The organism is Fulvivirga sp. M361, assembly GCF_007097395.1.
In the GTDB taxonomy this organism is placed as follows: Bacteria; Bacteroidota; Bacteroidia; order Cytophagales; family Cyclobacteriaceae; genus Fulvivirga.
Window position 1 is genome coordinate 1 of record NZ_VKDC01000029.1, and the last position, 57671, is coordinate 57671.

The following is a 57671-nucleotide window of genomic DNA, read 5'->3' on the forward strand; positions in this document are numbered from 1 at the left end:
TTCAGCGACACGCGTGCCACTTGCTTCGCTTCCGGGCACGACCCCAGCGCGTACGGGACTTTCACCCTTTGGAACGCTCAACTTCATGAGCTATATTCACCATTCAAGGCACACACAAACACTAAAATGAATATGCGAACTTAGCCCTGTGTTATGGGAATGCGAATAGGAAACTTAACTGCTTCTAGCAAGTGGGGCGAATACTCATTTTAGTTGGACGTTTCATGCCGTGACGCAGACCCACCGCACATTTTAGCACATTTGGTTTTTGCCACCGCACAAATCCCACCCAAAAAAACCAAAAGAGCTAAAAATACCTCCCCTCATTCCAGCAACAGGCAAAAGAGCTTAAACTGATTTATAACTTGCAAGAATTCAGACAAAAACCTTTATTACTGAAAATGGAATCAGGTAAACCCACAGACGAACAGCTTGAACTCTACAAGTCCCTTTTCAAAGTTAGGGAAGATGTATTTGCTATTCGATGGGAAAAAGGCAACAAGAAAGGATACTTCCCAGCTTATCATTTTGATCCGTACATGTACAAGTTGCACAAAATGAAAGGCGGTACTTTTGGCAACTACACCGATAAGACTCTGCTACAACTTGACGATTCACAACTTATCAAGCACTTTTTGGGAGAACAACATATTGGAGGATATCCATTGTTGGAAGATAACTCCAGTTGGTTCATTGCTGCTGATTTTGATGGATCAAAATGGAAAGAGGAAAGTTTAAAGTTCCTTGAAGAATGTAATAAAAATAATATTCATACTTATCTGGAAAGATCTCAATCCGGTAATGGTTCGCATGTTTGGATTTTCTTTGACCAGAGCTACCCTGCAATCAGGAGTAGAAAAGTAATCACTCAATTACTACAAGAAATTGGCATATTTAGCGTTTTTGACAAAACATCCAGCTTTGACCGCTTATTTCCAAATCAAGATTTTCATTCGGGGAAAGGACTAGGTAACTTGATTGCCCTGCCACTGCATGGTAAGTCAAGACAAAAAGGTAATAGTTGCTTTATTGATCCTCAAACCTTTGAGCCCTTTGAAAATCAATGGAAGTTTCTAACCAAACTAAAAAAGGTGGATACCTCAGTGCTTGATTCTATTTATAAAATTCAAAGACAAATAAAACCCAATACCGGTTCTTCCATCCCATCTTCTAGCCAGTTAGAAATCAATTTGGACAACCAACTTCACCTGAAAAGGACTTCTCTAAAACCTGAGGTAACTTCTTTTCTTAAGGACGAACTGAATATTGCCAATTCGGAATTTTTCATCAAAAAGAAATCCGGAAGGAACACATGGGACACGAAGCGTTATTTCAAACTAATTGAAGACCAGGAATTCGAGGTAATTATCCCAAGAGGATTTACAGGAAGACTGATCAAATACCTTAGGTCGAACAATATTGATTATCAATTGGATGATTTGAGGAAGAAAAGACAAAACATAATTTTTCAATCAAACATACACTTACTGAAGCATCAGGATTTAGCCATTGAGTCTGTGCAGAAGAAGGATTTTGGCATCATCGTGGCTCCTCCCGGCTCCGGCAAGACCGTCATTGGGTTGAAGATAATTGCTGAAAAGCAACAACCTGCGCTTATTGTAGTTCACCGGAAACAACTTGCTGATCAATGGGTGGAGCGGATACAGGCATTTCTTAACATTCCAAAAGCAGAAATTGGAATCATTGGTTCAGGAAAAAACAAAGTTGGGAAACAAATAACTGTTGCCATGATCCAAAGTCTGGCAAAGAAGATTCAAAATGAGCCTGAAATTACCAATCACTTTGGAGCTCTAATAGTGGATGAATGCCATCACATCCCTTCTGAAACATTCGCAAATACAATTTCTAAACTCGACGCCTATTATCAATATGGCCTAACCGCCACTCCATTCCGAAAGTATTCGGATGGTAAATTGATTTTTATCTATCTGGGTGAAGTCATTGCTGAAATCAAACCTTCCGAAATTGAATCCTTTAAGAGGGCAAGAATCATTATTAGGGATACTGATTTTGAATTTCCATTCAATCCGAAAACTGATACCTTCGAAACACTGTCGAAAGTATTGGTGCATGACACTTCCAGAAACAAATTAATCCTAAATGACATAATTTCTGAGTTAAAAAATGGTCAAAAGTGTATCGTTATTACTGAAAGAAAGGAACATATTGAGACATTGAATCAATTGCTGAAACAGCACTATGAGTCAGTGGCCCTATCAGGAGATCATACTCAAAAGGAGCGAGATACAAAATGGAAGAGACTTAAAGAAGGTGATTATCAAGTCTTGATTACCACGGGTCAATTTTTTGGTGAAGGAACCGATTTGCAGAATGCATCAAGATTATTCCTAGCTTACCCATTCTCGTTTAAAGGAAAACTGATTCAATATATTGGAAGAGTTCAGCGATCAGAAGTAACTCCAGTTATCTATGATTACCACGATCACAAAATAGACTATCTGCATAGACTTTTCCTGAAAAGGAACGTTCACTACCGCCATTTGGATAGGCAAGCTTCATTCTTTGATGATCCTGTAGATCAAACTCCCAGTCCTAAAGACCTGATTATAGATAAGGCCATTCGGGTATCAATTGCCGATCTGGACTTTCAGTATGGACTGGTGGTATTTAAATATATGATCGGGGAATTGAAGATGGAGTTAGATTTTGAAATAGAGCATTTGAATATCCGGCCGGAATTTGACGTTCTGAAGTCCTATTTCTCAAAAATTCTAAATTCAAAAACTATCTCTATACATATTCATGCAGAATTTCAAGGTCACCTACTCGTGGCACAAAATGCTACATCAGATGATCTGCTACGAATCAACCAAGAGGTAATTGATAGTGTAAAATTTCGATTCATTGAAAAAAGGTTTCTTTCAAAGAAAATATCAGAGGATGTAAATCAAGGATTTGCAGACCTTTCTATAACCGAAGGTCTAAGTGATTTATACGGTTCTGAAGAGGAGATTCTGGAAGATATTTTGAAAAACCAACATGCAAAGCACTTTCGTCAACTCAAATATTTGGCATCCATGCACGAAAGGGATATCCTGAAATTGCGTTTTGTCCTCTCGCCATTTTCTTTCGTATTTCTGATTGCTGGAAATGAATGCTATCACCTTGTCCTCGAAACGTTGGATACAGAAGAAGCCACTTATGTCTGGCATATCAATAAGTATATCAGATTGTTAAAGAATAAACTTGGGGAAATTGACAGGGATATCGAAACCATACGAAACAAAGGCAGGCAATTCTTTCTGGAACAGGAACCAGTCGAATTTAGTAGGGTCTTGCATGATTACTCAGACGAAAGAAAGGGATTTGTGGTTTGGAAGGATCAATTGGAAGAACGGTTGGTATGAAACCATAACAAAAAACCTTATGTTTGACCAAATAGGACAAGAATTATTCTGACTAATGAATTTAGGGCAACATGTACGTCAATTAAGAGAGCAAAAGGGCTTGCTGTTGAGAGAAGTAGCAGCTCACCTGGAAATAGATACGGCCATGATCAGTAAAATAGAGCGTGGGGAAAAGTCCTGCAAGAGAGAACATATTGTAAGACTTGCTGATATACTGGATGGTTCGGAAAGTGAGCTAATATCAATCTGGCTTGCAGATAAGATATTGGAGGTTGTCCGTGGTGAAAAAGATGCTTTCAATGCCTTAGAAATTGTACAAAAAGAATTGGGCTATGGAACAAAGTAAGAATATTTTTGAGCATGGCAGCACTTGGCTAAGAGCTGATTTCCACCTTCATACAAAAGCAGATAAGGAATTCAAGTATGAAGGCGAAGAAAATGATTTCTGTAGTGAGTATGTTCAGCGTTTGACTGATCAGGAAATCGGAATTGGTGTAATCACCAATCACAATAAATTTGATAAAAGTGAATTTGTTGCCTTAAAAAAGAAAACCAGGAAAAACGGAGTTGGGTTATTCCCGGGAGTGGAATTCTCCTTAAAGGAAGGCATCCATATTCTCATTGTATTTGATGATGAATGGTATCAGGGAGAAACTGATAGCATAAGCAGGTTTTTAGAGAATGCTTTTTATGGTGTGTCAAATTACGACAGACCTAAGTATCCAAATTCAAATTTCAGCTTGAAAGAGACAGTAGAAGCTCTTGATAAAATTGGATTTGACTACTTTTTAGTGCTTGCTCACATAGATGATACGAACGGGTTATTCACAGAACTGAGGGGTCGAACACTTGAAGACTTTGTAAAACAAGAATCATTTAATAAAGTGTTAGCTGCTCAAAAAAGTGCCAAATTGGAGAACTACAATTCTCTGTGCACTTGGTTGGATTACAAAATCGCGTGTGTTGAAGGCTCCGATAATGCCCATGCAGGCATAGAAGGAATCGGTTCAAGCAAACGGGTCACTTATATGAAAGTAGGTGATTTTAGCTTTGAGGCTCTAAAATATGCATTGACCGATCACGAATACAGAGTTCGCCCGAAAGAAAAGCCTGAGGTTAAAAATTCTTACATAAAATCAATTGTCTTTGAAGGTGGACTTTTAGATGGTAAATCCATCAGTTTTTCACCAGAACTCAATAATTTTATTGGTATCCGTGGCAGTGGGAAATCATCTATCCTTGAAATTCTCAGGTATACACTTGGAATCTCTTTAAACAGTCAAACCTCTGACTACCAGTATAAAAATGGCTTAGTCGAACATGTAATTAGATCTGGGGGTAAAATCATTCTTTATCTGGTTAATGAACACGAAGAGGAATATCGGATTGAAAAGATATATGGACAGAAAGAGAACATTTATAAAAATGAGGTTTTACAACACAACATTTCAATAGATGCTTTCTTTAAAAGACCTGTTTATTTTGGTCAGAAAGACCTTTCCAATAAAGAGTCCGATTTTGAGGCTGACCTTATCCACCGTTTAATAGGGAGTAAGCTTAAATCCATAAAAGCAGAAATAAAAAACAAGCAAAATGAGATTGAGCACACAATCCTTGAAATCAATAAGCTGAAGGATTTGGCTGAAGTAAAGACATCTGCGGAAAAAACAATCATCGATAACGAGCACAAACTAAAGACTTATGCAGAACAGGGAGTAGAACAAAAACTCAAACAGCAAACAGAGTTTGAAAGTGATAAAGGTCGTTTGAAGCAGTACGAAGCAAAATTAGAATTCTTTGCGAACGACCTACAAGAGTTGGCAAGTCAGTCACTCACATTTGAATCTGAGCTAAAAGGTTCGGAACTCACCAAAGAGGAATACGATTTGGCCAATCAACTTATCAAGGATTTTATTCAGCAAACCCAAAAGCTTTCTAAAATTTCGGTTGACACAACCAAAATATATGAACGTTTCCAAGCGGTACTTTCCAAAATTCATAAGAAAGAAGAGAGTTTAAAGGAAGAATTTGCAAAGATTAAGAGAGAGATCAATTTACCTACATTAAGCCCTGATAATTTCTTAAATCTCAACAGGCAAATTCAAACTGCCAAGATGAAGCTGAAGGAAGTGGAAAAGTCTGAGGCTAAAAAGAAAATATTGAATGACACTCTTAATCAAAAGCTTACGGAGCTAAATGATCTTTGGCTTAAAGAATATCGCCAGTTGGAGGCGGAAGTGAATAAAATCAATAGCGCAGAAACTAAGCTAACCATTGAAATCAAGTTTAAAGGTAATAGAGAAAAATTCATTGATAAGCTTAAGCAGATTTCAAAAGGAGCCAATATCTACAAAACAACCTATCCCGAGATTTGTGAGAGATATGTCGATTTTGTTGAAATATTTAGAAACCCAACGCCATTGGAGGGACTATTGAACCAAAATCAATTTGTTGATTTCCAACGAAGGTTTCATGAAAATTTATCCGAACTACTAACCTATAAAGTTGAAAATGAGGTTACCATCAAATACAATGGTAAGCCTTTAAAGGATCATTCCTTAGGTCAACGTGCTTCAGCATTGATTCTGTTTTTACTGGCACAAAAGGAAAATGATGTGCTAATTATAGACCAACCAGAGGATGATTTAGATAATCAAACCATTTACCGAGATGTAATTCAGGAGATCAGGAATCTCAAGGGTGAAATGCAATTCATTTTTGCAACACACAATGCCAATATACCGGTACTAGGTGATAGTGAAAAGGTGATTGCCTGCGATTATATTGAAAACGAAGAGATTGACTTGCAAATCGGAACAATTGACGATCATCAAATTCAAAAAAGAATTGTTGATGTAATGGAGGGGGGAACCCGGGCGTTCAATCTTAGAAAACAGATTTATAACATTTGGAATGTGGAAGAGTAATGGATGCATTAGAATTATTGGATATAGTAAGCTCAGGTGAAACCAGTAAGGTTCAGTTTAAGGAAAAATTTCCTCATCAAGACTCGATTGCTGCCGAAATGGTGGCTATGTCAAACTCACTTGGAGGGAAGATACTTTTTGGAGTAGAAGACAAAACAGGTGAAATCAAAGGATTAAAGGGTGAAGAGATCAGGGACTATAGCAGTCGATTAGGAAACATTTCATCAGACCTAGTTAATCCACCTGTCAATGTCACTACAGAAGTTGTTTCAGTTGAAAATGGTGATTCAAAAAAAGTGTTAATTGCTAATATTGAAGAAGGAACAAACAAGCCCTATAAGGACAATAATGGAACAATATGGGTCAAAAAAACTTCTGACAAAAGAAAACTGACCGATAACAATGAAATACTGAGACTTTTTCAAGCGAGCAGCAATTTAATGGCAGACGAGATGCCAGTAAATCAGGCATCAATAGAAGATATCAATGAAGAAAAGTTTAAAGCCTACTTTGAAAAACTAAGGAACAGAACCATAGAGCAAGAAGGATTGAGCTATGAAAAAGCTTTACATGTGAAAAGAGTAATGCTTAAAGGGAAAATTTCTTTAGGTGGGTTACTCTTTTTTGGATCAAACCCTCAATACTTTAAAACTTCCTTTTGCATCAAGGCAATACACTTTGTTGGTAATGACTTAAGTGGCTCGGATTATAAAGACAGTATCGACATAGAAGGCACTATTCCTGAGATGTTTGATTTGGGGATGAAGTTTTTTGAAAGAAACCTAAAGCATGTGCAGGCTGGCCAAAGTTTCAACTCAATAGGTAAATTAGAGATTTCTCAAATTGCTTTGGAGGAGTTACTTCAAAATGCACTATTACATAGGGACTATTTTAAAAATGCTCCAATTCGTCTCATGATTTTTGATAACCGGGTAGAAATAGTGAGTCCGGGAAAACTGCCAAATGGATTAACGGTTGAAGAACTTCCTTATAGCAACCCCATTCCTCGCAACAATATTTTAATTGGTTACGCTAAAGATGCCATGTTATTTAGGGGATACGGAACTGGTATAAGCAGAGCATTATCTGAACAACCGAATATAGAGCTGATCAACGATATTGAAGGAGAACAATTCAAAGTTATCATTCCTCGGGAGCAGTGATGAGCCATACACATTGGCAGGTCACACAATCCAACCCTCAAACCAAAGCTGCCAAAGAGTATGGCTGCCCTCCGCACTAGGCACACGAACTAACACGAACGCAGAAACAGGATGGAGAAAAATGCACGAAAACCTAACAAACACTATCATCCATAAGCTTACTGAGCTATTTGCAAAGGCTAGTGCAATCCAATACTTTTAAAGAAATTTGATAAGTCCAGCTTACGGATGATAGTTGGACGTTATCCGCAAATCAGTAAATGAAAAGTATCTTTTGAACTCAATAATAAACAATCCGTGAAAAAATCAATCTATTACTTTTCGATTTTTACAGTTTTCTGTCTTTTGTTTATAGGTTGTAGCGAAGAAGACACTGAGCCTAACATTGTAAATTGTAGAATTCGAAATTATCAATATGACAATGGGTTTACGAGCCCAAATTCAGTGTCTGATACCAGAAGCCTTAGCTACAATTATTCAAATGATTTAGTTTCTTCAATCGATTTAAACATAAATCTATCTGGAAAAACCTATAATCTTTCTGCTCAGTTAAAATATGATGATCAAAACAGGATAGTTTCTATTAAGGCTGATGATGAAAATTATGTGGGTATTACATATGATGGTTTATCTATTGAAGTACAAACTACCAGATCACAATTATCGGATCCTATCATGGACCAATATACACTAAATGATAAAGGTCAGATAATCAAGCGGGATGGATATGTATCTGAGAGATATGAATACAATGATGAGGATCAATTGGTTCGGGTTTACTCGCTGGATAATGGCGAAGAATACTTAGCATCAGAATTTCAGTATGATAATAAGCCAAATCCCTTTGAAAGAATACCTGTTGAGATAAATTGGGCCATACCTGCTGGAGAAGATGCTCAAATTTGGTTCGATTTCTCCTTTAAAAATATGGGGCCAAACAACATTCTAAAAGCCGATTATTTTAACTCGAATGGAGATTTAAGCAACACTAATGAATATGCATTCAATTATGATTCGAATGATTATCCTATATCAAGTACCACAGGACTCAGTAGTTCAAACTATTCGTATGATAGTTGCAACTAATAATTAGCTTTAATTCACCCTGGTCTTAGGTTTAGCGCAGCGATCCTAAGACCCAAAAAAACCAATAGCGTCCGCTCGGACTACTTTAGAAAAACGTCCTCTATTATCTACAGCATTTTCCTACAGAATGGACGTTACCACACACAAGTCAGAAGTTATACCGATCAAACTAAACAACAAAAACGATTGCTAACTTACCCCCAACCTGCCTTTCGTAACTCATACAACTACTCCATTCCCAGGCTACAAGATCATCTACAAAACCAGCTTCCATTGGGTTGTTATGGATATAATCCAGCCGTTGGTCCATCATTTCGTTTGTAGACAGTTCCACAGGGTGATTATGCTGCTGCCATAATTGAAAGTCCAGGTTACGTTTGTTCTTTTTGCCGGCTCTTTCAAACATCCACAACAACCATTTTCGCCGGCTTTCCGTGGGATTTGTTTCGATACATTTCCTCAGCTGCCTGGAAGTAAAGCTTTTAAAATCACGAATGATGGTTGATAGCTCCCCATCTTCTGCTGCACTCACTATTAAGTGGACATGACTGGTCATGATACACCAGGCATGGATCATTAACCCTTTATACCGCTGACAGTAAGCCAGGCTATCCACCAGAATCTCCCTGTATTCATTCCGTATGAATAAATCGATCCAGTTAACTACTGTGAAGGTGACGAAGTAATATCCTTGTTGATCGTTGATGTTATATTTTCTTCCCATATGTCGAACGCTGTTTTCAGCGAGGTAAACCGAGCGGACGCTCTATCCGGTTATAGGTCTTAGGAGCGCTGTGCTAAACCTAAGACCAGTTGGTAAAAACTGAGAACATCCACTCGAACTAATTTAGGAGAGTACTCTACTAACCATACCTCTGGCAGACATTGATGTCACTACCTAACGTGAATCATAAAACCTACTTCCTCCCCTCCAAAACCTTCTCCAGCATAGCCACCTTCTCGCGCTCACTTTTCAGCAGGGCTTCATACAGCTTCTCATTTTTTTCCATGGCCTCTACCCATTTATCGATGGGGTTGAAGGTGCATTGATAGTATGAGCCATTTGGACCTTTATTGTTTGACCCTTCGTGATTGTGTTGAATATTGTAAACTACAGAATCCTCATCAAAACCCTTTATAGCTTCAGGATTTACTCCAAGAACGTCAGCAACCTTTTCGATAGTTTCGTCTTCAACCTCTTCGTTGCCCTCAATATTGGAAACGGTTTGTTGGGTTACACCTAGTTTTTCTGCCACAGTATCCTGCTTTACGCCCAGGATCTCACGAACGCGGCGGATGTTTCTGCCCAGGTGTTTTGGTCGGGGTGTTGTAGTACTTTCCATAGACTTAAAGTTATTAAGATTTTACACATTCCGCTCATCTCGTTTGTAAAATACAAAGGGCATTAGTAAAGTACAAACGGCCTTTGTGCCATACCATAGCCTTTTTGTGGTACTTCGGCCTTATGCAGCAGCAGTGCAATGCTACTGCCCGAATGATAACTCACTGAACATAGGATGAACTCACCGAAACTATACCACCAACTTACCAACGCCCTGCGCCAGGGCAACACCGGAAGCATTTTTAACTGGCTGCCGGAAGTACCGGATGAAAATGTGCGTGCTGCCCTGCACACGGTCATTTCCACAGACCATGAAACGTACCTTATCATCAAAAAGCTGCTGCAAACCCAATACCCGCCGCGCCTGGCGCTTCGTCACTTTTTTGACCGGCAGGGAGAAGCCCATCCAGGCCGGTTCTTCTGTTTTTCCGCACAGGGCTGCGCTCCAACCTCCGTAGCAAATGCATGTAAAACCGCGGTGGAAGCGGCCATAATGGCCCGGCTTTATGCAGCCGTCACTTACCTGTGCAGCTATGCCTTAGATCAGGGGGCGGAGTTTATCCAGGTAGGGCTGTCGTCCGTAGAGGGTGAGGTTATGCTTACCATAGATGCTGATGTGTCTTTCTTTAGCTGTATGGAGGAGGCTGAAGATGTGGCTTTGTGTATGGCCCAAAATCACATCCGCCGGATCAATGGGGTGCTGTCGGTGGAAGGTATGGGGGTAAATGCGAGGCTTTCCAGGCTTACGCTGTCTGTGGATGTGCAGTGACAGGGATGATGGATTTTGCTCTAGAAGAGTTGCAGAGGTCAGACTTCAAACTATTTTTAAGTTTGAGTAGTAGCTTTTTCTAAGGAAATAACACGCATAAGCTCCATTTAACCTTGGGTTCTTTGTCTTTTATGCATTTGAAAAATTATTCGTAACTATCGAAGCATCAGCTTTAGGTTATTATGATCTCATAGGTAGGTATACAATTCATCTACACGCATGTTTTCTCCTGTTACATTTTTCACGCTCTTCAAACTTCTCTCTACTATTGCCATTTAACATTGGCAAACAGATACGGTCAAAAGCTCATTAAAAAAAGAGTTGTTAGCCCAGACAATTAGGACCCAAACAATGGAAAGAATGCTATTTGTGATCAGGGTAGATAAAAAGCTTTTCATCGGAAATCCATAACCGCAATAATCTATGAATAAAAAGAGGCAAAAAGTACAGGAGATCGTACTTAGAATTTTCAGAGAAGTTTACGCATTCAGTCAAACAGATGAGGAGATATTGAAGACAGATCCAAATGGCTATGAAATAGATCCGGAAATGTTTTATGAACACCTGAAGAACGAGTTTAAGTTGGAACTGGATTATGAGAATAATCCTTACTTTGGCGGGCTAGGAGGAAAAATATCAAAGACAGTAAGCTTCATCACTAAGCATTGGGCTGAAGAAACCGATAAGATGGATTCTGCAGATGGCTGTTTCTTTGAGTTTTTGGATAATTACTACTCGAACCATAAAAGCATCACACGTAAAAATGTAGCAATGCATTTTAATGTGTTTTCCATGATGGCAGGCCGAAAGTGCGTCAGGGAAGTGAAAGAAAAGTTTAAACTCGCTCAAAAAAATGATGATTGGGAGAATATTCTGAAGGTAGCTGAGCGATGTGAAGACCCATTTGATTTGGAAAAACTGAAAAAGATGGCCTCGGTTATGGACTGAATGTGTTAATCACCCTGGTTTTGAAACACCCTGGTCTTAGGCTTAGCGCAGCGATCCTAAGACCCTAAAAAACCAAGAGCGTCCGCTCAGACTACTTTAGAAAAACATCCTTTATTATCTACAACGTCTACCTACAGAAAGGATATTACCAAGTACAAATCAGAAGTCATACCTATTAAACTAAACAACAAAAACGATTTCTGACTTACCCCCGTCGGCTCTTTTTTGCAAAGAGGGTCAAACGTTAATTCTACCCCTAAATAGTCAGCATGTTTAATGCGGGTTTTAGAGTTCAGATGTTTAATTTCAAAGAACATCACTTTCTTGTCTCAGGGATGGTTTTGTATGATTTATGAGGAGTTAGTCGATTGGAGTCCATAGCAAGGAGAAATGAACAGACAAATTTGTACGTTTATCGAATTATTGTTAGCGAAAGAATAAAATAGGTACAATGAGAATATTATTATTTTTCTTAACTCTTATTTCAAGTTCAACTTTATTTGGACAAAGGACTTTAGTTCCCTACAGAATAGGTGATAAATGGGGTTTAGCCAATTTCTATGAAGAATTGGTAATTGAACCAAAATATGAAGAAGTGGGCCTTTTCTCTGATCAGGTTTCTCCTACCAAAACGGATAAATCATTAGCAAGAGTAAAGTGGAACGGGTTGTATGGGTATGTGAATGAATCTGGTATTGAGGTTATTGAACCTCAATATGAAAAAGCATCTGGTTTTAATCAAGGGTATGCGTTGGTTGAAAAAGATGGGAAAAGCTTTGTGATTAATGTTCATAATGAAATTGCTAATGATTCTCTTTATAAGGCCGTAGAATTATTACCCAACTATTCAGTACTGATGCCCCTGAATGTATTACCACCTGTTGAAATGAACAGTTGGAAAAAAATATACCATGATTTAGGCTGCGAGAAAGTCCTCCCGATAAAAGGGAATACCATGGGTTTTCTTATAAAAAAGAATGAAAGGTGGGGGGTAGTACAATACGGTGAATTATGGATTCCAATGGAATACGATTCAATTCATCCGTACGCAGATAAAAGTTATGTTTTATACCGTAATGGCAAAGAAGGCCTTTGTGTCAGATTTCGGGGAGGAGTACCTCCAACGATTACAGCTACTGAATACGATGAGATAAAAATCGTAAAAAGACATGGCTATTCCGATCAACTCTATTGGTACAGGAAAGATGATTATTGGGGTTTTATAAACAGTAGATATAAATTTATTGAGCCTAAATACAGGTCGTTGAACCTGAGCAAAGAAAGAAACTTTCTATATGAGGTGACCACAAAAGATGGGGATTTCGGGTATTATTTAATGAGCCTGGATAAAGAGTATTTTGCAGATAAACAAAAACCTAAAACAGATGAATTAAGACCTTACTTTAGTGGAGCAGAAATTTATGCAGATAAATATGTCCAACAGATATTACCAGGTGTTGATGTTAGCCAATTAGTAGAAGACATGGAAGGTTGTATTCGCTCGGCCATGAATTCATCAGCTGAAAATAAAAAAGAACTCTATACTAATTTTTGTTTGGGACAAGACGTGGATATTTCCAAAATGGATAGGAATCAATTGTCTAAACTTTCAAAGAAATATCATGCAGACGATATTGTAGTGGAAAAAGCAATTAACGTATCTCCAAAATTAATTTCAGTTTGTCAGCATTTAGATACAACGTTTACGGATTTAATTGAAAAATATCCGGATTATCCTTTGTCTCAAATTGTTAAAACTTTTAAAGCTGATATAATCAATGAAACCAGCCCTGCTTTGATCAATTCAGCCATGTCGCATGTGTTTGACGATTGTGATTTTGATACAGGATTTTATCAGAAAGTAGTATTACTTTATAAATTTTACGGGTTAGTATATTTTCACCTTGTTGATAAAGGGATGATTGAGAGTCCTTTGAAAAAATAACTACTAGTAACTTTTGTACCTAAGAGGATTAGCTTATGTGATGGAACAATTAAGCTTTATTCTTAAGTTTTTTAGGATCTTGACGAGAATCAAACAAGGTAACTATTTCTATTTCAGTTGATTTAACCCTGTAAAATAAACTGTTTTGCTCTGTAATAACACATTTGTACAATCCTTTTATCTCAATAGATTCAGGGCAACTTTTAGGATAATCCGATATTCGGGATAGACTCTGGTCTAGTTTCTTGATAAAGTCATTTTTGATCTTTTCAGACCAGTGTGTTTCCAGGCATTCTAATAGATTGGACAGTTTGGATTTTGCTGTAGGTGATAATACTACCTTTTTACCCATTACCGATGTTTTGACATGAACTCTTCATAATCAAACTTTTCTCCTCGATCCAACTCTGACATACCCTGACGGATTTCACTCTTTTGGTCTTCAGTAAGATCATTCCAAAAATCACGTTCATTAGCTTTTACAAACTGTTTCAGTTTTTCCACTAAGCCTATGTCTTTGATCTGGGTTATGTATTCGATTAAGGAGTATTTTTCTGCCTGAATATCCATAGGAATAGGATTTATTTTTGGTAAAGATAAGGGTTTCATCTTTCTTTTGGTTTAATCCGTGTAATTCAAAGATAAAGGGCCTTCAATTAGTCAACCAGGATCGCCGGAAAACGATCGTGCATAGGCCAAAGACACTCATACATGGTCTTATATAGAACTGTTTAGCCTACACCCTGGTCTTAGGTTTAGCGCAGCGATCCTAAGACCCTAAAAAACCAAGAGCGTCCGCTCGGACTACTTTAGAAAAACGTCCTCTATTATTTACAACATTTTCCTACAGAATGGACGTTACCACACACAAGTCAGAAGTTATACCGATCAAACTAAACAACAAAAACGATTGCTAACTTACCCTCAACCTGTCTTTCGTAACTCATACAACTACTCCATTCCCAGGCTACAGGATCATCTACAAAGCCAGCTTCCATTGGGTTGTTATGGATATAATCCAGCCGTTGGTCCATCATTTTGTTCGTAGACAGTTCCACAGGGTGATTATGCTGCTGCCATAATTGAAAGTCCAGGTTACGTTTGTTCTTTTTGCTGGCTCTTTCAAACATCCATAATAATCACTTTCGCCTGCTTTCCCTGGGATTTGTTTCGATACATTGCCTCAGTTGCCTGGAAGTAAAGCCTTTAAAATCACGAATGATGGATGATCGCTCCCTGCCTTCTGCTGCACTTACCATTAAATGGACATGACTGGTCATGATACACCACGCATGGATCATTAATCCTTTATGCCGCTGACAGTAATTCAGGCTATCCACCAGAATCTCCCTGTATTCATTACGTATGAATAAATCGATCCAGTTAACTACTGTGAAGGTGACGAAATAATATCCTTGTTGATCGTTGATGGTGTATTTTCTTCCCATCTGTTGAAATTTGTTTTCAGAGAGGTAAACCGAGCGGACGCTCTATCCGATTATAGGTCTTAGGATCGCTGCGCTAAACCTAAGACCAGGTTCGTGTCAGGCTAAGTCTGGCCGTTAAATAAAACTAACGCATGGACTATTTATATACGCGATGTCTTAAAGGTAAAAAGCAAACGGGATCGATATACTGTGTGGTATAAAACCAATTGGCACAATAATTTCCCGTGTTAGATGTGCTACATTCTTTAGCTGGAGTGCCCCCCTGTACCTTTTAACATGCGGGTGTAAAGAGTATCTTGACAGATTGGATTCTATCTTCTGTAGATGTTTTTGCTTTTAAATAAGAACTGAATGCCAGAATTATAGCGCATGTAAGCGCTATAAGTGTCGGGATGTTTTTTGTTAGATTTTTCATACGTATTGTATTTGGGTGAATTGATTTTATTGGATCATTGTCAGCGCTCCATGCTCCAGACCATTATCAAGGTCAAGCCGATAGGTGAATAATCCTTACTTTGGCGGGCTAGGAGGAAAAATATCAAAGACAATAAGTTTCATCACTAAGCATTGGTCTGAAGAAACCGATGTGATGGATTCTGCAGATGGCTGTTTCTTTGAGTTTTTGGATAATTACTACTCGAACCATAAAAGCATCACACGTAAAAATGTAGCAATGCATTTTAATGTGTTTTCCATGATGGCAGGCCGAAAGTGCGTCAGGGAAGTGAAAGAAAAGTTTAAACTCGCTCAAAAAAATGATGATTGGGAGAATATTCTGAAGGTAGCTGAGCGATGTGAAGACCCATTTGATTTGGAAAAACTGAAAAAGATGGCCTCGGTTATGGACTGAATGTGTTAATCTCTTGCCTCACTCTGGTCTGAGGTTAAGCGCAGCGATCCTAAGACCAGCCTCGTTATCCGTAGGTTCCGGTGTTTTCAAGGAAGACATCTAACATCCAGCTTAATCAAAGTAGTTCCAAAACCCGTAAGGCAACCCCATTCGTACGTTATCATCTCCATGATCCATAGCGGCCTGTTTCATTTCCTTTCGCATGCTTTCCAGCAGGGCTTGATATTCAGGAAAGCCGACCAGGTCGAAGGTCTCCCAGGGGTCCTTTTTAATGTTGAAAAGTTGTGTCACCCGTGATCCTTTTTTGGATTCCATTTTTGTTTTAGCGTCGTATGCATCGGCCCGTACGTATTCTATCAGCTTGTAATCTCCCTGACGAAAAGCACGCTGGAAATGTAAATAGGCATGGTAGGTATACGCTCTTGTTTCCTTTTCTTTTCCTGCAATAACCGGTAACAGGCTCTTGCCGGTCACTGACTCCGGTACCTCGATCTGGGCCAGGTCACAAAGGGTTGGGAAAATATCGTGGAGGTAACTCAGCGCATCAATTTTACGGCCTTTGTCCTTAATCGCTCCTCCTGAAAGGATAAATGGCACGTGAATGCCGTCTTCATCATAAACATTTTGTTTTCCTAACAACCCGTGATTTCCTACCGCCAGACCGCTATCGCCTGCCAGTATAATGAGGGTGTTTTCATATTGACCACTTTTTTTTAATGCCGATATTACCTTACCGATCTGCGCATCCAGATGGGTAATAATGGCATAGTACGCCGCTAATTCTTTTTGTACGATCTGGGGGGTTCGGGGCCATTCTGCCAGTTTTTCATCACGTAAATACAGATGACCATTATCAAAAGGATGTTGGGAGGCATAAGAAGGGGGCAGCAGCATTTTTTCCGGGGGATACCTCTCCACATACGCTTTTGGCGCTTGTCGCGGATCGTGCGGCGCATGAAATGCCAGATACATGAAAAATGGTTTTTTTGAGGTGTAACCCTCAATGTACTCACTGGCTTTTTCAGCAAATACTTCCGAAGTGTGCGGCCCGTCTTCTTCTGTTCCGAAAGGTCCTCTTTTGTACTGGTGGGTCATGGGCTTCTCCACGAGTTTGCCCTGTGTGTCGTACCCTAAAAGGTAGGCCTGGTCATTATGGAGGTCCTTTCCTTTACTGTAATCCCATAAGGGCATTCTGAAATGGTCTTCCAGGTACAGGCCAAGTCCCATAACACGCTCAACGGTATCAAATGATCGTACCAGTGAATGTCTGTCCTGGTCCCACTTTCCTACCATATGCGTATTATAGCCTGCCTTTTTGAATGCCTCTCCCATGGTGGTGTGGTCAGTCGGGATATTCTTCCCTATTCCGTCCAGTTGAAAAAGGTCCCTGCCAGTCAGCAGCATGGCTCTGCTCGGCGTACAGGTTGCTCCGGTGAAGGCTCCCATTAAGTACGTGTTGGAGAAGGAAATACCATTTTCCACCAGCCTGTCCATATGAGGTGTTTTTACCTGCTGTTTCCCCAGGGCATGAATGCCGGTATAACGATGATCGTCAGTGTAGATCACCAGGATGTTGGGCTTATTTTTTTGTGCTACTGCCCTTACCACTGAAACAGTGCTTAAGGCTATGAACAGGTATAAGGCAGGGCTGCGCACATTTCTATTTTTTATTGGATTGAACAATGTCTTTTTCTGCTATGGACTGGTTATTGACATAAACACTTTTGATATGATGATCTTTCACATCTTCTAAAAAGACAGGCTTACGGGCATCTTCCCCTTTGCGGTAGATATGAATATTATCTAGTGTAAGGCCTTTTACATGTCTTACATAAAAACCATAAGCCGGTAAGGTGCCTGTTAAATGAAATTCCGGCCACCATCCTTCTAATACATCGAGGGTATATTCTTTAATGTCCGTCTTTGCTGCGTCTTCTGCTGTTCCGCCGCCTGGTACTATAAATTGAATATTGCTAAAAAGAATGTTTTCTATGTCATGTCCCGGCATGCCAGTGATGTAAAATGCGGCGTCTTTGTCCAGTTCGCTGTTATCTGCAATGATGTTGCTGAAAATAAAGTTATGCATGGATTTCATAGACGGGTATACCCCTTCAGGGGATCCTACAAAGGCACGTTGCTGCGCAAAGGTCATGAATACCGGCCTGGGCACATTTTTCATAGTAAGGTTCGTAAAGGTCATGTTCTTCATCTCGCCCCCCTCATTCATCTGGATTTTCAGTCCTGCATCCTGGATATCGTTAAACGTGCAATTACTTACGGTTACGGATTCAAAGTCTCCGCGCGACAATAAACCAATACGCATTCCGGCCCATTTGCTGGTGAAAGTACAATTAGTGACCGTAACATTTTTACAGGGCTTTTCCGGGTCTGAAGCCTGAAGGCAAATAGAATCGTCGCTCGTATCGAATGAGCTATTGGAAACCCGCACATTGGTACAGCCATCGAAGTCCAGACCATCTCCATTATGGTTTACCCTGCTGCGGATGCTGATCCCGTCTACCACAATGTTATCGCAATAGATCCATGCGGACGTCCATGCTGCGGGATTTATGAGCGTTACATCACGGATATGTATGTTCTGACAATTCAAAAAACGGATCATCATGGGGCGACCGGTTTTATTGTTGAAGTTTTCAGGGTGTCCATTGCCGTCAATGGCGCCATAACCTTCTATTGCAAAAGACTTCGCATCTTGGGCAAAGATGAGGCACTTGTCCATGTGGGGTTCATTTTTATATTGATTTCGGAAGGTGTTTTCAGCATAATCTTTTATATCCGGGCTACCCATAAGTACTGCTCCGCCTTCTATGTGGAGTGTTACAAAATCCTTCATGAAAATGGTGCCGATCACCACGGTTTTTCCTGCGGGAATTAATACAAGCCCTCCACCGTTTTCAGTACAGGCGTCTACAGCAGCCTGGACCGCTTTGGTGTCTTTGGTACGGCCATCTGCCCTGGCGCCAAAATCCATTACATTAAAATCTTTTGCCAATAACTGCAGAGGCAATAGAAAAAAGAGTAGGTATTTAAAGCAATTCATAGATATACTAAAATCTGTTTTCCGGATAAAAAGCACGCCATTTACGCCTGCTAAAATGTGTATAGGTAGACACTGCTACTTTGACGTCATAAGGTCAGTAACATCAACGAGCAACCTCTCTTCCCTTTTATCTTCACCTGCAATGCTAAACGTTACATTATTCATTTCTAACGTAGAGATATGTCGGGCATACATCCCATAAGCCGGTAGTACGCCGAAAAAGCTAAATTCCGGGTAATCGGTTTCCATCTCTTCAATGTCCGGATCGCGATGTTCTTTTTTACCGCCGCCGGGTAATTTAACGGTTATATTTTCGAGGTGCACCTTGCCAATTTTATGCTTTTGGGTCCCTGATATAAAAATACCGGAAGGAGGGGAGACCCTGGATTCATCAACGGAACGGGTAACGGCAGTCACATTGCTTATTTTTACATCATTGATGCTGCCCACTTCTTGCTTTGGTGCATCGCGATACGTGCGCAGCCGCTCTCCTAAACGTATAAAAACAGGCATGTCTACATTTTCCATCCGGATGCTGTTAATGGCAATGTTATAGATATCTGCGCCATCCACGCTTAGTATTTTAATGCCCCCTCCTTTTGTATTGTGGAGGTCACAATTCCGTATGGCAATATCATAAAAATCACCCATTGATTCGGTACCGAATTTGATCGTACCCCAGTCGCTTTTCAATCGGCAATTACTTACTTCGATATGATGTGCAGGCTTAGGACTGGTAGTTTTGAAGCAGATGGCGTCATCACCACTGTCTATATCACAATTTCGGATGATGGCGTCGTAACTTGAATCCAGATCGATACCGTCGTTGTTGGCATTAGCATGGCTGTATATTTTGACACCTTCCATTAAAATATCCGAACATTGATAGTAGTGCACGGTCCATGCAGCCGGTTGCCGTAGCTCAACGTCTTTCACTACAATACCGGCGGAACGGACAAACCGCAATAAAAAAGGCCTGTTTTTGGCATGCTTGTTAAACACGGTTTTACTTACATCAAGACGTTGGGTCAGCTGTGTAAAATGCGCTTGCTTAAACAAATGCCCCCGGCCATCGATCCGGCCTTGGCCTGTCACGGAAACATTGCGGACGTCCAATGCACCTACCAGGCATTTTCCCCGTTCCTGCCCCGTGGCATCTACAAAGCCATCTATACTGATGTAATCCATCGGATTCTCACTTCCCAGCAGTTGTGCACTTTGGTCTACTTTAAGGGCTACATTGTTTTTTAGCAAAATAGTGCCTGACAGGTAGGTGCCATCGCTGATCAGCACTGTGCCACCGCCAGCTTCACTACAGGCGTCAATGGCCTTCTGTATGGCTATTGTGTTTATTGTGGCGCTATCTCCTATAGCACCAAACTCCAGCACGTTCCAGGTTTTATCTGATGACTGACAACCTGTAAATGGATGAGATATCAGGATGAGAAGTATTCCGTTGATGAAAGATCGCACCATTTTATTGGGGTCACAGGTAGTAGTAGTTTTGAGGATAACTAATTTACTTTCTATGAGTGGCTTGCCTGTGAACAATGGTTTTACCTTGCCGATTTTTCTGGCAAAAGATAGCTACAGGTGAATTGCGTATTGTACCCTGACCATATCTCAAAAGGTCAAAAAAGAGCTTACCGTACCGGGCAGATTAAATATGAAATGGCCTGAAGAGGTAAAGACCAAGCTTGTTTCAGGGATGTGCCGCCACCCAAACTTCACCGTCTTCAAAAATCTCTTTTTTCCAGATGGGCACGGTTTCCTTCAATGTGTCGATGGCGTACTGGCATGCTTCAAACGCTGCTTTGCGATGCGGAGCGGATACGGCTATGATGACAGGCACCTCACCTACTTCCAGACTACCCACCCTATGGTGGATACTCACATGAAGTGTGTCCCACTGATGCGAGACGTATTCTGCAATCTTCAGCATTTCTTTTTTAGCCATAGGAACGAAGGATTCAAATTCCAGCCGTACTACTTTCTTTCCTTTCGTTTGGTTTCTTACCGTACCTACAAACACCACCATACCTCCGGCGGACGGGTCTGAAACAGCATCGTAACATGCCTTTTCTGCTAATGGGTGTTCTGATAGTTGGATGTCAATCATAAGTCATATTAGCCTCCGCTTACAGGTGGTATGATCACCACCTCGTCTCCTTCATGCAGTAGGTAGTCATCGTTCTGGTAATCTTCATTGATGGCAAATTTTAAACTTTGCAATTTATTGAACTCAGGGTATTTGTTCGTCAAAGCGTTTTTAAGGTCAAGAATACTTGCAGGCGTATCAATGAAAAAACCCGTTGTAGTGCCTTTCATAATATCTTTTGCGATGCCGAACGCGATTAGTTTTACTTCCATTGCTCCTCCTTAAGATGATGTGTTATTGCCTCCCAACTGGATTTGATACAATCTACCCTGCCATCAAAGTTTTTTAATTCATTTAATATTTTCAAGCATTCATCATCAAAATCCATCGGCGTGATGCCCGTGAGTGATGCTATAAATGTATCGCCTAACGCTACTACTTCCTCTAACCTCTTGCCTTCTACTTTTCTGGCCAAAATAGAGGTTGAAGCCTTGGAGATGGCGCATCCAAACCCATGAAAATAGGCGGATTGAACAACACCTTCGCTCATGTCTAAGTACAATTGATATTTGTCTCCGCAGATGGGATTATAAGCTTCAATGACAGTATTGGCCTGCGCGTGTTTTTCAAAATGATAAGGTTCCTTACTTGCAGGAATGATTTTGCTCTTATATAATATTTCTAACTCTTCTTTGGTCATGACCAGAACTTAATTAAAGCGATTAACGATGCCTTCAATTGGTCTATATCATCTCGTGTGTTATAAATAGAGAAAGAAGCCCGGATGGTAGCGCCTAAGCCGAGTGATGCGAGAAGCGGCTGTGTACAATGTGTTCCCGCCCGAACGGCTATCTGGTCCTGGTTCAGAAAAGAAGCTACATCGTGAGGATGAATGTCGGTTACCGTAAAGGACACTATACCAGATCGTCCGGATGGGCTACCCACAACATTAATTTCGGGAACAGTGTTTAACGTTGCCACGCAATAATCCGTCAGGTCCCGGATATGGTTACTTACATCAGTCTTATCCAATGATCCAATATAATCTATCGCAGCGCCCAAACCAATGACACCTGAAATGTTGGCCGTTCCTGCTTCCAGGTTAAAAGGAAAATCTCTAAAGGTGGTGCGTTCGTTCGTTACCTCCCTGATCATACCTCCTCCTACATTGTACGGCAGTACTTCTCCAAGGTGTTTTTCTGCTACCTGCAGTATACCCACGCCAAAGGGGGCAAACATTTTATGACCGGAAAACGCCAGGAAATCATATTCCATTTGGTCCAAACTTAACGCACAATGGGAAATACTCTGTGCCGCATCGATCAAAACCGGAATATTTTTCTTATGTGCCATCGCAATGATGTCTTCAATAGGGTTTACTGTACCTAAAGTATTTGATATATGATTGATGGCCACCAATTTCGTTTTGCTATCTATCAGTGCCCTGAGTTTATTCATATCAAGGTTGCCATGCGGATCGATGGGCACTATTCTTAGTTCTGCATGGTGGGTCTGTGTTAACACCTGCCAGGGAATAAAATTAGCATGGTGTTCCATGATGGTAGTGATCACATTATCGCCCGGCATTATTTTTTTGGATAAATAGGACTGTGCTACAATGTTGATGGATTCTGTGGTGCCTTTGGTAAAAGCAACCGTATTGGAGTTTTCGGTGCCCAGAAAATGTGCCACTTTCGTCCGTATTTGTTCGTAACGCTTTGTAGCAGTACTGGAGAGATCGTACAGTCCACGATGGATATTAGCATTTTCAAAGGAGTCAAATCGTGTGACTGCCTCAATCACAGCCCTGGGCCGTTGAGTAGTGGCCGCATTATCCAGGTAGGATAGCCTGGGGTTGGCTTCAAAAATGGGAAATGCGGACTTTATGGTAGTAACGGGCTTAATATTTTGAGATATCTTTACAGGTAGAGAACGAACCGTAAATTAAAAGAGTTATTTAGATTGAGTGCCACTATTTAACATTAATCAAAAGTAAATGCTTGTCGATAACCATGGAAGGGAAATTAACTACCTGAGGTTAGCCGTCACAGACCGGTGTAACCTGCGGTGTTTTTACTGCATGCCTGAGCATGGTATCAAATACGTGAACCGTAAAGACCTGCTCACTTTTGAGGAAATGGCGCGATTGGTACGCGTTTTCGGAAGTATGGGTATTTCGAAGGTAAGAATAACTGGCGGTGAGCCCTTTGTACGCAGGGGGATCATGGAGTTTCTGGATGAAATAACACAGATGGACGCCATCCGGGAAGTGAACATTACTACCAACGGGACCTTCACAAAAGATAAGATACCAAGGTTGGAAGCTATGGGCATTAAATCGATCAATCTCAGCCTTGACAGCCTGGATAAGCAACGTTTTTTTGACATTACGCGAAGAGATCTTTTTGATGATGTAATGTCTACTTACCACAGGCTGGTGGAGTCTTCCATTAAGGTCAAAATAAATATGGTGGTGATGGAAGGGAGGAATATCGAAGATATTTACTCCATGCTGGAACTTACGAAAAATGAAGATGTAGCCGTTCGTTTCATCGAAGAGATGCCATTTAACGGTACTGATGGTCAGGGCAATAGTTCTTTTTGGCCTATGAAACAGATCCTGGAGCACGTTGAAAGGAAATACGCCATTAAAAAATTGCAAGATGCTCCCAACTCCACTTCCAGCAATTATAGCATTGATGGCTACAAAGGTTCTTTTGGGATTATTGCCGCTTATACACGTACCTTTTGTGGTACATGTAATCGGATCAGGTTAACACCCCAGGGCACATTACGAACCTGTTTGTATGGTGAGGGGAAAGTTAATTTCAGAGACCTTATCAGGGACGGGATGACGGACGATGAACTCGGCCAAAACCTGAAAAGGGTACTGAATGTGAGAGAAAAAGACGGGTTCGAGGCAGAAAAATTACGCGCCGGTGCTTCTCCGGCCTCAGAATCGATGGCAACGATCGGCGGATAAATATGATTACTGTAGAAGAAGCATTACAAATTGTTCTTGACAATGCCCGGGACATCGGTATAGAAGAAATTCCATTGGAAGCTGCCATGGGCCGCGTACTGCGCGAAGAGGTAAGCGCTGACCGTGATTTTCCGCCGTATGATCGAATCACTATGGATGGTATTGCCATCCGCTATGATCGTTTTAAACAGGGATGTCGAACATTTCATATCGAAGGGGTAGTGGCGGCAGGAGCTGAAAAACAAAGCCTTAAAAACCCTGACGCCTGTCTGGAAGTAATGACAGGCGCTATTATGCCTGGAGGAGCAGATACCGTGATACGTTATGAAGATATCCTCATTGATGAAGGTAAAGCCACTATTCAGCTCGATGCCCTTGTATTAGGTCAAAACGTGCATGACCGTGGTGCGGACCGGGTAAAAGGACAAAAACTTCTCGAACAAGGGGTGCGTATTTCGGCAAGTGAAATAGGAGTGTGTGCCACGGTTGGTAAGCATCAAATTAAGGTAAGTCGACTGCCAAAAGCACTCGTACTGTCTACGGGCAATGAGTTAGTGGAAATTAACGAGATACCCCAGGACCACCAGATCAGAAAAAGTAATGTACATTGCGCTGCTTCTTTGTTAAGAAGTTATAAGGTACCGGTAGATATAGCCCACCTGATGGATGATTACGATGAGATTATTGTCAAAATGAAGGAATATCTGAATACCTACGACGTAATCTTGTTAAGTGGAGGCATTTCAAAGGGAAAGTTTGATTTCCTTCCGGATGCACTAAAAGAATCAGGAGTAAGGCAGTTGTTTCACAAGGTACGGCAACGTCCAGGAAAACCTTTTTGGTTTGGTCAATACGGCAATGATACGACGGTTTTTGCATTTCCAGGGAATCCTGTTTCCGGTTTTATGTGTTTGTTCCACTATTTTTTTCCGTGGTTAGAAAGCTCTACAGGTTGGATAGGCAACAAAGAACTTCCTGTGGCAGTCTTGGCTGAGGATATCCAATTCAAACCGGACTTGACCTACTTTTTACAGGTACAACTTCGTTTTGAGAAAGATGGAAGGATAGGGGCTTATCCAATGAAAGGCAATGGCTCGGGAGATTTAGCTAATCTGACCAGCACTGACGCATTTTTAATCTTACCACAGGATACTGTTCATTTCAAAAAGGGTAGTATCTATCCATATATCGCTTTCAGAAGTATTTTTTAAGTAAATAAGTTAAGACTTAACCCCCCAATAGCTACTAAATACAAGTCTATGCAAGTAATAGAAATTCAACCAACACCAGGAAACGATACTCAAAACGTTCAAAGTGCTATTAATGGTTTGAGCAATGGTATTGTACTATTTGGTCCGGGTATTTATACCCTGGACGCCATGATCAACTTAAAAGATAATGTTTCACTTATGGGTAAAGTGAAACATGGTGCTGTGATCAGAAAAACGAATAACGGCAACATGTTTTACGGAACAGCAGTTTCTGATGTTGAAATTAGTGGATTGAGTTTTGATGGTTTGAATAATCAATGTACCCCAATCGGTTTTGGAGGGAGTGCTTCTGCCGGAGACTGTTTCGGTTGTGGAGGAACTCCCAGTAAAAGAATTTCTGTCAATGATAATCTCATTCAAAACATTGGAGGTGAGTTTGGATATGGTATTGTGTACTTGAATACACTAGATGCCACTATTTATAATAACCATTTAAGAAATGTATCGCGTGACGCCATCCAGGAGAAAAACTGTAAAAACCTTTCGATCATGGAGAACTTTGTTCTTAACGCCGGAGAAGCCGGTATTGATTTGCATTACCACGGTGAGATAAGAGGAGAAAATATTAATGTCACCTCAAATACCGTTCTAAACTCAGGGAACCATGGAATTGCGATAGGTGAAAACAATTGTTTTGTTGAGAATAATATAGTTAATAATTCGCAAGGATATGCTTTGATAATATCTAGTAGCTGTGAGAATGTCGTAATAAAAAGCAATACAATCATTGGTTCAAAAAGAGCAATATCCACTAATCCTGAGCTTCAATTAAAAAATCTATTTATTGATAATAATGTTATTAAGAACAGCGATGAATTTGCCATCATGATTGAAGATAAAATCGAACAGTGTTTTATTGCTAATAACGTTATTGAGAATTGGGGTAGCGCTTTTAACGGGATCAAGCTTAAGGGAAGGGGAGACGTAATGATTAAAAACAATAGATTAAGCTCATTACCCAATAGTGGAAATGCTATTTACTCAGATTATGATTTCAATATCCAATTGATAGAGAATATGATCAATGGCACCCTGGATTTAAGAGGACCGAAACAATTGAAGCCATTGTACAACCGAAAATGGACTTTAGTATCTCAGGAGCAATATAATGAGACAGTAGAGGAGATCCTTAAACAAACCTTTCTGTTAAGAATTGATGTAGAATCAAATACAGCCTTGTGTGGTCTGGCCGTTATTAAATCTGACCCTAACAGCCAGGGAAACATGGCTGAGAAACTTGCCGGAGGGCCTGATTTAATTGTGGTAAATTATCCAGCCAATCTATATTCAAACCCTTCAAACAAATTGATTGTTGGTATAGGCTACGGAGGTCAACTAAGCGTATTCAACGGTTTGGCAGGTGGCGTAGAAGTATCCATTGGAATTCTATCCTGATATGTTTTCATAGTCTTCTAATGTGTCAATATCCTTGAGTATTTCCTCGGTATTGATTTGTACTCGAATGATATGCCGTTGATTGTCTTGTACAATCTCTTTACATCCTTCCGGCTCTCGATGTGCCAGAATAGTCTTTTTGTAATGGGAAGAGAAAATTACAGGATTACCTTTTTCCTTTTTATAAAAAGGAACGATGATCTTTTTTGAATTTTGAGCATAATGCTTGTGGAAGACTTTGATCAACAGGTTGTACGTATCCGGTGTTATGAATGGCTGGTCCCCTAAACATATCATATAACCAGCTGCATTTGTGGCAGAATGTACTCCTTTTTGAATAGAAGTGGTCATCCCTTTTTGATACTCTGTATTTTCTACGATCTGTATTCGGCCATTTTGATAGGGGAGCAGCTTATCTTTTGAAAAATCACTGGTAACTATAATAATATCGTTTATGTCACTTTTCATGAGATTATCAATGACCGTTGCTATGATTGTAGCCCCCTGAAAAGGTAAGAACAGCTTGTTTTCATCACCCATCCGCAATGACCTGCCTGCGGAAAGAACAATGGCTGTAACTTCAGGCATTTACTTTAGGCAATATGGAGGCCAGTTCATCCTGTGTATTTACATTGGACAGGACTTCCGTTCGGTCAATTTTGAGTTCTTCAATATCGCTATTGATCAAGACCTTGCGTGGACATGAATATCCATTCGCCAGAAATTGGAGTAAGACCGGGTAGGCCCTCGGCTCCCATAGTGTGATCAGTGGCTCAGGAAACCCGGTTTCCGGGTTGTGAAAGCACGTAGCCAGTTTCGAAGGGTTTCTATGCCGGATAAGATAGTCTAATGTTTTCTTATCCAGCAGAGGAATATCTGTGGCAATGGTGAGCCACGCGCTGTTAGGGTCTTTTCTAAAGGCCGATAAAATGCCGCCATAGGGTCCAAGGTCATGGAAGCTATCAGCGATCAACGGATATTGAGTATCAAATACCGAAGCCTCATTTCTTACGGATATAAATGTCTCTTCACAAAAACCGCTCATGAGATCTGCCAGGTACTCGCGTTGTGGTTTTCCATGATAGTCAATGTTACCCTTATCTTGTCCCATACGCGTACTTTTTCCACCGGCCAGTACCAGCCCCTTGATGCCGGGAGTCTTACTGGAAATTTCATGTTTCAACACTCCGGTTATACCTTCAACGTCCTTGATGGAGAATACAGGAATTGACGCATAATCATCTACATGCTCTTCCAGGAAAGAAAAAACCTCTTGCTGACCGTCATCCAGTACAAATAGGGTGACATTGGTCAGGCGGTCCAGCTTACGTTCTAAAGACGCTCTTTTTTTCTCATTGATAAGGACGATCTGTTTTGCTGCCTTGAAGTGGTTCCCATTGATCAATACAGCATCGGATGTGTTGAATAAAGATCTGAATCGGTAATCAATGGCTTCATCCTGAAACGTAAGCGCATGATGGTCAATATTGTCAGAATAAACGGTAGTAAATACGTCTTTTCGGGCCTCACTGTTATGGGCAGCATCAACGTAGCCTATGTGATGATCTGGTGAGAGAGACGTAGCCAGTTGTTGGCTGAAATTTTGGATAATATCACATGGCGCCCCCAGTATGGCGAATTCACTGCGATGGAATCGGCCCCCTTCAGGGACAGCTAGTTTGGCGTGTTTTTTATGGGGTTTTGAAGTCACTTTTTCCTCCTTTTTTTTCTAATAATCTGGTCTCACTGATAATGATATTATGTGAGAACCCTTTACACATATCGTAAATGGTAAGTGCAGCTACGGATGCACCGGTAAGGGCTTCCATCTCCACGCCCGTTTTGCCTGCTATTTTTGCCGTACATGTTATTTCTACCTCTTTATGGTCGTTGATCTCTATGTTTACCGAGCATTTATCCAGTCCCAATGGGTGACATAACGGGATCAGGTCGCTGGTTTTTTTTGCCGCCATAATACCCGCCAGTACGGCAGTTTGAAATACAGGTCCCTTTTTGGTATGGATCTCGTCATTTTCTAACCTGGAAATGATGGCCTCATCCAGGATTACTTTGGATAGGGCAGTGGCTGTACGTGCAGTTACTTTTTTCTCCGATACATCGACCATTGTCGGGTCGCCTTTTTTATCCAGATGTGAAAATGTTTTTTCCATGTAAACGAGGTATTTCTTATCGACTTTTTATACTTCAGAAGTGACTTTAATGTCTATTCAGCCTTTCGCTTTCTTAAAATTAACGAATTGGAATGGCTAACACCATGAAAGAGAATTGAAACTAAAGTCAATTCAAGTCTTTTACACATCGAAACCCGGTATGGTTAAACCCGGAATCTTTGCTGGAGCTCATACGTCGGGCGACACGATACCCACTGCAATAGCTGTCGTTGCAAAGAAATGAACCTCCACGGATCACATGCTTTGGCGAATAAGGTTCCCTTGGATCATAATACTGTTCTGACCCCAGGGGATTTGAGACCAGGCCCTTTGCCGCATCTTTCTGGTAGGCGGAGAAGTCATATTTATCATTACACCACTCCCAGACGTTCCCGGCCATATCGTATAGGCCATAACCGTTGGCAGAAAAAGATTTTACAGGAGCTGTGCCGTAATGACCATCCAGCACATGATTTTGATGTGGAAAAATACCTTGCCAAAAATTGGCTTTATCGGTTGCCTCAGCAATAGGTGTGTTACCCCACGGATATTTAACATCTTTGAGCCCGCCCATAGAGGCCCATTCCCACTCGGCTTCGGTGGGGAGTCTTTTACCTGCCCATTGGGCGTAAGCCTGTGCATCATCCCAGGCGATGTGGACAGCGGGATGGTCCATACGACCCTCAATGGAGCTACCAGGCCCTTCGGGTTGGCGCCAGTTTGCTGCTGTGGTCCACTGCCACCATTGGCTATAATCGTTGAAATCCTGAACAGGGTCTTCCGTTTCTTTGAAAACAAGTGAACCTGCCCGTAGCACTGAATCAGGTGGTTTCGGTGTTCCTTCAGGTACTTGTTTTTTGATCTCCTCCCAATCAATGTCCCTTTCGGCAATGGTCACATAACCCGTTTCTTCAATGAAGCGCGCAAATTGAGCATTGGTGACCTCAGTGACGTCCATGTAAAACGTGCCCACTTTCACCTCGTGTCTTGGAAACTCATCTTGATAAGCCTGGTCGGATTTGCCCCCCATTTCAAATTGGTTTCCCGGTATAAGTACCATACCTTCCGGGGTGTCTGCCCCGTTTGACTCTTCAGAAGGAGGAGAACATGCCTCCATTCCTATGAAAATAAGTGCCAGTATAACCGCTAAATTCTTTCTGTAAATCAATTTTTGATAAAGTTAAAGTCGTTTTAAAGGTACTGATTTATGTACTATTCCTTTTAAAATGATGTTTGCGAATACTTTTTCGGGGGTAATGAGTATAATAATCTTAAATCATTCTGACATCTTGTAAGAAATTTTGTGGTTAGCGGTACTAGTGTCGTGTCAATGATTAAATGACATATCCGATGTTGATTATGCGTAGTGTTTCCAGGAACCAGCGCTATTCGATGAGTAGGCCTCGGCAATAATCATTAGGCAAAGTTTATAGATACATTATTGCTGACGGCCTGTTGCTTACTGCTGACCTTATTCATAGGTTAATCGTTATGTTCATGGTAAGTAAGGATTGAAAATAGAGACAATGCAGCAGTGACATGACACCAGTGGTGTCAGTAGCAAGTAAATATGACAGAAAGAGAGCAAAAATTAATTTTTGATCACTGGTTGAAAGACTATCGCTCACTACTTTTTAAAGTAGTGCGGTCCTATGCGTTTACTGCAGATGACCAGGAAGACCTGTTCCAGGATATCATAATCCAGGTGTGGCGTTCAGTACCGAACTATCGAAAAGAATCCGCAGTATCTACCTGGCTCTATCGTGTATCACTGAACACTGCTATTAAATGGATGAAAAAAGAGCGAAAGCACCAGGATGGCCGCCAGTCGATGGAGCATGTAGCTTATGTGCTTAAAGAAAGTGTGGACGAGCCTGATGAACGGTTGACATGGCTTTATGAAGAAATAGGAAAACTCAACGAAATAGACCGATCGATTACCTTGTTATTACTGGATGGCTTTAGTTATAAAGAGATGTCCAATATCATTGGTATTACGGAAAGTAATGTAGGAGTTAAGATCAACCGAATTAAAAAATATTTGATCACTAAATCTGAAAAATATGATCACTATGGAGTTTGATGATATAAGAAAAATATGGGACGGACAGAATAACAGGCCGCTGTATGTGATAGACGAAGATGCTCTGCACAGGCGTATTTTGTTGAAAAAGAAACAATCACGACGGTTGGCCAATACTACGGAGTGGGTCATGGCAGGCGCTAACTTTTTGGCCAGCTCAATGATCTTAACGGCCATCTTCCTAAAGAATAACGCGAATATTTTTTCTTACATTACGATGGGATTCATGGCATTGACCCCATTGTACATTTTTTACATCCGCCGTCAAAGAAAGACACAGGAAAAGGCATTTGAAAGTTCTGTTTCAGGTGATTTGGATCATGCCATTTCCAACGCCACTTTTCAGGTAAGGTTGTCAATGGTTATGCGCTGGTACTTACTGCCAATAGCTGTATTAACCCTTCTCAGTGTCTGGTCAGAGGACATCTCTTATTGGTTTTTGTTAGGTGTGGTTGTGTTTTTTTGCGCTACTTTTTATGCCAGTAGCTGGGAACATAGGTTGTATGTATCTAAAAAGAGACGGCTCATTGATTTACGAAATAAATTGGGTAAGGAAGATCTGCCGAACCACTCAAACCTTCAGGAGAGCTAGAATTTTAGCAGGACATAACCTTTCAATTGATAGGTAGTCACTGTGGTAAGCATGGAAGTGGCGATTTCTACTTCCGGCAATACTTTTTTAACAGGGATTTCCCTGCCGATCAATGATTGACCACAAACCGCAAGTTTTACACCGGCGTCTTTTAGTTCTTTTATAAGCGCGATGTTCGGGTTGTCTGTCCCAAACCTATCTTTGAATGCACTATTTTTCATAATAGTATAAGCTACCGGGCCGTGAATGGCCAGTACTACTTTCATTTTACTTATATCAGCGCCGCTCACCGCATGCAAATTGATCATACGTGCCACATTCTTTAATCCCCAGGCTATTTCCTTGGGATCGCTTGCTCCGGACACTACATCTATGATCACCTTATATTCAGCCTCAGGGTCAGCTTTTACCGTTGCTTCCGGTATATCGTATATGCCACCGAAGTTTTTAATTACCGGGTTGATTTTTTCTTGTGCCTGGATGCTCAGGCTGACGAAAATACCTATTGAACAAATGAGTGTTTTTATCATGACTTTAAAATTCATATAATTTAAAAGGACTTACACAGGCGTCCATTTGAATATCGTGTTGATCTGTATAATCTATTATATCCAATGGCGGTGCTAACGTTAATCCTACCTTCTTTACGTGAGGAGTTTTCACCAGAAAACGATCATAATATCCTTTTCCATAGCCAATACGGTGCCCGTTTTTATCAAAAGTGACTAAGGGAATGAGTACCATATCAATTTCATCCGGGTCAGCCATCACGGCATCTACCGGTTCCGGGATGCCCCATTTATTCGTTTTAAACTGAGTATTGGCATTGATCTCATAATGTGCCAACTGTCCATCAGGCAGTGTTCTGGAGGTCATAAAGCGCATGTCCGGGTGAGCTTTGCGTGTATGGTTCATCAAAGACCATGTATCGACCTCTTTTTTACGTTCAATCGGGAGAAACAAATGAATACATGACACACCTGCAAGGGAAACATTCTTATTGAAAGTAACTACGAGCGATTCATTTCTGCTCAGAAATTCGTCTTTTGATAGAAACAAGCGCTTTTCAAGATATACTTTGCGCAATACCTGCTTATCCACCATTATCCATTACGTAAAACCTGTAATCAAACGGGTCAAAATACGTAATTAATTGGGCGATGAATGCAGTATTTTCCAAATAAAAATCGAGAAAATTATTTGTCCGTTCCTGTAGGCTGCCATTTGGGAAAAGGTGGTCCAGAACCGATTCCATTTGTCGAAGTTTATCCGATTGTTGTCTTTTTTCAGCGCGGATGAATTTCTTTTCAATTACCTCCAGGCTGTGCTTTGCCTTAGCTTGTTGAGCTTCCACATGATCCATTAACGTTGGATCGATGATTTGTGCTTGTTCTTTGATGCTGTTAAATAGATCCAGGACTTCTTTTACCTGTCCGTTAAGATATATCTTATGATCAGCATATTTTGTGGCAGTTTTTGCCAGGAGTTGATGTTTTTCCGTAAATAATTCAGCGGTTTCAAAACCGATCTTATCCCATTTTTTCCGGACATAGGCAGGTACTACCAGTCCGAAGTTTCTGGGCATTAAAATGGGGAAAGCTTCCTCATAGTGATCGAATACCGTTTTCAATTGCATCCAGTAGGCTACTTCGGCCGGGCCTCCTATGTACGCCAGGTTAGGCAATATCTTTTCCTGGTATAGTGGTCTTAGAATAACGTTAGGGCTCAGTTTTTCAGGCTCTTTTTGGATCAATGACACGAGTTCTTTTTTATCTAGTGTCAATGCCGAATTTAATACCTCATACTTCTCACCCTTTACCTCTATACGCTCTCTCAGCTGCTCTGCCAGGTAGAAAAAGTTAATACTTCGTGCAGATACCTGTGTTTTATAGCCAAGGTTATTGATTTTTTCAGATTGCTCGTCTACAAGCCTCTTGGATGTATGATGGAACAGGTCGTCCGTCATAACGTCAGAGATCTGTTGTTTTAACTCGCGTCTGTCTGCATCTACTACGATTATGCCGTAGTCACCAAAAAGATGATTTACATAGTTTCTGGCTGCATCAGCAAGGCTTTGTTCTTTATAAGCTTTTTTGAAAAAATCAGGAACTCCCGGTATAGCGTCGATAAAATTCTGGAAGGTACTCAAGTCGAAATGGCCTACCGCACCACTCTGGTCTGTATTCCATGTATATTTTTTTTCGTTGAAGCGAAAATGGTTGATCTCTTCAAAATCATGATCTTCTGAGGCCATCCAGTATACCGGAACGAAATTATGATCAGGATATGCCGCTGATAATTCGCGGCACGTATTGATGACGGTGACGATTTTATAAATAAAATAAAGAGGTCCGGTAAAAAGGTTGAGTTGGTGGCCGGTGGTGATAGTATAGGTATTTTCCTCTGCTAGCAGCTGGAGATTCTTTTTTACATGATCGGTAACAGGGAGCTTGTCATACTGCTCCTCCAGGGTCTGACAGAGTATTTTACGTTTTTCTGCAGCAAACTTTTTGTTGGCGATCTGTGCTTTGAAACTCTCGATTTCAGGGGTGCCTCCATAGAACTCTCTAAGCTCGGCTTTCCCCTCCAAATAGTCCAGGAACAGCTTGCCAAAGCGCTTTGTTTTTTGCAGGTCAACCTTTTCTATCGCCATAGTAACACTAACATTTTTGAGTACAAGTGTTAAACTGCATTCCTGACTTCAAGGTTCAAAAAATTACAATATCGGTTCGCCATATAGATCAAATTCTGTTGCATCCCTGATCTTTACATTAACGAAATCGCCAAGCCTGAGGTGAGTATTTTTTGTTTCTATAATTACTTCATTGTCAACCTCAGGAGAGTCGAATTCTGTACGGCCTATGAAACGGCCACCTTCTTTCCGGTCTACGAGTACTTTATAGGTGTGTCCTATCCGGGTTTGATTAATGTCATATGAAATGCCTTCCTGCAGCTGCATGATCTGGTTGGCCCGGTCCTGCTTTACTTCTTCAGGTACATCATCTTCAAAGTTATGGGCATGGGTCTGCTCTTCATGGCTATAGCTGAATATTCCCAGCCGTTCAAACCTGGACCTTTCCACGAAACCGGCCATTTCTTCAAAATCTGCTTCTGTTTCTCCCGGATATCCGGCAATAAGCGTGCTACGTATAGCTATACCTGGCACAGTATCGCGAATGGTCTGAATAAGCTCCTCTTGTTTTTCACGGGTAGTACCTCTTCTCATATGCTTTAGAATTTTGGTCGATCCATGCTGTAAAGGCATGTCCAGGTAGTTGCATATATTACTTCTTTCAGCCATCACCTTTAAAATATCCAGCGGAAAACCAGTAGGAAAGGCATAATGAAGTCTGATCCACTCTATGCCCTCAATGTCAGAGAGATGCTTGAGGAGTTCCGCCAGGTTTCTTTTCTTATATATGTCCAGGCCATAGTAGGTAGAATCCTGGGCGATCAAAAGCAGCTCTTTCACACCATTTCTGGCCAGGTTACTTGCTTCAGTCACTAGCTGTTCTATAGGTTTGGAAACATGTTTTCCGCGCATCAGAGGTATGGCACAAAAAGAACAAGGCCGGTCACACCCTTCTGCTATTTTTAGATAAGCATAGTGGTTGGAAGTGGTCAGTATCCTTTCTCCAACCAACTCATTTTTGTAATCCGCGTTAAACTTTTTGAGAAGCAACGGAAGTTCCATTGTTCCGAAAAATGCATCTACCTGGGGTATTTCACTCTCCAGATCATCTTTATAGCGTTGTGAAAGGCATCCTGTAACGTACAACTTTTCAATTAACCCTTCTTCCTTTGCATCGGCATACCTTAGAATCGTGTCAATGGATTCTTGCTTGGCATTATCTATAAACCCACAGGTGTTGACAATAACTACATTTGCATCGTCTTTTTGTGATTCGTGCTCGGCATTTACGTCATTCCCTTTCAGCTGGGTTAGCATTACCTCAGAGTCCACCAGGTTTTTAGAACAACCGAGTGTGACAATATTAACTTTTTCTTTTTTTCTACCCTTTGTTTTCACAGCGCCACTTCATATTTGTGGCACAAAATTAGTGATAGCAAATGTCAATAGCGAATGGATGTTCATTCAATACCATATGATTCATAAAGCAATGTTTATATTTGTGCCTTTCTAATGAAAAACACTGTAATAGCACTTTTTTTTGCAGGCTGTATAGGCCTCATATCATGCCTGGATGATCCGGATTGCGTTCGTAGTACCACTGACTTTGTAAATCTTAAGTTTTATCAGTCAGAAGGAGGGGGGCAAGACACCGTAGATATTGAGCGGATAGTCGTTTTAGGCTCTGATAGTGTGTTGCTGGCCGATACTACTTTTTTTTCTACTGTATTCTTACCGGTAAATGTATTGACCGATTCAGTAACGTTTGTCTTCCAAACAGAATTTGGAATAGATACACTTGCGCTTACCTATAACAGTAGCTCCAGGCTTATCTCCGAAGATTGTGGCGTAGAGGTATTATTCTCAAATCTCCGGGAGGGCCGTAACGACTTTGATTCACTTGTTGTTGTTAACAACACCTTAATAGAAGCCATAGATGAAGATATCCGGATTTTTCATTAGCCTGTTAGTACTGGCAGGAGCTACATGTGCTTTTTCACAAGATGCACCGGTTATTCATCCGGATTCTGTAAAGGGAAAATTCAAGCCTACCGGGGTCCGTTTAGGCACCGGGGTGATTAATATAATTCGGACCTCAGCTAATAGTAACCTGACTGAGCTCACCTTCATCGCTGATATTGACTTTTACCGGTACTTTTGGAATGTGGAGTGGGGACTTTTTGAAAGGACAAGAGCTGGTGGCGCCAATTCTGTTTATTCGGTAGAAGGGAGTTACTTTCGTTTTGGCCCTGAAATAAATTTCCTCAAAAAAGACCCTGAAAAAAATGCTTTGTTTTTTGGCTTACGATATGCAAGAGCTTCATTTGATGACGAACTTACCTATACTTCTGCCAGTGGTTTTTTTGATAATGACCAGTTAGCTATATCTAATAGCGGCTTACAGGCCGATTGGTATGAGATGGTGACCGGGCTCAAAGTGAAAATCTGGAAAAACCTGTGGATGGGATATACCGCACGTTTTAAATTTGGTGTGGATACTTTTGAGCGTAATGAACTCATACCCCATGACATTCCTGGTTACGGAAGAGCAGACCAGCGTAGTGCCTGGGATTTCAATTACTGGATCATGTTCAGGATACCACTACGTAAGCAGCCGGGATCAGTGCTGGAAGCCATTAAGCCAGTGGATAAGTAAGGATAGTGCGCAGAAATGCGCTTATCAATTACCCTGGATTGTCCTATGTTCCTTCAATAAGATTGTTATGTCGTGCTATGTGTAAGTGGACGAACTTAACGTAATTATCAAGCCTTGAGAGCTGATTTTAATTGATTAATTACATAATTGGTTAAAAAAATTATGTTTTTACGGAAAAATACAATATTTCTTTCGATTTCTGATTACCTCATAGTGTATAATGTATTAATTCATAACACCCAAACCGAACACACTATGCATTGTCTATTTTTTAAACGGTCTTTATGGATACTTTTCCTGCTATTGAATTGTGTTTCACTGTTAGCTCAAAGTACCTATTATAGTAGAAATGGAGCAGCATTACCCAGAAATTGGAATGAGGCAGATAGTTGGACAACAAGCTCCGACGGATCCGGGCCGGCGGCAGGCATACCCGGCAGAAATGATAATGTTGTGATTCTGAATGGACATACTGTCCTTATCAACGCTACCAATAACAATGGGTTTGCAGGCATTAGCCCCAATGGGTTGGGAAGGGCTAATGTGGGTACATTCAATGGTTCTGGTATAGCAGCTTTTTATCAGATCGGAAATATCACAGTTAATAGTGGAGGAGTTTTGTCCTCAGCAGTTCGATTGATGATAGGAGGCTCTACACTGGTATTGGGTACCTTGGCAACCACGACTGCCTATGATGATATTATCAACATTGGACGATTAGAGATCAGCAGTGGGGCTACTTTTTCCTGCAATGACGACTTTGTTTTATCTGGAGATAGCGAGACGCTTTTATTTAATACCACAACGTCTTCCGATGATATATATATAGATCATACGGATGCACAATTATGCGGAACGGGAACTGTGGCTATAACAGATGCTATCTGGTATTTTAATGGAGCCTCATCTGACCAGCTATGTTCACAGATCACTATTACGGGGTGTGGTACCTGTCCTCAATCGGGAACTGGTATTAGCTCACTGCCTACAGACCAAAAATTCATCTACCAGGGTTCTGCGTGGCGATACCTGGACGATGGTTCCAATCAGGGTACGGTATGGGTTGGAACATCATTCAATGATTTTGGTTGGTCCACGGGTCAGGCACAGTTGGGGTATGGAGATGGGGATGAGACCACTACGGTAAGCTTTGGCGCTAACACTAATAATAAGCATGAAACTACCTATTTCAGGAAGAGCTTTTATGTGGAGGATCCAAATGGCTATTCATCTGTGTTGCTTAGATTATTAAGAGACGATGGTGCTGTTGTCTATATAAATGGAACCGAGGTTGATCGTCAGAATATGCCTGCCGGGACGATAAGCTTTAACACCCTGGCGTCAACGGCTATTGGAGGGAGTCCGGAAGATCAATTTTTTGAAACCTCATTAAATCCAAGTATTCTATCTGCTGGAACTAATTATATAGCCGTAGAAGTTCACCAGGCTAATGTTACCAGCTCTGATCTGAGCTTTGACCTGGAACTTACGGGCGTTTTTGGTAATGCGCTGATAAACAAGGGAGATACATGGAATTATATGGACGATGGTTCCAATCAGGGTACGGCATGGACAGGTGTGTTATTTAATGATGCCAGTTGGTCTACAGGAGTTGCGCAATTAGGATATGGAGATGGTGATGAGACTACAACAATAAGTTTTGGAGGTAATACTAACAACAAACATGAGACAACCTACTTCAGAAAGTCCATCAATGTGATAGACCCATCCATCTATCAGTCCTTGACAGTGAATATTCTTAGAGATGATGGAGTGATTATTTACGTCAATGGAAATGAAGTTTTAAGAAATAATATGCCTACCGGAACAATATCTTTTACCACATTGGCTTCAACGACCATTGAAGGCACAGATGAAGATAACTACCTTTCCTTCAATGTCAGCAGTGCAAACCTCATCGCAGGGACAAACGTCATTGCCGTAGAGGTTCACCAGGCAAACATAACAAGCTCTGACCTTAGCTTTGATATGGAGCTGATAGGGGTGGAAAGCAATGTGCTTCCTGTTGAACTCATCCACTTTTCTGGATATCCCTTTGAGAACAAGGTGGAACTCGAATGGGCCACTGCTTCAGAGTTAAACAATGATTATTTTATTATTCAGCATTCTGATCGCGGAATTCATTTTACTGACAGAGGTATTGTAAAAGGGAATGGTACAGCTTATGAGCAGATCAACTATTCTTATATAGATCAACAGCCTAATGCAGCTGTAAACTATTACCGTTTGCGTCAAGTTGATTTTGACGGTCAGTTTTCTGACTCTGAGATTATTAGGGTGCTGGTGAATAGCAATGGCTTTTACAAGATCTATCCAAATCCGGTTACTGACATCCTGCGGGTCGTTACCTCTTATGACCTTACCAAAGCGAATGTGGCATTATCTTTTATTGATGGGACCGACCAGGCACTTGAAAAAGAGGTTGATAGACAAACGTTGATGATCAGAACCGATCAGCTTGCGGAAGGCATCTATTTTCTGGAGGTCCGACTGGAAGAAGTAGTGATCAGAGATAGGTTTTTAGTAGTGAAAAATTGAAGGTAACTTGCTCTAACTGTGCGAATATTCATGACACCTCTTTCAAGTTCTTTAAGAGAAGGCACTTAGTGAATGTTTAAGAATACGCCATAAGATTTTCTGTCTTACTTAAAAAAGGAATCAACGAATTCCATTTTATTGAATACCTGAAGGTCATTCACCTGCTCTCCTACGCCTATATACTTTACAGGAATTTTAAATTCATCAGAGATGCCTATTACTACACCGCCTTTTGCCGTGCCATCCAGTTTGGTGATGGCCAACGATGTAACGTCTGTGGCTTTGGTAAATTCCCGTGCCTGAATGGCAGCATTTTGACCTGTACTTCCGTCCAGTACAAGCATTATCTCATGAGGAGCTTCTTCTATAAATTTTTGCATTACCCGTTTGATCTTCGATAACTCGTTCATCAAGTTGACTTTGGTGTGTAGACGGCCAGCAGTATCAATGATCACTACGTCAGCATTGTTTTCCACTCCATATTTCACCGCATCAAAGGCGACGGCTGAGGGGTCTGTATTCATTCCTTTTGCTATGACGGGTACACCAACACGTTCTCCCCAAAGTTTGATCTGGTCTACAGCAGCAGCCCGGAAAGTGTCTGCTGCACCCAGCACAACGTTAAGACCATTTGCTTTTAACTGGGCAGAAAGTTTTCCGATGGTTGTAGTTTTCCCTACGCCGTTTACACCTACTACCATGAGTACATAGGGTTTTTTACCTTCTGGTATGGAGAATTCTGCTGCATTTCCAATATTATTTTCTTCCAGCAAACCGGCTATTTCTTCTCGTAGGATGATATTCAGTTCGTCAACGCCCAGATATTTATCTTTCGCTACCCGTTCCTCTATTCTCCCTATGATCTTGATGGTAGTATTTACCCCAACATCTGAGGTAATTAGCACCTCTTCCAGTTGGTCAAGTACTTCATCATCTACTTTGGATTTACCTATTACAGCTTTACCTAGCTTTCCGAAAAAGCTCTGCTTTGTTTTTTCCAGCCCTTTGTCTAAGGACTCTTTTTTCTCTTTTGAGAACAATCCGCCGAGTAGCCCCATAATTTATTTGTTGGTATAGTCCGCAAATATCTGCGAAAATTTTAATTTTTCATGTAAAGTATAAACCACTTTAGCTACTTGTAATAATGTCGAATAATGCCAAAGGAGCTAATTATCTCACATACTAAAAGCTAAATTATGGCTAAAACAAAAAATCCCATTCGTACAACGAATGGGACTACACTTTATGCATTGCAAGTTGACCCTTAACTTTTGGCCAACGCTTCTTTAACTTGATCCAGGGGCACCATTTCTTCTCTGAAGGTGTAAGCTCCGGTTTTTTCGGACTTGACCGCCTTGATCACTTTAGCGAAATTTTTTCCTCCCTTTTGAAGGGTAGCTACTACTTTCTTAGCCATAGTTATTTAATTTCTTTATGAACAGTATATTTCTTCAAAATCGGATTGTACTTTTTCATTTCCAGGCGGTCAGGAGTGTTCTTCCTGTTTTTAGTACTTATATATCTTGAAGTACCCGGCATGCCACTTTCTTTATGCTCAGTACATTCCAGTATAACCTGTACTCTGTTTCCTTTCTTTGCCATGATTGAATATAATTAATGCGTTATACTAAGATATTTCCACTTGCTTTGGCCTTTTTCAAAACAGCGCTAATCCCGTTTTTATTGATGGTACGAATAGCAGAAGTAGACACTTTTAATGTGATCCATTTATCTTCTTCAGGAATATAAAACCTCTTCTTTTGAAGATTAGGATAAAATCTCCTTTTGGTTTTGTTGTTTGCATGAGAAACATTATTTCCTACCCTCGCTCTCTTTCCGGTGATTTGGCAAACTCTTGACATTTCTATATATAATTAATGCGTCTTTTCTTTTTTGGGTCTGCAAATATCGTTAAAAGTGTTTTAATATTCAAAGGGCTTAATGAAATAATTGAAAACCTGTCCTCTCAAATGGCTTGGAACCAGGTTAACGAAGAGTGGGCAGTAAGCAAAAGGCAGTAGGCAAAATAGATTGCCGACTGATTACTACTTACTGCCGACTTTATTATCGGTTAACCGTTATCTTCACTGACGATTGAAAGATAAAGACAATGCCGACCTCGAGTTTCATGCTTGTGTTTCTGACGGAGGTCTGGTCTTCCAACGTCTATGCATCCATACCCACTGCGACGGGTCTTCTCTTATGATTTCTTCTGTAACGGTAGTAAGTCGTTGTGTATTAACAACAAGGTCACGATCCATATCGCCAGTAGTTTGCAATTCTACTTCTGGTAAAAAGCGGATCTTTTGTTTGTAGTCAGCCTGTAGAGAGACATACATAGGTACCACTGCCGCTCCGGTTTTAAGCGCCATCAGGGTGCCTCCTATGGGGGTGGAAGCTTTTCTTCCCATAAAGTCTACAAATTCACTTTTTACTTTTGTGTCCTGGTCGATCAATATAATTAAGACACCCCCGGATTTTAGCCCTTTGATTACTTTTACGGTCTCCTTACCTCTTTCAATGGCAATGCCGCCCCTGGAGGTTCGGTTTTCCACTAACAGCTTATTCAATCGCTTGTCTTTTAACGCTGTTCCTATGACCAGTGGTTGATATCCTTTAAGCCCAAGGTATGTAGCCGTAAATTCAAAAGCGCCATAATGTGCTGTTAATGCAATGACTCCCTTACCCCTGGCGTAGGCCTTGTCCAGGTGCTCCTGACCTTCTATGACAGTGAACTTTTCTAACGAAGTGTAGTCTTTTACTGATAAACCTCGAATAATATCACTGGCATTTTTTCCGATCATTTCAAATACCTTTTTTCCCAGGTTATGAATTTCATCTTTGCTCATCTCACTCCCATATACAGAAGCCAGGTTATCAGTAGTTATTTGTGATGGTTTTTTCATCAGGCGAAAGGCAAGCCGGCCGAGTCGGCCCGAGAATTTCATTACCCATGTACGAGGAAAAAAATTAGCCAGCGCGATAAGTGTTTTAACAAACGCAAAGATCAAGCTGTATTTGATACGTTTTTTAAGACTTCTTTTTGCCATTTTTAAACTATTGGAGATGTCATTAACGGATGATTAAGCTGGCTGTTATGTCAGGCAGGGTTGAGAAAGTGATGTGGCAATCATTTGAGTTCATCCGGTAAATTCTTATTTCCATTCCTGTTTTTCGCCAAAAATACATGACCGCACATTCATTTCAACCATAAATGGATAAGAATGGTCAATGCAAAGACTCCTGATGCTCAACTCAAAGGCAAGCAATAAATCGTTAAGTATTAATGATCGACGTCATCAAAATGGGCTATTTTGGTTACTTTTGTCGTTTACAATATTTCATTTAAATAAACAAAGACAATGGTAGAGTTACGTACATCCGGCCAGGAGGCTATCGACTTGGAGAATAAACATGGTGCACATAATTATCATCCATTGCCTGTAGTACTTGCCAAAGGGGAAGGTGTGTACGTTTGGGATGTGGAAGGTAAGCGATATTATGATTTCCTTTCTGCTTATAGCGCTGTTAATCAAGGTCACTGTCATCCAAAGATCATCAAAGCATTAAAAGATCAGGCAGATAAACTGACACTTACCTCCAGGGCATTTTACAATGATGTGCTGGGCAATTATGAAAAATATATCACTCAATACTTTGGTTTTGATAAGGTATTACCAATGAATACCGGCGCTGAAGCTGTGGAAACAGCATTGAAAATATGCAGGAAGTGGGGCTATGAGCGTAAAGGAGTACCCGAAAACAAAGGGATTATCATTGTATTTGATCAAAATTTTCATGGAAGAACTACTACCATCATATCATTTTCCAGCGACGCTGTTGCCAAAAAGAACTTTGGCCCTTTTACACATGGTTTTACAAAAGTAACTTACAATGACCTTCAGGCGCTGGAGGAAGCACTACAACAGGAAAATGTGGTAGGTGTTTTGGTAGAGCCTATACAAGGAGAAGCGGGAGTAAACGTACCTAACAAAGATTTTATTCCTGAAGTAGCATCACTCTGCAAGAAATACAACGCACTGTTTATGGCTGACGAAATCCAGACCGGCATAGCCCGTACCGGAAGTATGTTGGCGATTTGCGGGGACTGCAACTGTACCACCACATGTGAGCGAAAAGAGTCTTATACAAGACCAGACGTACTCATCCTGGGTAAAGCACTCTCCGGAGGGGTCTATCCGGTATCTGCCGTGTTGGCAGATGACACTGTTATGGAAGTAATTACACCCGGAACACATGGGTCGACCTTCGGTGGTAATCCCATCGCCGGAGCAGTGGCTATTGAGGCATTGAAGGTGGTGTCTGATGAAGAATTGATGGTCAATGCCAGGAAACTGGGACAGTTATTTCGTGAGCGAATGAATAAGTTCATAGAAACTACTGAGTTAATTACCCTTGTACGAGGGAAGGGATTACTTAACGCCATTGTTATTAACGACCACCCGGACAGTTCTACTGCCTGGGATATCTGTGTCTCCCTGAAAGAGAACGGTTTATTGGCTAAACCTACACATGGTAACATCATTCGTTTCGCCCCCCCGCTGGTTATGACGGAAGAGCAGCTTCATGAATGTTGTGATATTATTGAAAGAACTATAGCGGATTTCGAAAAAAGGTCTTAAATTCAATGCCAGTCTGTGTTGGTATTTATGGAACAAACAGCAATAAATGAAAAGCAGTGGGCGCTTATCGCTCATCTTGGTAGCCTGGCAGGGTACATTATACCTTTTGGTAATATAATTGTGCCGCTGGTAGTTTATGTGTCAAAGAAAGATGAATCAGAATTTGTCAGGGAGCACGCTCGTGAATCCCTGAATTTTCAGATTACTTTTACCATTTTAATGGTTTTTGCGGTGATCACTATCATTTTAATGGTAGGTATTCTGTTTTTAATTATACTCCCAATCATTAATTTGATATTTGTAGTATTGGCCGCTATGGCCATTGAAAAAGGAGATTTCTACAAATATCCACTCGCCGTAAAGTTCATTTGATATCAGTGTCCTAATACATGGAATATACGTATAGGTTATCTGCGGACAGTGAGCCCAGGCGTATGGTGCTGAAAGAAAATGCTTTAGATTTTCATCTTGATGATTATAAGTTAACCATTCCCTACGCCAAAGTAGTTGGAGTATGGCTAAGCAGTCCCGATGGGTTACTGTTTTCAGAGAATTATTCATGTACGCTTAACATCGAAGACGGTAAGCCCATATTTATTACCATGAAAAATTTTGACGGACATGGACAACTGATGACACAGGATAATCACTATAGTTCCTTTATTCGGGTGCTACATTTACATTTGAGAGAAAAAAGTAAGGCCCGCTATTACTTCGGTGTTAAGCCTCTTAACTATTTTACGAAGCTTCTGACTTTCACCGGTGTCATTGTATCATGCCTTATTTTATATTTCTTTTTTAACTTGAATGAGATAATAACTATCTTTCTTACTGTCATTGCCTTCTTTTTCCTGCTGGTGACGCTAAGGTTTGGTATCCGCCGGTTTCCAAAGATCTATGATCCTGATGAGATTCCCTTGAATTTATTACCGGGGTAGTTAGCACACTCTTATCTTTGAGTAAAAAACTGCATGCTGATCCGACCACGTAGAAATAGAAAATCACGGAGTATTCGTGAACTTGTACAGGAGCACCATATTACCACCGATGACCTGATTTTCCCACTTTTTTTATTGGAACAGCCTAAAGGTGCCATTGAAGTGGCTTCTATGCCCGGAATTTACCGGCTGGGTATTGAACCCATGCTTAAAGAGATAGAAGAATGTCTGAAGCTTGGTATTAAAGCCTTTGATATTTTTCCGGTAGTAGAGGAAAAGCATAAGGATAAAATGGCCACACGTTCTAAAAACCAGGACTTCTTTTATTTAAAAGCACTTAAGCAGATCAAGCAAAGCTTCCCGGAAGCCTGTATCATGACGGATGTAGCTATGGACCCTTACAGTACCGATGGGCATGATGGCATCGTAGATGAAAATGGGGCAATACTTAATGATGAGACATTGGAAGTGTTGGGTGATATGGCACTTGCTCAGGCCGGGACAGGCATTGACATTATAGGCCCTTCGGATATGATGGATGGCAGAGTAGGCTATCTGAGGGATTGCCTCGACAGAAATGGCTTTAAAGAAGTGTCCATTATGTCATACACTGCCAAGTATGCCAGCGCCTTTTACGGTCCATTTCGTGATGCACTGGATTCAGCTCCTAAGAGTGGTGACAAAAAAACATACCAGATGGACCCTGCTAACCAGCGCGAAGCCCTGATAGAGGCTCAGTTGGATATGGAAGAGGGGGCAGATTTTTTAATGGTGAAACCGGCGTTGTCGTATTTAGACATTATAAAACTGCTGAAAGAAAACAGCGATGTTCCGGTGGCGGCATACAATGTAAGTGGAGAATACGCTATGGTGGCGGCGGCATCTGAAAAGGGGTGGCTTGATAAAGAGCAGGTTATGAATGAAGTACTACTAAGTATCAAACGCGCGGGCGCAGACATTATACTTACCTATTTCGCAAAACAGTTTGCTCTGCATGCTAAGCGTTAAACTTAGCGTAGCATGCTTATTACTATGGTCGTTGACAAAGGGTCAGGGTCTGCCTCCTGGTATTATCCAGGTGGAGTCCGTCTTTATTGACCAGACTGAGATCACTAACGTTCATTGGCTGGAATACTTGCAAGACCTTAAACGTAGCTCTGGCCAGGCGTCTTATGAATCAGCACTTCCGGATACCACTATCTGGGAGCAAGTGTATGACGGCGATCTGGCCATGGCCTTTTCCAAAAGTTATCTCAGAAGTCTTGGCTTTCAGAATTTTCCGGTAGTAGGTATAACTTATGATCAGGCTAAGGCGTATTGTGATTGGCGCTCAAAGATCGTGAATCGAAAAATGACCGATCTAAAAGTACGTTATCGTTTGCCCACACCTTCCGAGTGGCATAGGGTGGCGCAAAGGTCTCTTTCCTTTCAATTACCGGATGGTCATGATGACCTGGATAAGATGAAATTTCCTCGCTCTAACCTTGTCGAGATCAAAGAATTATCAGGCTCTGAGTTGTCAATATCCCAACTTAAAAGATCTATCATAGACTTTTATAAGAGGAATATAGTGTTACTATTTGAAAATCTGGATACAACGGAAGACTACGAATTCAAACCTTACCTGGGTATAGGGCAGGGGCCAAGAAAATCACTTTCTTCCGGAGGAGTGAGTGACCTGAGAGGGAATGTATCGGAAATGACTGCTGAAAAAGGTATAGCTATGGGAGGGAACTGGTCCAGTACTTATGAAAGGTCTTCAGCTTATATTCGTTTTGAATACACCAAGCCCAGCGTTGTACTGGGGTTTCGTTGTGCCTGTGATATCGTGAAGAAATAATTAGTGTATTTCTCGGATCTCAAAATCCTTTCCTCTGCCAAAAGCTACCAGGTCGTGGAGCTGGTATGTTTCTAATGTGGTCAGATCTTTCAGTTTAAAATTGTCACTTTCTAATGACTTGATTACTTCAAATTCATAGACATCCCCAAAGTTGATGAGGCGATATTTCAAGCCTACGCGCATTGCGTTGAAAGAGAGACCCTTCATATTATATTAAGTCGTCTTCTCTTTCCAGCATAAGGATCGAAGCCTGTGGCACAATGAAATATTTTTCTTCTTCATATACTACTTCTATAGCTCCTTTCTGAAGAAAAATAGCCAGGTCACCTTCTTCCGCTTGTAATGGAATGTATTTGATCTGTTCTTCTTTACCTTTCCATATTTCATCTTCATCAGACGGTAAGGGGAGAGGGTACCCGGGGCCGGTTTTTATGATGTAGCCGCTCTGTATCTTCTCTTTCTCCTGCACTCCCGGAGGTAAAAACAAGCCGCGGCTTGTTCTTTCAGTTTCTTTTTTCGGCTTGATCAAAACCCGGTCTCCTACCAGGATCAGTTTTTTTAGTTTATTGTCTGCTGTAATCCTCATGCACTAAATTTTAGCAAAGGTAAAGATTAGAATGGTTTTGATATATCTAAAAAAGATTTCTTGAAACCGGATCGTATCGTTAAACTGAAATTAGTTTTTCAGGCTTCATCATTTGCCCTGTCCAATAGCTTCTGGTCCAATGATTTACTGGCCTTTGCTCCGAGATCTTTGATCGTTTGGGCCCGGTTCACCAGGTTGCCCTTACCTTCATAAAGTTTTTTCATGGCTTCACGATAGATACGTTGTGTGCCGTCCAGACTGTTTCCCACTTTTACGAGGTCTTCCGTAAAAGCGACAAACTTGTCATATAGATTGCCTCCTTGCCGCGCAATTTCCAGAGCATTCTGGCTTTGATATTCATTTTTCCAGATGTTGGAAATGGTACGTAGTGTAGCAATCAAGGTGGTAGGGCTGACAATGACTATGTTTTTTTCATATGCATCATTAAAAAGCTCACTATCCATTTGCACGGCCAGGCTGAACGCCGGTTCGATAGGAATAAACATTAGCACAAAATCCAACCCTTTTACACCGTGAAGTTGTTGGTAGTTTTTCTCATGGAGCCCTTTAATATGGCTTCTTATGGATAGAATATGGGCTTTTAAGTTCACCTCTTTGTCTTCACCTTCTGCATTTACGTATCGTTCATAGCCTATCAGGGATACTTTTGAGTCGATCACTATATTTTTATTATCCGGCAGGTGCACGATTACATCCGGCTGAAGCCTGCGCCCTTCTTCGTTTGTAAATGACTCCTGCACCATATACTCCCTGCCTTTTTCCAGTCCGGATTTTTCCAGGATACTTTCCAGGATAAACTCCCCCCAGCTACCTTGCGCTTTGGTATCCCCTTTAAGGGCTTTGGTGAGGTTTTCAGCTTCTTTGGTCATCTGCTGATTGAGTTCTTTCAACCCTTTAAGTTGCTCTCTCAATGCAGTGCTTTGCTCCAGGCTTTCCTTGCTATTGGTTTCTACTTTTTTCTCAAATTCTGTGATGCGTTCTTTCAGCGGATTGAGTAGCTCAGAAAGATTTACCTTATTTTGATCGGTAAATTTTTTACTTTTCTCCTCAAATATCTCGTTGGCCAGATTTTTAAACTCCAGGGAAAATTTTTCACGCAGTTTTTCAACTTCCTGCTTTTGATCTGCTAATTTTTCCTGAAGGTTCCGGTAGTCGGCTTCAGTGGTGGCCAGGGTGTTATTAAGCTGTAGTATTGACCCCCTCTCTTTTTCTAACTTCTGTTTCACACCGTCCAGATCTGTTTTTAATTGCCCTGCACGGTCTTTCTCTACTTCTAGTTGTGTTTTATACTCCTGTGACTCACCCTGAAACTTGTTTCTGGCTGCAAACCATGCGGCTATTCCGCCTACTATTAATCCTGCGAGTAAAAAAATGATCTCCATAAGCATCAAAGATCAAGGAAATACTTAAAAAAGCGAAACCATTAGTGGGTCCAGCTCATAGGGTAGTGTTCATCCACAAACTCCAGCGCGTCCTGGGTGAGGAACAGTGGTTTAAATGTATCTACCATTACAGCCAGTTCATGGGTCTCTTTAGCACCAATACTTTTTTCTACTGTACCCGGGTGCGGGCCATGTGGAATACCTCCGGGATGCAAGGTAAATGATCCGCGGTCAATGCCTTTACGACTCATGAAGTCCCCTTCCGCATAATACAATACCTCATCCGAATCAATGTTAGAATGATTGTATGGAGCCGGGATAGCCAAAGGATGGTAATCAAAGAGCCTTGGAACAAACGAACAGATCACAAAATTATGTGCCTGAAAAGTTTGATGTACAGGAGGAGGCTGATGGATGCGTCCTGTAATGGGTTCGAAATCGTGGATTGAAAAAGCATATGGCCATAAATATCCATCCCAGCCCACCAGGTCAAAAGGACTATGTTCGTAAACATAATGATGTAAATAGCCTTGTTTTTTGATCTTCATTGGATACTCTCCAAGGTCTGTTTCGGTTACCAATTCCGAAGGTGGACGTATGTCCCGCTCGCAAAAAGGTGCGTGCTCCAATAGCTGACCCAGCTCGTTGCGATACCTTTTGGGAGTTTCAATGGGTGACGCGGATTCTACTATTAACAGTTTTAATGGACCTTCTTTGAACTCAAACCTGTAGATAACTGTACGAGGGATAACCACATAATCTCCTTTTTTTACTTCCAGTTTGCCAAATTGTGAATAGAGATAGCCTGATCCGTCGTGCAGGTAGATCACCTCATCTCCTTCGGCATTTTTATAATAGTATTCCATGTCCCTGATTTCAGGAATACATAGAGAGAGCGTTACATCATTATTTTTCAGGAGTTCTTTTCGCGCTGTGAGATAGTCCTTGCCGGTGATACCGATTTTCGAGGTATCCAGGTGAGTTTGTTTTAACTCATATTGACTCACGATCTCGCTACCAAATCGCACCGATCCGTCCAGTCCTTTGATCTTTGTGGGAGCATAGATATGATATAGGTTGGAATATATACCGGAAAAACCCCTGGAACTCACTAATTCTTCTTTATACAGGCTATCATCCGGCTGCCTGAACTGGATGTGTCTTTTGGGAGGTAGTTGGCCTAGCTTATGGTAATACATACTACATTTTGCTTCGATCCAGCTGCTGAGCTTTGTCAAACAACTTAACAGCTTGCTGAAGGATCTCGTTGGTCTTATTAAAAATAGGATAAAAACCTGCGTTATCCCAAACCTGTCGTGCTACCTGGGCTTTTACATGCAGCTGAAAGAGTTCTTTGTTTTCTTCCATATCGGCGTAGTCAGGTGTTACTCCATTTATGTCACCTATTTTCGCCAGGGCTTTGAGCATAGCGTCCGTTATTGTAAATTTTGAGTAGAATTGATCATAAGACATACCGCTGAGCTTTTCCTTATTTTCACCTACATACTTGAAGGTATACTCCTGTACGGAATTACTGGTGAACAGCCTGTTTAAATAGATAGAGTTAAATGTAGTGTCCAAAGGAACAAAATAATCAGGCATAATACCACCGCCACCATAAACAGCTCTCCCACTCGATGTCTCGTATCTCAAAGAATCATTGAATTTCACGCTATCCGCGCTGAAGAACTCTCCATGATTAAATCGTTCGGCAATATCACTGGCATAATCCGTTCTTTTATTGTATGGTTTTTGGATGGAGCGGCCACTTGGGGTATAGTACCTGGAGATGGTCAGACGGAGTTCGGAACCGTCCGTCAAATCCATCGGCGCCTGTACGAGCCCCTTACCAAATGATCTCCGGCCCACCACGAGGGCCCTGTCATTGTCTTGCAGCGCACCGGTGACAATTTCAGATGCTGATGCGCTGCCTTCATTGACCAAAACAATAAGATCTCCTTTTTCAAAAAGGCCTTTTCTTTCTGCATTGGCCTGTGAGTTAAACCTTTTCTGCTTGCCAAGTGTGTACACGATCTTTTGATCGTCCGGTAAAAACTCATCGGCCATGTTGATGGCATGGTTCATATAACCTCCCGGGTTGCCTTGAAGATCTAATATCAGCTTTTTCATTCCGTTGTTCTTCAATTCTTTGAGTTCCATTTTGAACTCTTCGTAAGTGGTAGCAGAAAATCGACTTACTTTGATGTAGCCAATCTCTTTGTCTACCATATAACTCACATCCACGGAGTGTTGGGGAATTTTATCACGGATAATGTTAAAAACAATAGGCTCAGGTTGACCTCTTCGTTTTACCGTTACTTTTACTTCACTACCTTTCGGGCCTTTGAGATGCTTTTGTACATCTCTGTTAGTAAATCCTACACCTGCTACATTTTCGTCATCCACATAAATGATCTGGTCGCCTGACTGCATCCCTACTGCCTCGCTTGGGCCTCCGCTCAAGGGTGATACTACTACTATGGTATCTTTAAAAATATTGAATTCAATCCCTATCCCTTCAAAATTACCTTGCAGGTCCTCATTAGCCCGGATTTTGTCCTCTGCGGGTATATAGGCGCTATGAGGGTCAAGGTTCGTAAGCATATGTTCGATGGCCCCTTCTACTAATTCATCCGTATTCACTTCATCTACATAATTTCGGTCTATCAGCGTAAGCACCTCTTTGAATTTTTGCATGCTCTTACTGAGGTCATTTTGAATAACAGTAGGATGATCCGTAAAAGTGGCTCCGATCAGGATGCCTGCGGCGATACCTACTGCCAGGATGATGGGAATGCGGATATGATAATTGCTGTTTCTATATTCTTTCACTAGTCCTCTTCTTTATTAATATAATAGTATAACAAAAGATATAACTCACTAATTTAGTTAAATAATACCTCTTAAACGATGGTGCGGTGTCAATTGTTAGATTACTTTTAAAGGCTTTCGACTGTTATTTTTCGATGATTCTTCGAGAATCATTTTGTATATTTACGTAGTATAGCAAAGAAGTATGCAAGGTAACCTGAACACCCAAAAAATTACGGACATTGTAGATCACAATTATGTGAGCGCTTCGGTGCTGTATTACTTTGGCATTTATTTTTACAATTATTCTGAAAAGACCTTAGAGCAGGTATGTCTTGAAAAGGGATTAAATACGTCATTGGTGATCAAAGAATTGGAGAAAAGTACCCGGTGCGATGAAGATATTGAACTGACTGCTTTTCCTATAGATCTGATTCTTGAATACCTTCGGCATACGCATTACGTTTTTATTAAGCGTAAATTACCCTACATTACGCAGCTTATTGAGAGTTTCGAGCCTGATGACCACAGGTATAATGGTATTGCCAAAGACCTTAAGCTGGTCTTTCCGATGTTCGTAGAAGATTTCATCCATCACATTTATATGGAAGAAGACACACTATTTACTTACATTCGTATGTTATGCAGGTGTGCTTTGGGTAAGGAAAACGTTACGAAGATCTATCAAAAAATGGAAAAGCACTCCTTGCATAAGTATGCAGTAGAGCATGAGGAACACGATGATGAAATGAGAGGTATTCGTAAGATCACAGATAATTATAAAACATCACCTTCTGATCCACTTCATATCCGTGTGGTGTATGCAGAGCTTCAGGCACTCGAACAAGAGCTTGTTACCCACGCGCGAGTAGAAAATGAAATACTTTTCCCTAAAGCGCTGATGCTTGAACAAGACGTAAAAAAAACGATAAAGTCTAAAATCACGCTGAATTAATTGGGCCGTATTCTCGCGTTGGACTATGGCATAAAAAGAACGGGTGTGGCCGTGACTGATCCCTTGCAGATCATAGCTACGCCGTTGGATACAGTTGATACAAAAACATTACTTGATTTCCTCAAACGATATTGCGTTGAAGAGGCTGTAGAAACTATCGTAATAGGCATGCCCAAAGATCTGCAGAACCGTGATACACACGCTACTGTACCTGTAAAAAAGGTCATCCAGTCTCTGGAACATGTGTTGCCTGCTATCCCGATCGTGCAGGTGGATGAACGTTTTACCAGTAAAATGGCATTTGATACCATGCTTGCGGCTGGTGTGAAAAAGAAAGATCGTCGGAATAAAGCCAATGTGGATAAACTGAGCGCTACCATTATCTTGCAATCCTTTTTAGATCAAAATCGATAGACCAGATACAAACATTTTTAGAATGAGACTAAACCTGACCGCGTAAGTGCTGCCGGAAGTACCCGAACATGCCATTTTAAGGTTTCTTCTCGTAGGTCCTAAACGAAAAGCTTTACATTCTGGGCAAATAATACCTATTTTGCAACGTAGCACGACATAAGAATATGATATATCCGATTGTAGTATATGGTGACCCTGTGTTGAAGAAAAGGGCGGTAGACATCACACCGGGAGAAATTGATGTCAAGCAACTCAGCGTAGATATGTTTGAGACCATGGAAGGTGCACATGGCATAGGGCTGGCTGCACCACAGATTGGCAAAAGCATTCGTATGTTCGTTGTGGATGGCCGGCCCATGGAAGAAAAGGAAATGGAAGATTTCGTGAAGGTGTTCATTAACCCTGAAATATTGGAAGAAACCGGGGAAGAGTGGCCTTTTGAGGAAGGGTGCCTTAGCATACCTAACATACGTGAAGAGGTGCTGAGAAATGCGAAATTACGTATTCGGTATTTTGATGTGGACTGGAATGAGCATGAGGAGGAATTTGATGGTATGAAGGCGCGTATTATTCAGCACGAATATGATCACATTGAAGGAATACTGTTCACAGATCATTTGACTCCGTTTAAACGGCGCATGCTAAAGGGCAAACTGCAGAACATCTCAAAAGGTAAAATGAGTGTAGATTATCGTGTGGCTTTGCCGGCAAAAAAAAGCCTTTGATCCTGGTAAGCACGAGCTTCTATAAGATTTGCGTACTCAATCGCAATGAGTATGTAAGTCAGGAATGATCAAAAACACTACTAAAATACTTATCAACTATTCATTCAGCCTCTAAACTTCCGGGCATAGGTACCAATATATTTACAGTCATGTCAAAACTGGCTGCTGATCATGGTGCGATTAACTTATCGCAGGGCTTTCCTGACTTTGAGGTTTCTCCTGAACTGATCGCTTTGGTGGATAACGCTATGAAACAAGGGCATAACCAATATGCTCCTATGGCAGGCCTTCCCTGGCTGAGGCAGGTAATCAGTAAGATGACTGCTGATCGCTATGGTTATCAACCTAATGCAGAAACAGAGATTACGGTCACTTCCGGAGCTACAGAAGCCCTTTTTGGGAGTATAATGGCGTTACTTCACCCCGGAGAAGAGGTGATACTATTTGACCCTTCTTACGACAGCTATGATCCGGTCATTCGTTTAGCAGGAGGTATACCTGTTCATCTGAATTTAACCTATCCGGATTTTCGGATTGACTGGCAGCAGGTTCGGGATACTATTTCAGGTAAAACCCGTCTGATCATCATTAACACACCTCATAATCCAACGGGAAGTACATTACCGGAAGAAGATATGATAGTCTTACAAGGACTGGCTGAAGAACATAACCTTCTTGTGATCAGCGATGAGGTTTATGAACATATTATTTTTGATGAGAAAACACATCAAAGTGTATTGAAGTTTGAAGCGATGAGGAAGCGAAGTGTGGCTATTTCTTCTTTTGGAAAAACATTTCACGCCACAGGTTGGAAAGTAGGCTACCTGGTAGCCTCTGAGGCGTTGACTGCTGAGATAAGAAAGATACACCAATTCGTTACGTTCAGTGTAAGTACTCCTGTTCAGCATGCATTGGGGCAATACTTACAACATAAAAAGAATTATGATAGCCTTGCGAGGTTTTATGAGCAGAAAAGGGATTCCTTTCTGGCATTACTTGAGGAGGCTGACTGGAGGCCTTTGGTTAGCTCAGGAACCTATTTTCAATTGCTCTCCTATGATGGGATGAATGATAAAGGTGATCAGGAGATGGCAGAATATTTAACCAGAAAGTATGGACTGGCCTCTATTCCTATTTCCGTATTTTATCACGATAATACAGATCATAAATTGCTACGTTTTTGTTTTGCCAAACAAGAAGAAACACTTATTAAAGCCGCAGAGATATTATGCAGGATCAGGATCTGAACGTCACATTAATACAAACACGTCTTCACTGGCAAAATATAGGAGCTAACCTGGCCATGCTGGAGGAAAAGATATGGCAAATAGAGGGAGGTACAGACTTAATAGTGCTCCCGGAAATGTTCAATACAGGTTTTTCGATGGAAGTTGAACAGTTGTCTGAGCCTATGAATTTGACGACGTTTAAATGGATGAAGCAAATGGCAGCCCAAACCAAGGCAGTGGTGACAGGCAGTTTCATAGTGCGGGACAAAGACCAATATTACAACCGGCTTATCTGGATGCAGCCGGATGGCGAGTTCCAGGTGTATGATAAGCGCCATTTATTTCGTATGGCGAAGGAGGATGAGCAGTTCAATTCAGGCCAGCAACGGGTAGTATGCGAATGGAAGGGCTGGAAAGTATGTCCTTTGATTTGTTATGACTTGAGATTTCCGGTCTGGAGTCGCAATTTTTCTTCGGATGCTGCAAACCCGTTGGAATATGATGTATTGATCTATGTAGCCAATTGGCCTGCCGCCCGTGTGAATGCCTGGGATACTTTACTCAAGGCAAGAGCGCTTGAAAACCTCTGTTTTACTGTAGGAGTAAACCGTGTGGGTGAAGACGGAAACAACATAGCTTACAACGGTTATTCTCAAGTGGTAGATCCCAAAGGCAACGATTTATGTAATTTTCAAGAGGTGGAGGTAGTACATACGGTATCCTTATCAAAGAATTACCTGACGCGTTTTCGCGAGAAATTCCCCACCTATCTGGATGCGGATAAGTTCAAAATAATGCCTTGATCTTTACTATTGTTATGTCAGCATTGTCTTTGATTTTCAATCATCATTGATGATCAAAATAACGGGAAGTTCTCGACCGGTCAGCAATAGGCAGTAGGCAAAAATGTCATAAAACTTTACCTGCTGCCTGCTTATTTAATTATTAGCATAATCCTGATCTAGAAAAGCAGACGTTCTGTGCCGGACCTCTGTGTCATTCAAGTCTCTGTATACCTCACTATCCCGGAACATACCTAACATTTTATCCAGCATAGGATGTGAACCATTATAGATGAGTAATTTTTGACGTTTATTGCGGACCAGTACATTCAGTAACTTCAATACACTGCCTAGCTTGCTGTTAGGAGAGGAAGAGGTAATAAAAACTACGACCTTCTCAGCCTGATCAACGGCTTGAATGGCTGTATTCGTTACCAGGTCATCAGAGTAGTTATCCAGGTCAAAACAGGAGATATTTTTTTCTACCGGGAGGGGAGGGTTAAATGCTAACCGATCTTCTACAATATGAAGTGAAAGAAAAAGCTTTATCATTTGTCCACTATGAATCGAAATGAGCCGCCATCACTGGTGACCAGGATATACAGTCCATCAGATAACTGTTTTATGGACAGACGGTTTTGTTGCTCTGCCTGGAGTGAGATATTTTCCATAACCACTTGTCCGGTCAATGAGACTACGAAGGCACTTACATTTGCCCGTGACACGATGGTCACCACATCTTTGTTAATCACCGGGTTTGGAAAGATCCTGACCGTTTCTCCCGGCAGGGGTTCTAAGCTGGCCCCGGTATTTCTTAATAACACTAGCCCACCCTGTCCTGTACCAAGTACTACGGCTGGTTTGTCTTCGTTGAAGATGTTAGCAACTCTGGGAATAAGTTTAGTGCCAAAATTTAAAAGCGTAGGCTCCTGGCCTTCCTGTTCTTGAATTACCAGAGGTACTCCATCCAGCGGGTTTTCCAGGTTAGAAAGAAAGTCCGCGTAATAATTGAGATTACCCCGGCCGTCTCCGATCACCATGTCCAATGTGCCGTCCCCATCCAGGTCGCCAAAATCTACCGAAGCATCTATGGTGAAAGGACTTACTTCCCGGTTATAAAATGTTTGATCTTCTAATATGAAATTTGGAGATTCAAATGTACCGGCATTTCTATAATATTCTAATCTACCGGTTCCTCTTCCGATCAGTAAGTCTTTTTCACCGTCTTTGTCAATGTCTATTACGTTGACATTTTCACCTATTAACCCTGAGCCAATGGAAAAAAGGAACCCGATTCCCTGATTGAGGTCTAAATCCAACCCAGTCTCAGATCTATTTAGCAGATAGAGTAATGACGTGGTGCCACTGGATAAGCTGGTCGCACTGAACACAAGGTCTGTTCGCCCATCGTTATTGAGATCGGCAAAATTCGGTTTGAGGTTACGATAGTTCAGCGCCGAAAGGAATAGAAAATCTTCATTGATCAGTTCAAAAGATGGAGCATCCGCCCGCCCGGTATTTTCAAAAAGTCTTAAGGTGGAACGAAACCCCTGGGTTGGGTCTGAGTTATTGCCTATGAACAAGTCCAGGTCACCGTCACCGTCATAGTCAAAAAAAGTCGGCGCTGCATTTTCGCCGAAATCAAGCATCTCACCCTGAAGAAAATCCCTTTGGATGAATTGAAAGTCCGGATTTGTATTGGTGCCGGTATTTTTATAAAACCAATTGGAGTTAGCGAAATCAATGCTACTGCCAATATTGGCCGGAACGTTAGGAGAAACCAGTATATCTTTGATGCCATCAAAATCGAGGTCTTCGAAATAGGACGCAGGGAACATAATAGGCAGTGCCGGATTCGTGCTATTTGGGAAGTTGACGGAAACGGATACCATCTCTGCGTTGGAAGCGGTTCCTCCATTGAATACCGCTGCAAGTCCAAAACAGGTTTCTTCTCCGAGTACAGCATCGTGGTCTCCG

At 41.2% G+C, this 57671-nt stretch carries 60 protein-coding genes (1 of these 60 running past the window's edge); 27 read left to right on the top strand and 33 right to left on the bottom strand.

Features of this window, described 5'->3' with window-relative positions; all coding sequences use genetic code 11:
* The first annotated feature begins 401 nt into the window (after positions 1–401).
* From FNH22_RS23735 to FNH22_RS23755, 5 genes are all read left to right on the top strand, one after another.
* Complete coding sequence (locus tag FNH22_RS23735; RefSeq protein WP_143400947.1) at positions 402–3389, top strand: DEAD/DEAH box helicase; 2988 nt, start codon at positions 402–404, stop codon at positions 3387–3389.
* Between the two features lie 55 nt (positions 3390–3444).
* On the top strand, positions 3445–3735 hold the full coding sequence (locus FNH22_RS23740; protein WP_143400948.1) for a helix-turn-helix domain-containing protein: 291 nt from the start codon (positions 3445–3447) through the stop codon (positions 3733–3735).
* Entirely contained in the window at positions 3722–6316 is a 2595-nt protein-coding gene (locus FNH22_RS23745) for a TrlF family AAA-like ATPase (protein WP_143400949.1), read from the top strand. Before FNH22_RS23740 ends, FNH22_RS23745 begins: the two co-directional genes overlap by 14 nt.
* Complete coding sequence (locus FNH22_RS23750) at positions 6298–7479, top strand: RNA-binding domain-containing protein (RefSeq protein ID WP_185154383.1); 1182 nt, start codon at positions 6298–6300, stop codon at positions 7477–7479. The genes FNH22_RS23745 and FNH22_RS23750 overlap by 19 nt, the downstream gene beginning before the upstream one ends.
* Before the next feature lie 297 nt (positions 7480–7776).
* Entirely contained in the window at positions 7777–8565 is a 789-nt protein-coding gene (locus FNH22_RS23755; RefSeq protein WP_143400951.1) for a hypothetical protein, read from the top strand.
* A 169-nt stretch (positions 8566–8734) separates the two neighbouring features.
* Here FNH22_RS23755 and FNH22_RS23760 read toward each other — a convergent pair whose 3' ends face one another.
* Positions 8735–9289 carry a transposase gene (locus FNH22_RS23760; protein WP_143400952.1) on the bottom strand — a complete coding sequence of 185 codons (555 nt, stop codon included), beginning with the start codon at positions 9287–9289 and terminating at the stop codon, positions 8735–8737.
* A gap of 193 nt (positions 9290–9482) precedes the next feature.
* Positions 9483–9908: a helix-turn-helix domain-containing protein gene (locus FNH22_RS23765; RefSeq protein ID WP_143400953.1), complete on the bottom strand. Its 426-nt coding sequence runs from the start codon at positions 9906–9908 to the stop codon at positions 9483–9485.
* A 174-nt stretch (positions 9909–10082) separates the two neighbouring features.
* On the opposite strand from FNH22_RS23765, the gene FNH22_RS23770 reads away from it, so the two are divergent.
* The 3 genes from FNH22_RS23770 to FNH22_RS23780 all read left to right on the top strand — a co-directional run bounded on the left by FNH22_RS23770 (position 10083) and on the right by FNH22_RS23780 (position 13569).
* On the top strand, positions 10083–10676 hold the full coding sequence (locus FNH22_RS23770) for a hypothetical protein (RefSeq protein WP_143400954.1): 594 nt from the start codon (positions 10083–10085) through the stop codon (positions 10674–10676).
* Positions 10677–11099: 423 nt separating this feature from the next.
* Entirely contained in the window at positions 11100–11624 is a 525-nt protein-coding gene (locus tag FNH22_RS23775) for a hypothetical protein (RefSeq protein WP_143400955.1), read from the top strand.
* 451 nt (positions 11625–12075) lie between these two features.
* On the top strand, positions 12076–13569 hold the full coding sequence (locus FNH22_RS23780) for a WG repeat-containing protein (protein WP_143400956.1): 1494 nt from the start codon (positions 12076–12078) through the stop codon (positions 13567–13569).
* A gap of 49 nt (positions 13570–13618) precedes the next feature.
* Here the strand turns inward: FNH22_RS23780 and FNH22_RS23785 are convergent, their stop codons facing one another.
* From FNH22_RS23785 to FNH22_RS32735, 4 genes are all read right to left on the bottom strand, one after another.
* Positions 13619–13921: a type II toxin-antitoxin system RelE/ParE family toxin gene (locus tag FNH22_RS23785; protein WP_143400957.1), complete on the bottom strand. Its 303-nt coding sequence runs from the start codon at positions 13919–13921 to the stop codon at positions 13619–13621.
* The gene (locus FNH22_RS23790) at positions 13921–14178 is read right to left on the bottom strand and encodes a hypothetical protein (RefSeq protein ID WP_143400958.1); all 258 of its coding nucleotides are present in this window, start codon (positions 14176–14178) and stop codon (positions 13921–13923) included. Before FNH22_RS23790 ends, FNH22_RS23785 begins: the two co-directional genes overlap by 1 nt.
* Before the next feature lie 284 nt (positions 14179–14462).
* The gene (locus tag FNH22_RS32730; RefSeq protein WP_255518145.1) at positions 14463–14699 is read right to left on the bottom strand and encodes a hypothetical protein; all 237 of its coding nucleotides are present in this window, start codon (positions 14697–14699) and stop codon (positions 14463–14465) included.
* Between the two features lie 9 nt (positions 14700–14708).
* Positions 14709–15017, bottom strand: coding sequence for a transposase (locus FNH22_RS32735; protein ID WP_255518146.1), 309 nt, complete (start codon positions 15015–15017; stop codon positions 14709–14711).
* Positions 15018–15516: 499 nt separating this feature from the next.
* Between FNH22_RS32735 and FNH22_RS23800 the strand changes: the two genes are divergently transcribed.
* The gene (locus FNH22_RS23800; RefSeq protein ID WP_143400959.1) at positions 15517–15867 is read left to right on the top strand and encodes a hypothetical protein; all 351 of its coding nucleotides are present in this window, start codon (positions 15517–15519) and stop codon (positions 15865–15867) included.
* 111 nt (positions 15868–15978) lie between these two features.
* Here the strand turns inward: FNH22_RS23800 and FNH22_RS23805 are convergent, their stop codons facing one another.
* From FNH22_RS23805 to FNH22_RS23835, 7 genes are all read right to left on the bottom strand, one after another.
* Complete coding sequence (locus tag FNH22_RS23805; RefSeq protein WP_221420341.1) at positions 15979–17523, bottom strand: sulfatase-like hydrolase/transferase; 1545 nt, start codon at positions 17521–17523, stop codon at positions 15979–15981.
* A gap of 4 nt (positions 17524–17527) precedes the next feature.
* Complete coding sequence (locus FNH22_RS23810) at positions 17528–18928, bottom strand: glycoside hydrolase family 28 protein (RefSeq protein ID WP_143400960.1); 1401 nt, start codon at positions 18926–18928, stop codon at positions 17528–17530.
* A gap of 75 nt (positions 18929–19003) precedes the next feature.
* Positions 19004–20479: a glycoside hydrolase family 28 protein gene (locus tag FNH22_RS23815; protein ID WP_221420342.1), complete on the bottom strand. Its 1476-nt coding sequence runs from the start codon at positions 20477–20479 to the stop codon at positions 19004–19006.
* A gap of 151 nt (positions 20480–20630) precedes the next feature.
* Positions 20631–21047: a molybdenum cofactor biosynthesis protein MoaE gene (locus tag FNH22_RS23820; protein WP_143400961.1), complete on the bottom strand. Its 417-nt coding sequence runs from the start codon at positions 21045–21047 to the stop codon at positions 20631–20633.
* An 8-nt stretch (positions 21048–21055) separates the two neighbouring features.
* Positions 21056–21298 carry a MoaD/ThiS family protein gene (locus tag FNH22_RS23825; protein ID WP_143400962.1) on the bottom strand — a complete coding sequence of 81 codons (243 nt, stop codon included), beginning with the start codon at positions 21296–21298 and terminating at the stop codon, positions 21056–21058.
* On the bottom strand, positions 21289–21726 hold the full coding sequence (locus FNH22_RS23830; protein WP_143400963.1) for an iron-sulfur cluster assembly scaffold protein: 438 nt from the start codon (positions 21724–21726) through the stop codon (positions 21289–21291). Before FNH22_RS23830 ends, FNH22_RS23825 begins: the two co-directional genes overlap by 10 nt.
* Complete coding sequence (locus tag FNH22_RS23835; protein WP_143400964.1) at positions 21723–22943, bottom strand: aminotransferase class V-fold PLP-dependent enzyme; 1221 nt, start codon at positions 22941–22943, stop codon at positions 21723–21725. The genes FNH22_RS23830 and FNH22_RS23835 overlap by 4 nt, the downstream gene beginning before the upstream one ends.
* Before the next feature lie 79 nt (positions 22944–23022).
* Between FNH22_RS23835 and moaA the strand changes: the two genes are divergently transcribed.
* Genes moaA through FNH22_RS23850 form a run of 3 tightly spaced genes read left to right on the top strand, consistent with a single transcriptional unit; the run spans position 23023 to position 26675 of the window.
* Positions 23023–24009 (top strand): GTP 3',8-cyclase MoaA, encoded by a 987-nt coding sequence (gene moaA, locus FNH22_RS23840; protein ID WP_143400965.1) that lies wholly within the window; start codon positions 23023–23025, stop codon positions 24007–24009.
* A gap of 2 nt (positions 24010–24011) precedes the next feature.
* Positions 24012–25220 carry a molybdopterin molybdotransferase MoeA gene (locus FNH22_RS23845; protein WP_143400966.1) on the top strand — a complete coding sequence of 403 codons (1209 nt, stop codon included), beginning with the start codon at positions 24012–24014 and terminating at the stop codon, positions 25218–25220.
* A 48-nt stretch (positions 25221–25268) separates the two neighbouring features.
* Positions 25269–26675 carry a right-handed parallel beta-helix repeat-containing protein gene (locus tag FNH22_RS23850; protein ID WP_143400967.1) on the top strand — a complete coding sequence of 469 codons (1407 nt, stop codon included), beginning with the start codon at positions 25269–25271 and terminating at the stop codon, positions 26673–26675.
* On the opposite strand, the gene FNH22_RS23855 is transcribed toward FNH22_RS23850, so the two are convergent.
* The 4 genes from FNH22_RS23855 to FNH22_RS23870 all read right to left on the bottom strand — a co-directional run bounded on the left by FNH22_RS23855 (position 26667) and on the right by FNH22_RS23870 (position 30014).
* Complete coding sequence (locus FNH22_RS23855; protein WP_143400968.1) at positions 26667–27263, bottom strand: NTP transferase domain-containing protein; 597 nt, start codon at positions 27261–27263, stop codon at positions 26667–26669. The two genes, FNH22_RS23850 and FNH22_RS23855, sit on opposite strands and share 9 nt — an antisense overlap.
* Positions 27256–28386 (bottom strand): NTP transferase domain-containing protein, encoded by a 1131-nt coding sequence (locus tag FNH22_RS32460; RefSeq protein ID WP_221420343.1) that lies wholly within the window; start codon positions 28384–28386, stop codon positions 27256–27258. Before FNH22_RS32460 ends, FNH22_RS23855 begins: the two co-directional genes overlap by 8 nt.
* The gene (gene moaC, locus FNH22_RS23865) at positions 28367–28846 is read right to left on the bottom strand and encodes a cyclic pyranopterin monophosphate synthase MoaC (protein WP_143400969.1); all 480 of its coding nucleotides are present in this window, start codon (positions 28844–28846) and stop codon (positions 28367–28369) included. Before moaC ends, FNH22_RS32460 begins: the two co-directional genes overlap by 20 nt.
* A 127-nt stretch (positions 28847–28973) precedes the next feature.
* Positions 28974–30014: a formylglycine-generating enzyme family protein gene (locus FNH22_RS23870; protein ID WP_221420344.1), complete on the bottom strand. Its 1041-nt coding sequence runs from the start codon at positions 30012–30014 to the stop codon at positions 28974–28976.
* Between the two features lie 402 nt (positions 30015–30416).
* On the opposite strand from FNH22_RS23870, the gene FNH22_RS23875 reads away from it, so the two are divergent.
* Complete coding sequence (locus tag FNH22_RS23875; protein WP_143400970.1) at positions 30417–30929, top strand: RNA polymerase sigma factor; 513 nt, start codon at positions 30417–30419, stop codon at positions 30927–30929.
* Positions 30910–31521 carry a hypothetical protein gene (locus tag FNH22_RS23880; protein WP_143400971.1) on the top strand — a complete coding sequence of 204 codons (612 nt, stop codon included), beginning with the start codon at positions 30910–30912 and terminating at the stop codon, positions 31519–31521. The genes FNH22_RS23875 and FNH22_RS23880 overlap by 20 nt, the downstream gene beginning before the upstream one ends.
* Here FNH22_RS23880 and FNH22_RS23885 read toward each other — a convergent pair.
* The 4 genes from FNH22_RS23885 to rimO all read right to left on the bottom strand — a co-directional run bounded on the left by FNH22_RS23885 (position 31518) and on the right by rimO (position 35551).
* Positions 31518–32051: a DsrE family protein gene (locus FNH22_RS23885; protein ID WP_143400972.1), complete on the bottom strand. Its 534-nt coding sequence runs from the start codon at positions 32049–32051 to the stop codon at positions 31518–31520. The genes FNH22_RS23880 and FNH22_RS23885 overlap by 4 nt on opposite strands.
* A gap of 4 nt (positions 32052–32055) precedes the next feature.
* Entirely contained in the window at positions 32056–32625 is a 570-nt protein-coding gene (locus tag FNH22_RS23890; RefSeq protein WP_143400973.1) for a 5-formyltetrahydrofolate cyclo-ligase, read from the bottom strand.
* The gene (bshC, locus tag FNH22_RS23895) at positions 32615–34174 is read right to left on the bottom strand and encodes a bacillithiol biosynthesis cysteine-adding enzyme BshC (RefSeq protein WP_143400974.1); all 1560 of its coding nucleotides are present in this window, start codon (positions 34172–34174) and stop codon (positions 32615–32617) included. The genes FNH22_RS23890 and bshC overlap by 11 nt, the downstream gene beginning before the upstream one ends.
* Before the next feature lie 63 nt (positions 34175–34237).
* The gene (gene rimO, locus FNH22_RS23900) at positions 34238–35551 is read right to left on the bottom strand and encodes a 30S ribosomal protein S12 methylthiotransferase RimO (RefSeq protein WP_143400975.1); all 1314 of its coding nucleotides are present in this window, start codon (positions 35549–35551) and stop codon (positions 34238–34240) included.
* A gap of 114 nt (positions 35552–35665) precedes the next feature.
* Between rimO and FNH22_RS23905 the strand changes: the two genes are divergently transcribed.
* The 3 genes from FNH22_RS23905 (at position 35666) to FNH22_RS23915 (ending at position 39368) form a co-directional block, all read left to right on the top strand.
* Positions 35666–36115, top strand: a complete 450-nt coding sequence (locus FNH22_RS23905) for a DUF6452 family protein (RefSeq protein WP_143400976.1) — start codon at positions 35666–35668, stop codon at positions 36113–36115.
* Positions 36090–36809 (top strand): DUF6048 family protein, encoded by a 720-nt coding sequence (locus FNH22_RS23910; protein WP_143400977.1) that lies wholly within the window; start codon positions 36090–36092, stop codon positions 36807–36809. The genes FNH22_RS23905 and FNH22_RS23910 overlap by 26 nt, the downstream gene beginning before the upstream one ends.
* Positions 36810–37064: 255 nt before the next feature.
* Positions 37065–39368 (top strand): T9SS type A sorting domain-containing protein, encoded by a 2304-nt coding sequence (locus FNH22_RS23915; protein WP_143400978.1) that lies wholly within the window; start codon positions 37065–37067, stop codon positions 39366–39368.
* Positions 39369–39472: 104 nt separating this feature from the next.
* On the opposite strand, the gene ftsY is transcribed toward FNH22_RS23915, so the two are convergent.
* The 5 genes from ftsY to FNH22_RS23940 all read right to left on the bottom strand — a co-directional run bounded on the left by ftsY (position 39473) and on the right by FNH22_RS23940 (position 42418).
* Positions 39473–40426, bottom strand: a complete 954-nt coding sequence (ftsY, locus tag FNH22_RS23920) for a signal recognition particle-docking protein FtsY (protein ID WP_143400979.1) — start codon at positions 40424–40426, stop codon at positions 39473–39475.
* A 206-nt stretch (positions 40427–40632) separates the two neighbouring features.
* Positions 40633–40785, bottom strand: coding sequence for a DUF4295 domain-containing protein (locus FNH22_RS23925; protein ID WP_143400980.1), 153 nt, complete (start codon positions 40783–40785; stop codon positions 40633–40635).
* A 2-nt stretch (positions 40786–40787) separates the two neighbouring features.
* Positions 40788–40970, bottom strand: a complete 183-nt coding sequence (gene rpmG, locus FNH22_RS23930) for a 50S ribosomal protein L33 (protein WP_143400981.1) — start codon at positions 40968–40970, stop codon at positions 40788–40790.
* 20 nt (positions 40971–40990) lie between these two features.
* Positions 40991–41230 carry a 50S ribosomal protein L28 gene (gene rpmB, locus FNH22_RS23935; protein WP_143400982.1) on the bottom strand — a complete coding sequence of 80 codons (240 nt, stop codon included), beginning with the start codon at positions 41228–41230 and terminating at the stop codon, positions 40991–40993.
* 264 nt (positions 41231–41494) lie between these two features.
* On the bottom strand, positions 41495–42418 hold the full coding sequence (locus FNH22_RS23940) for a lysophospholipid acyltransferase family protein (protein ID WP_143400983.1): 924 nt from the start codon (positions 42416–42418) through the stop codon (positions 41495–41497).
* 312 nt (positions 42419–42730) lie between these two features.
* Here FNH22_RS23940 and rocD point away from each other — a divergent pair, with 312 nt between their 5' ends.
* From rocD to FNH22_RS23965, 5 genes are read left to right on the top strand one after another with little or no spacing between them, the layout of a single operon-like run.
* Entirely contained in the window at positions 42731–44011 is a 1281-nt protein-coding gene (gene rocD / locus FNH22_RS23945) for an ornithine--oxo-acid transaminase (protein WP_143400984.1), read from the top strand.
* Between the two features lie 27 nt (positions 44012–44038).
* Positions 44039–44383: a DUF4870 domain-containing protein gene (locus tag FNH22_RS23950; protein WP_143400985.1), complete on the top strand. Its 345-nt coding sequence runs from the start codon at positions 44039–44041 to the stop codon at positions 44381–44383.
* Positions 44384–44400: 17 nt separating this feature from the next.
* Positions 44401–44949 (top strand): hypothetical protein, encoded by a 549-nt coding sequence (locus FNH22_RS23955; protein WP_143400986.1) that lies wholly within the window; start codon positions 44401–44403, stop codon positions 44947–44949.
* 33 nt (positions 44950–44982) lie between these two features.
* Positions 44983–45957 carry a porphobilinogen synthase gene (hemB, locus tag FNH22_RS23960; protein WP_143400987.1) on the top strand — a complete coding sequence of 325 codons (975 nt, stop codon included), beginning with the start codon at positions 44983–44985 and terminating at the stop codon, positions 45955–45957.
* On the top strand, positions 45944–46789 hold the full coding sequence (locus FNH22_RS23965; protein WP_143400988.1) for an SUMF1/EgtB/PvdO family nonheme iron enzyme: 846 nt from the start codon (positions 45944–45946) through the stop codon (positions 46787–46789). Before hemB ends, FNH22_RS23965 begins: the two co-directional genes overlap by 14 nt.
* Here the strand turns inward: FNH22_RS23965 and FNH22_RS23970 are convergent, their stop codons facing one another.
* The 5 genes from FNH22_RS23970 to FNH22_RS23990 form a co-directional block, all read right to left on the bottom strand.
* Entirely contained in the window at positions 46790–46996 is a 207-nt protein-coding gene (locus tag FNH22_RS23970) for a hypothetical protein (RefSeq protein ID WP_143400989.1), read from the bottom strand.
* A gap of 1 nt (position 46997) precedes the next feature.
* Complete coding sequence (locus FNH22_RS23975) at positions 46998–47375, bottom strand: co-chaperone GroES family protein (RefSeq protein WP_143400990.1); 378 nt, start codon at positions 47373–47375, stop codon at positions 46998–47000.
* Between the two features lie 98 nt (positions 47376–47473).
* On the bottom strand, positions 47474–48778 hold the full coding sequence (gene rmuC / locus FNH22_RS23980) for a DNA recombination protein RmuC (RefSeq protein ID WP_143400991.1): 1305 nt from the start codon (positions 48776–48778) through the stop codon (positions 47474–47476).
* A gap of 41 nt (positions 48779–48819) precedes the next feature.
* Complete coding sequence (locus FNH22_RS23985; RefSeq protein ID WP_143400992.1) at positions 48820–49977, bottom strand: homogentisate 1,2-dioxygenase; 1158 nt, start codon at positions 49975–49977, stop codon at positions 48820–48822.
* A 1-nt stretch (position 49978) separates the two neighbouring features.
* On the bottom strand, positions 49979–51610 hold the full coding sequence (locus tag FNH22_RS23990; protein WP_143400993.1) for a S41 family peptidase: 1632 nt from the start codon (positions 51608–51610) through the stop codon (positions 49979–49981).
* Positions 51611–51794: 184 nt separating this feature from the next.
* On the opposite strand from FNH22_RS23990, the gene FNH22_RS23995 reads away from it, so the two are divergent.
* From FNH22_RS23995 to FNH22_RS24015, 5 genes are all read left to right on the top strand, one after another.
* Positions 51795–52544: a hemerythrin domain-containing protein gene (locus FNH22_RS23995; RefSeq protein WP_255518147.1), complete on the top strand. Its 750-nt coding sequence runs from the start codon at positions 51795–51797 to the stop codon at positions 52542–52544.
* Positions 52545–52958 (top strand): Holliday junction resolvase RuvX, encoded by a 414-nt coding sequence (gene ruvX, locus FNH22_RS24000; RefSeq protein WP_143400994.1) that lies wholly within the window; start codon positions 52545–52547, stop codon positions 52956–52958.
* A 164-nt stretch (positions 52959–53122) separates the two neighbouring features.
* The gene (gene def, locus FNH22_RS24005; RefSeq protein WP_143400995.1) at positions 53123–53683 is read left to right on the top strand and encodes a peptide deformylase; all 561 of its coding nucleotides are present in this window, start codon (positions 53123–53125) and stop codon (positions 53681–53683) included.
* 149 nt (positions 53684–53832) lie between these two features.
* Positions 53833–54930 carry a methionine aminotransferase gene (locus FNH22_RS24010; RefSeq protein ID WP_255518148.1) on the top strand — a complete coding sequence of 366 codons (1098 nt, stop codon included), beginning with the start codon at positions 53833–53835 and terminating at the stop codon, positions 54928–54930.
* On the top strand, positions 54912–55715 hold the full coding sequence (locus FNH22_RS24015; protein ID WP_143400997.1) for an amidohydrolase: 804 nt from the start codon (positions 54912–54914) through the stop codon (positions 55713–55715). The genes FNH22_RS24010 and FNH22_RS24015 overlap by 19 nt, the downstream gene beginning before the upstream one ends.
* Before the next feature lie 135 nt (positions 55716–55850).
* Here FNH22_RS24015 and FNH22_RS24020 read toward each other — a convergent pair whose 3' ends face one another.
* Entirely contained in the window at positions 55851–56246 is a 396-nt protein-coding gene (locus tag FNH22_RS24020; RefSeq protein WP_143400998.1) for a hypothetical protein, read from the bottom strand.
* Positions 56243–57671, bottom strand: partial view of an FG-GAP-like repeat-containing protein gene (locus FNH22_RS24025; RefSeq protein WP_143400999.1) — the 3' portion only. The gene runs 788 nt beyond the window's last position; the window shows 1429 of its 2217 coding nt (coding positions 789–2217); the start codon falls outside the window, past its right edge; it ends in the stop codon at positions 56243–56245. The genes FNH22_RS24020 and FNH22_RS24025 overlap by 4 nt, the downstream gene beginning before the upstream one ends.

Bases quoted from the DNA above. Each gene is read 5' to 3' on its own strand.
- FNH22_RS23780 (WP_143400956.1), top strand. From the start codon at position 12,076: ATGAGAATATTATTATTTTTCTTAACTCTTATTTCAAGTTCAACTTTA.
- ftsY (WP_143400979.1), bottom strand. From the start codon at position 40,426: ATGGGGCTACTCGGCGGATTGTTCTCAAAAGAGAAAAAAGAGTCCTTA.
- FNH22_RS23810 (WP_143400960.1), bottom strand. From the start codon at position 18,928: ATGAATTGCTTTAAATACCTACTCTTTTTTCTATTGCCTCTGCAGTTA.
- FNH22_RS23975 (WP_143400990.1), bottom strand. From the start codon at position 47,375: ATGAGGATTACAGCAGACAATAAACTAAAAAAACTGATCCTGGTAGGA.
- FNH22_RS23985 (WP_143400992.1), bottom strand. From the start codon at position 49,977: ATGTATTACCATAAGCTAGGCCAACTACCTCCCAAAAGACACATCCAG.
- FNH22_RS23735 (WP_143400947.1), top strand. From the start codon at position 402: ATGGAATCAGGTAAACCCACAGACGAACAGCTTGAACTCTACAAGTCC.
- FNH22_RS32730 (WP_255518145.1), bottom strand. From the start codon at position 14,699: ATGTTTGAAAGAGCCAGCAAAAAGAACAAACGTAACCTGGACTTTCAA.
- FNH22_RS23910 (WP_143400977.1), top strand. From the start codon at position 36,090: ATGAAGATATCCGGATTTTTCATTAGCCTGTTAGTACTGGCAGGAGCT.
- rocD (WP_143400984.1), top strand. From the start codon at position 42,731: ATGGTAGAGTTACGTACATCCGGCCAGGAGGCTATCGACTTGGAGAAT.
- FNH22_RS23875 (WP_143400970.1), top strand. From the start codon at position 30,417: ATGACAGAAAGAGAGCAAAAATTAATTTTTGATCACTGGTTGAAAGAC.
- FNH22_RS23820 (WP_143400961.1), bottom strand. From the start codon at position 21,047: ATGATTGACATCCAACTATCAGAACACCCATTAGCAGAAAAGGCATGT.
- moaA (WP_143400965.1), top strand. From the start codon at position 23,023: ATGCTTGTCGATAACCATGGAAGGGAAATTAACTACCTGAGGTTAGCC.
- hemB (WP_143400987.1), top strand. From the start codon at position 44,983: ATGCTGATCCGACCACGTAGAAATAGAAAATCACGGAGTATTCGTGAA.
- FNH22_RS23925 (WP_143400980.1), bottom strand. From the start codon at position 40,785: ATGGCTAAGAAAGTAGTAGCTACCCTTCAAAAGGGAGGAAAAAATTTC.
- FNH22_RS23765 (WP_143400953.1), bottom strand. From the start codon at position 9,908: ATGGAAAGTACTACAACACCCCGACCAAAACACCTGGGCAGAAACATC.
- FNH22_RS23830 (WP_143400963.1), bottom strand. From the start codon at position 21,726: ATGACCAAAGAAGAGTTAGAAATATTATATAAGAGCAAAATCATTCCT.
- FNH22_RS23915 (WP_143400978.1), top strand. From the start codon at position 37,065: ATGCATTGTCTATTTTTTAAACGGTCTTTATGGATACTTTTCCTGCTA.
- FNH22_RS23825 (WP_143400962.1), bottom strand. From the start codon at position 21,298: ATGGAAGTAAAACTAATCGCGTTCGGCATCGCAAAAGATATTATGAAA.
- FNH22_RS23995 (WP_255518147.1), top strand. From the start codon at position 51,795: ATGCAAGGTAACCTGAACACCCAAAAAATTACGGACATTGTAGATCAC.
- FNH22_RS23845 (WP_143400966.1), top strand. From the start codon at position 24,012: ATGATTACTGTAGAAGAAGCATTACAAATTGTTCTTGACAATGCCCGG.
- FNH22_RS23855 (WP_143400968.1), bottom strand. From the start codon at position 27,263: ATGCCTGAAGTTACAGCCATTGTTCTTTCCGCAGGCAGGTCATTGCGG.
- FNH22_RS24020 (WP_143400998.1), bottom strand. From the start codon at position 56,246: ATGATAAAGCTTTTTCTTTCACTTCATATTGTAGAAGATCGGTTAGCA.
- FNH22_RS23905 (WP_143400976.1), top strand. From the start codon at position 35,666: ATGAAAAACACTGTAATAGCACTTTTTTTTGCAGGCTGTATAGGCCTC.
- FNH22_RS23740 (WP_143400948.1), top strand. From the start codon at position 3,445: ATGAATTTAGGGCAACATGTACGTCAATTAAGAGAGCAAAAGGGCTTG.
- FNH22_RS23775 (WP_143400955.1), top strand. From the start codon at position 11,100: ATGAATAAAAAGAGGCAAAAAGTACAGGAGATCGTACTTAGAATTTTC.
- FNH22_RS23850 (WP_143400967.1), top strand. From the start codon at position 25,269: ATGCAAGTAATAGAAATTCAACCAACACCAGGAAACGATACTCAAAAC.
- rpmG (WP_143400981.1), bottom strand. From the start codon at position 40,970: ATGGCAAAGAAAGGAAACAGAGTACAGGTTATACTGGAATGTACTGAG.
- FNH22_RS24010 (WP_255518148.1), top strand. From the start codon at position 53,833: ATGTCAAAACTGGCTGCTGATCATGGTGCGATTAACTTATCGCAGGGC.
- FNH22_RS23785 (WP_143400957.1), bottom strand. From the start codon at position 13,921: ATGGGTAAAAAGGTAGTATTATCACCTACAGCAAAATCCAAACTGTCC.
- FNH22_RS23970 (WP_143400989.1), bottom strand. From the start codon at position 46,996: ATGAAGGGTCTCTCTTTCAACGCAATGCGCGTAGGCTTGAAATATCGC.
- FNH22_RS23955 (WP_143400986.1), top strand. From the start codon at position 44,401: ATGGAATATACGTATAGGTTATCTGCGGACAGTGAGCCCAGGCGTATG.
- bshC (WP_143400974.1), bottom strand. From the start codon at position 34,174: ATGGCGATAGAAAAGGTTGACCTGCAAAAAACAAAGCGCTTTGGCAAG.
- FNH22_RS23885 (WP_143400972.1), bottom strand. From the start codon at position 32,051: ATGATAAAAACACTCATTTGTTCAATAGGTATTTTCGTCAGCCTGAGC.
- FNH22_RS23950 (WP_143400985.1), top strand. From the start codon at position 44,039: ATGGAACAAACAGCAATAAATGAAAAGCAGTGGGCGCTTATCGCTCAT.
- rmuC (WP_143400991.1), bottom strand. From the start codon at position 48,778: ATGGAGATCATTTTTTTACTCGCAGGATTAATAGTAGGCGGAATAGCC.
- FNH22_RS24015 (WP_143400997.1), top strand. From the start codon at position 54,912: ATGCAGGATCAGGATCTGAACGTCACATTAATACAAACACGTCTTCAC.
- FNH22_RS32735 (WP_255518146.1), bottom strand. From the start codon at position 15,017: ATGGGAAGAAAATACACCATCAACGATCAACAAGGATATTATTTCGTC.
- rpmB (WP_143400982.1), bottom strand. From the start codon at position 41,230: ATGTCAAGAGTTTGCCAAATCACCGGAAAGAGAGCGAGGGTAGGAAAT.
- def (WP_143400995.1), top strand. From the start codon at position 53,123: ATGATATATCCGATTGTAGTATATGGTGACCCTGTGTTGAAGAAAAGG.
- FNH22_RS23760 (WP_143400952.1), bottom strand. From the start codon at position 9,289: ATGGGAAGAAAATATAACATCAACGATCAACAAGGATATTACTTCGTC.
- FNH22_RS23790 (WP_143400958.1), bottom strand. From the start codon at position 14,178: ATGAAACCCTTATCTTTACCAAAAATAAATCCTATTCCTATGGATATT.
- FNH22_RS23965 (WP_143400988.1), top strand. From the start codon at position 45,944: ATGCTAAGCGTTAAACTTAGCGTAGCATGCTTATTACTATGGTCGTTG.
- moaC (WP_143400969.1), bottom strand. From the start codon at position 28,846: ATGGAAAAAACATTTTCACATCTGGATAAAAAAGGCGACCCGACAATG.
- FNH22_RS23880 (WP_143400971.1), top strand. From the start codon at position 30,910: ATGATCACTATGGAGTTTGATGATATAAGAAAAATATGGGACGGACAG.
- FNH22_RS23770 (WP_143400954.1), top strand. From the start codon at position 10,083: ATGAACTCACCGAAACTATACCACCAACTTACCAACGCCCTGCGCCAG.
- FNH22_RS23890 (WP_143400973.1), bottom strand. From the start codon at position 32,625: ATGGTGGATAAGCAGGTATTGCGCAAAGTATATCTTGAAAAGCGCTTG.
- FNH22_RS23940 (WP_143400983.1), bottom strand. From the start codon at position 42,418: ATGGCAAAAAGAAGTCTTAAAAAACGTATCAAATACAGCTTGATCTTT.
- FNH22_RS23745 (WP_143400949.1), top strand. From the start codon at position 3,722: ATGGAACAAAGTAAGAATATTTTTGAGCATGGCAGCACTTGGCTAAGA.